General features: G+C 70.0%; 60 protein-coding genes (2 of these 60 only partly in view). 31 read left to right on the plus strand and 29 right to left on the minus strand.

Annotation, left to right across the window (positions count from 1 at the left end):
* The 3 genes in view from LX88_RS31625 to LX88_RS31635 are tightly spaced (at most 9 nt apart) and all read left to right on the plus strand, a layout consistent with a single transcriptional unit that may run on beyond the window.
* A protein-coding gene (locus LX88_RS31625) for an LLM class F420-dependent oxidoreductase (RefSeq protein ID WP_258951424.1) crosses the window boundary here: on the plus strand, positions 1–786 show its 3' portion. It extends 264 nt beyond the left edge of the window; only the last 786 of its 1,050 coding nucleotides appear in the window; its start codon lies off the left edge, out of view; the stop codon is at positions 784–786.
* Positions 783–1,610 carry an undecaprenyl-diphosphate phosphatase gene (locus LX88_RS31630; protein ID WP_090062663.1) on the plus strand — a complete coding sequence of 276 codons (828 nt, stop codon included), beginning with the start codon at positions 783–785 and terminating at the stop codon, positions 1,608–1,610. The genes LX88_RS31625 and LX88_RS31630 overlap by 4 nt, the downstream gene beginning before the upstream one ends.
* A gap of 9 nt (positions 1,611–1,619) precedes the next feature.
* Complete coding sequence (locus tag LX88_RS31635; RefSeq protein WP_177224481.1) at positions 1,620–2,312, plus strand: histidine phosphatase family protein; 693 nt, start codon at positions 1,620–1,622, stop codon at positions 2,310–2,312.
* Here the strand turns inward: LX88_RS31635 and LX88_RS31640 are convergent.
* Entirely contained in the window at positions 2,284–3,462 is a 1,179-nt protein-coding gene (locus LX88_RS31640; RefSeq protein ID WP_258951425.1) for an RNA polymerase sigma factor, read from the minus strand. The two genes, LX88_RS31635 and LX88_RS31640, sit on opposite strands and share 29 nt — an antisense overlap.
* On the minus strand, positions 3,459–3,833 hold the full coding sequence (locus LX88_RS31645; RefSeq protein ID WP_258951426.1) for a YciI family protein: 375 nt from the start codon (positions 3,831–3,833) through the stop codon (positions 3,459–3,461). Before LX88_RS31645 ends, LX88_RS31640 begins: the two co-directional genes overlap by 4 nt.
* A 115-nt stretch (positions 3,834–3,948) precedes the next feature.
* On the opposite strand from LX88_RS31645, the gene LX88_RS31650 reads away from it, so the two are divergent.
* A complete protein-coding gene (locus LX88_RS31650) occupies positions 3,949–4,398 on the plus strand; it encodes a YybH family protein (protein ID WP_258951427.1) in 450 nt (149 codons plus the stop codon).
* A gap of 251 nt (positions 4,399–4,649) precedes the next feature.
* On the opposite strand, the gene LX88_RS31655 is transcribed toward LX88_RS31650, so the two are convergent.
* From LX88_RS31655 to LX88_RS31670, 4 genes are all read right to left on the minus strand, one after another.
* On the minus strand, positions 4,650–6,167 hold the full coding sequence (locus LX88_RS31655; protein WP_258951428.1) for a M4 family metallopeptidase: 1,518 nt from the start codon (positions 6,165–6,167) through the stop codon (positions 4,650–4,652).
* A 365-nt stretch (positions 6,168–6,532) separates the two neighbouring features.
* Positions 6,533–7,651 (minus strand): site-specific integrase, encoded by a 1,119-nt coding sequence (locus LX88_RS31660; RefSeq protein WP_258951429.1) that lies wholly within the window; start codon positions 7,649–7,651, stop codon positions 6,533–6,535.
* Positions 7,648–8,694 (minus strand): threonine aldolase family protein, encoded by a 1,047-nt coding sequence (locus tag LX88_RS31665; protein WP_258951430.1) that lies wholly within the window; start codon positions 8,692–8,694, stop codon positions 7,648–7,650. The genes LX88_RS31660 and LX88_RS31665 overlap by 4 nt, the downstream gene beginning before the upstream one ends.
* A gap of 52 nt (positions 8,695–8,746) precedes the next feature.
* Positions 8,747–9,118, minus strand: coding sequence for a DUF4180 domain-containing protein (locus LX88_RS31670; protein ID WP_258951431.1), 372 nt, complete (start codon positions 9,116–9,118; stop codon positions 8,747–8,749).
* A 321-nt stretch (positions 9,119–9,439) separates the two neighbouring features.
* Between LX88_RS31670 and LX88_RS31675 the strand changes: the two genes are divergently transcribed.
* Together LX88_RS31675 and add are read left to right on the plus strand one after the other, a co-directional pair.
* The gene (locus tag LX88_RS31675) at positions 9,440–9,652 is read left to right on the plus strand and encodes a hypothetical protein (protein WP_258951432.1); all 213 of its coding nucleotides are present in this window, start codon (positions 9,440–9,442) and stop codon (positions 9,650–9,652) included.
* 265 nt (positions 9,653–9,917) lie between these two features.
* Positions 9,918–10,946: an adenosine deaminase gene (gene add, locus LX88_RS31680; protein WP_258951433.1), complete on the plus strand. Its 1,029-nt coding sequence runs from the start codon at positions 9,918–9,920 to the stop codon at positions 10,944–10,946.
* On the opposite strand, the gene LX88_RS31685 is transcribed toward add, so the two are convergent.
* The 3 genes from LX88_RS31685 to LX88_RS31695 all read right to left on the minus strand — a co-directional run bounded on the left by LX88_RS31685 (position 10,862) and on the right by LX88_RS31695 (position 11,620).
* Positions 10,862–11,200 carry a hypothetical protein gene (locus LX88_RS31685; RefSeq protein WP_258951434.1) on the minus strand — a complete coding sequence of 113 codons (339 nt, stop codon included), beginning with the start codon at positions 11,198–11,200 and terminating at the stop codon, positions 10,862–10,864. The two genes, add and LX88_RS31685, sit on opposite strands and share 85 nt — an antisense overlap.
* The gene (locus LX88_RS31690; protein ID WP_258951435.1) at positions 11,200–11,349 is read right to left on the minus strand and encodes a hypothetical protein; all 150 of its coding nucleotides are present in this window, start codon (positions 11,347–11,349) and stop codon (positions 11,200–11,202) included. The genes LX88_RS31685 and LX88_RS31690 overlap by 1 nt, the downstream gene beginning before the upstream one ends.
* Positions 11,350–11,446: 97 nt before the next feature.
* Complete coding sequence (locus tag LX88_RS31695; protein ID WP_258951436.1) at positions 11,447–11,620, minus strand: hypothetical protein; 174 nt, start codon at positions 11,618–11,620, stop codon at positions 11,447–11,449.
* A 115-nt stretch (positions 11,621–11,735) separates the two neighbouring features.
* Here LX88_RS31695 and hrpA point away from each other — a divergent pair, with 115 nt between their 5' ends.
* Positions 11,736–15,602, plus strand: a complete 3,867-nt coding sequence (gene hrpA / locus LX88_RS31700) for an ATP-dependent RNA helicase HrpA (protein ID WP_258951437.1) — start codon at positions 11,736–11,738, stop codon at positions 15,600–15,602.
* A gap of 18 nt (positions 15,603–15,620) precedes the next feature.
* Positions 15,621–16,145: a hypothetical protein gene (locus LX88_RS31705; protein ID WP_258951438.1), complete on the plus strand. Its 525-nt coding sequence runs from the start codon at positions 15,621–15,623 to the stop codon at positions 16,143–16,145.
* Between the two features lie 88 nt (positions 16,146–16,233).
* On the opposite strand, the gene LX88_RS31710 is transcribed toward LX88_RS31705, so the two are convergent.
* From LX88_RS31710 to LX88_RS31720, 3 genes are read right to left on the minus strand one after another with little or no spacing between them, the layout of a single operon-like run.
* The gene (locus tag LX88_RS31710) at positions 16,234–16,998 is read right to left on the minus strand and encodes an ATP-binding cassette domain-containing protein (protein WP_258951439.1); all 765 of its coding nucleotides are present in this window, start codon (positions 16,996–16,998) and stop codon (positions 16,234–16,236) included.
* A complete protein-coding gene (locus tag LX88_RS31715) occupies positions 16,995–17,996 on the minus strand; it encodes an ABC transporter permease (RefSeq protein WP_090062644.1) in 1,002 nt (333 codons plus the stop codon). The genes LX88_RS31710 and LX88_RS31715 overlap by 4 nt, the downstream gene beginning before the upstream one ends.
* A gap of 3 nt (positions 17,997–17,999) precedes the next feature.
* On the minus strand, positions 18,000–19,016 hold the full coding sequence (locus LX88_RS31720) for a sugar ABC transporter substrate-binding protein (protein ID WP_258951440.1): 1,017 nt from the start codon (positions 19,014–19,016) through the stop codon (positions 18,000–18,002).
* Positions 19,017–19,193: 177 nt separating this feature from the next.
* On the opposite strand from LX88_RS31720, the gene LX88_RS31725 reads away from it, so the two are divergent.
* Positions 19,194–20,192: a LacI family DNA-binding transcriptional regulator gene (locus LX88_RS31725; RefSeq protein WP_258951441.1), complete on the plus strand. Its 999-nt coding sequence runs from the start codon at positions 19,194–19,196 to the stop codon at positions 20,190–20,192.
* Here LX88_RS31725 and LX88_RS31730 read toward each other — a convergent pair.
* The 6 genes from LX88_RS31730 to LX88_RS31755 form a co-directional block, all read right to left on the minus strand.
* On the minus strand, positions 20,185–20,952 hold the full coding sequence (locus LX88_RS31730) for an alpha/beta hydrolase (protein WP_258951442.1): 768 nt from the start codon (positions 20,950–20,952) through the stop codon (positions 20,185–20,187). The genes LX88_RS31725 and LX88_RS31730 overlap by 8 nt on opposite strands.
* A 52-nt stretch (positions 20,953–21,004) precedes the next feature.
* Entirely contained in the window at positions 21,005–21,973 is a 969-nt protein-coding gene (locus tag LX88_RS31735) for a PP2C family protein-serine/threonine phosphatase (RefSeq protein ID WP_258951443.1), read from the minus strand.
* Positions 21,973–24,105 carry a serine/threonine-protein kinase gene (locus LX88_RS31740; RefSeq protein ID WP_258951444.1) on the minus strand — a complete coding sequence of 711 codons (2,133 nt, stop codon included), beginning with the start codon at positions 24,103–24,105 and terminating at the stop codon, positions 21,973–21,975. Before LX88_RS31740 ends, LX88_RS31735 begins: the two co-directional genes overlap by 1 nt.
* Before the next feature lie 13 nt (positions 24,106–24,118).
* On the minus strand, positions 24,119–25,072 hold the full coding sequence (locus tag LX88_RS31745; RefSeq protein WP_258951445.1) for a glutamate ABC transporter substrate-binding protein: 954 nt from the start codon (positions 25,070–25,072) through the stop codon (positions 24,119–24,121).
* Positions 25,069–26,310 carry a GlnX family signal transduction membrane protein gene (locus LX88_RS31750; RefSeq protein WP_258951446.1) on the minus strand — a complete coding sequence of 414 codons (1,242 nt, stop codon included), beginning with the start codon at positions 26,308–26,310 and terminating at the stop codon, positions 25,069–25,071. Before LX88_RS31750 ends, LX88_RS31745 begins: the two co-directional genes overlap by 4 nt.
* Positions 26,311–26,416: 106 nt before the next feature.
* A complete protein-coding gene (locus tag LX88_RS31755; protein WP_258951447.1) occupies positions 26,417–27,172 on the minus strand; it encodes a TetR/AcrR family transcriptional regulator in 756 nt (251 codons plus the stop codon).
* A 41-nt stretch (positions 27,173–27,213) separates the two neighbouring features.
* Between LX88_RS31755 and LX88_RS31760 the strand changes: the two genes are divergently transcribed.
* Genes LX88_RS31760 through LX88_RS31775 form a run of 4 tightly spaced genes read left to right on the plus strand, consistent with a single transcriptional unit; the run spans position 27,214 to position 31,433 of the window.
* Positions 27,214–29,535, plus strand: a complete 2,322-nt coding sequence (locus tag LX88_RS31760) for a DEAD/DEAH box helicase (RefSeq protein WP_258951448.1) — start codon at positions 27,214–27,216, stop codon at positions 29,533–29,535.
* Complete coding sequence (locus LX88_RS31765) at positions 29,532–30,290, plus strand: SWIM zinc finger family protein (protein ID WP_258951449.1); 759 nt, start codon at positions 29,532–29,534, stop codon at positions 30,288–30,290. The genes LX88_RS31760 and LX88_RS31765 overlap by 4 nt, the downstream gene beginning before the upstream one ends.
* The gene (locus LX88_RS31770) at positions 30,287–30,826 is read left to right on the plus strand and encodes a sugar O-acetyltransferase (protein WP_258951450.1); all 540 of its coding nucleotides are present in this window, start codon (positions 30,287–30,289) and stop codon (positions 30,824–30,826) included. Before LX88_RS31765 ends, LX88_RS31770 begins: the two co-directional genes overlap by 4 nt.
* On the plus strand, positions 30,816–31,433 hold the full coding sequence (locus LX88_RS31775; protein WP_258951451.1) for a DUF2238 domain-containing protein: 618 nt from the start codon (positions 30,816–30,818) through the stop codon (positions 31,431–31,433). The genes LX88_RS31770 and LX88_RS31775 overlap by 11 nt, the downstream gene beginning before the upstream one ends.
* An 18-nt stretch (positions 31,434–31,451) precedes the next feature.
* On the opposite strand, the gene LX88_RS31780 is transcribed toward LX88_RS31775, so the two are convergent.
* The gene (locus tag LX88_RS31780) at positions 31,452–32,498 is read right to left on the minus strand and encodes a helix-turn-helix transcriptional regulator (RefSeq protein WP_258951452.1); all 1,047 of its coding nucleotides are present in this window, start codon (positions 32,496–32,498) and stop codon (positions 31,452–31,454) included.
* A 102-nt stretch (positions 32,499–32,600) separates the two neighbouring features.
* Between LX88_RS31780 and LX88_RS31785 the strand changes: the two genes are divergently transcribed.
* Positions 32,601–33,857, plus strand: a complete 1,257-nt coding sequence (locus tag LX88_RS31785; protein ID WP_258951453.1) for an FAD-dependent oxidoreductase — start codon at positions 32,601–32,603, stop codon at positions 33,855–33,857.
* Between the two features lie 8 nt (positions 33,858–33,865).
* On the opposite strand, the gene LX88_RS31790 is transcribed toward LX88_RS31785, so the two are convergent.
* Positions 33,866–34,831 (minus strand): helix-turn-helix transcriptional regulator, encoded by a 966-nt coding sequence (locus LX88_RS31790; protein ID WP_258951454.1) that lies wholly within the window; start codon positions 34,829–34,831, stop codon positions 33,866–33,868.
* A 47-nt stretch (positions 34,832–34,878) separates the two neighbouring features.
* Between LX88_RS31790 and LX88_RS31795 the strand changes: the two genes are divergently transcribed.
* Both LX88_RS31795 and LX88_RS31800 read left to right on the plus strand, forming a co-directional pair.
* Positions 34,879–35,355 carry a hypothetical protein gene (locus tag LX88_RS31795; protein ID WP_258951455.1) on the plus strand — a complete coding sequence of 159 codons (477 nt, stop codon included), beginning with the start codon at positions 34,879–34,881 and terminating at the stop codon, positions 35,353–35,355.
* A 65-nt stretch (positions 35,356–35,420) separates the two neighbouring features.
* Complete coding sequence (locus tag LX88_RS31800; protein ID WP_258951456.1) at positions 35,421–35,912, plus strand: DUF2087 domain-containing protein; 492 nt, start codon at positions 35,421–35,423, stop codon at positions 35,910–35,912.
* Positions 35,913–35,937: 25 nt separating this feature from the next.
* Here LX88_RS31800 and LX88_RS31805 read toward each other — a convergent pair whose 3' ends face one another.
* Positions 35,938–36,669: an SDR family oxidoreductase gene (locus tag LX88_RS31805; RefSeq protein ID WP_258951457.1), complete on the minus strand. Its 732-nt coding sequence runs from the start codon at positions 36,667–36,669 to the stop codon at positions 35,938–35,940.
* Positions 36,670–37,162: 493 nt separating this feature from the next.
* Complete coding sequence (locus LX88_RS31810) at positions 37,163–37,474, minus strand: hypothetical protein (RefSeq protein WP_258951458.1); 312 nt, start codon at positions 37,472–37,474, stop codon at positions 37,163–37,165.
* A gap of 85 nt (positions 37,475–37,559) precedes the next feature.
* Between LX88_RS31810 and LX88_RS31815 the strand changes: the two genes are divergently transcribed.
* The 10 genes from LX88_RS31815 to LX88_RS31860 all read left to right on the plus strand — a co-directional run bounded on the left by LX88_RS31815 (position 37,560) and on the right by LX88_RS31860 (position 45,223).
* Positions 37,560–38,144, plus strand: coding sequence for an RNA polymerase sigma factor (locus LX88_RS31815; RefSeq protein WP_258951459.1), 585 nt, complete (start codon positions 37,560–37,562; stop codon positions 38,142–38,144).
* Positions 38,141–39,397 (plus strand): hypothetical protein, encoded by a 1,257-nt coding sequence (locus LX88_RS31820; RefSeq protein ID WP_258951460.1) that lies wholly within the window; start codon positions 38,141–38,143, stop codon positions 39,395–39,397. The genes LX88_RS31815 and LX88_RS31820 overlap by 4 nt, the downstream gene beginning before the upstream one ends.
* A 44-nt stretch (positions 39,398–39,441) precedes the next feature.
* Entirely contained in the window at positions 39,442–39,951 is a 510-nt protein-coding gene (locus LX88_RS31825; protein WP_258951461.1) for a GNAT family N-acetyltransferase, read from the plus strand.
* Positions 39,952–40,006: 55 nt separating this feature from the next.
* A complete protein-coding gene (locus tag LX88_RS31830; protein WP_258951462.1) occupies positions 40,007–40,705 on the plus strand; it encodes an arylamine N-acetyltransferase family protein in 699 nt (232 codons plus the stop codon).
* A 37-nt stretch (positions 40,706–40,742) separates the two neighbouring features.
* The gene (locus tag LX88_RS31835) at positions 40,743–41,252 is read left to right on the plus strand and encodes a YflT domain-containing protein (protein ID WP_258951463.1); all 510 of its coding nucleotides are present in this window, start codon (positions 40,743–40,745) and stop codon (positions 41,250–41,252) included.
* A gap of 69 nt (positions 41,253–41,321) precedes the next feature.
* Complete coding sequence (locus tag LX88_RS31840; protein ID WP_258951464.1) at positions 41,322–42,008, plus strand: hypothetical protein; 687 nt, start codon at positions 41,322–41,324, stop codon at positions 42,006–42,008.
* Between the two features lie 61 nt (positions 42,009–42,069).
* Positions 42,070–42,825, plus strand: a complete 756-nt coding sequence (locus LX88_RS31845) for a TetR/AcrR family transcriptional regulator (protein ID WP_258951465.1) — start codon at positions 42,070–42,072, stop codon at positions 42,823–42,825.
* On the plus strand, positions 42,822–43,661 hold the full coding sequence (locus LX88_RS31850) for an NAD(P)H-binding protein (RefSeq protein WP_258951466.1): 840 nt from the start codon (positions 42,822–42,824) through the stop codon (positions 43,659–43,661). Before LX88_RS31845 ends, LX88_RS31850 begins: the two co-directional genes overlap by 4 nt.
* Positions 43,662–43,740: 79 nt before the next feature.
* Positions 43,741–43,971 carry a YciI family protein gene (locus LX88_RS31855; RefSeq protein ID WP_258951467.1) on the plus strand — a complete coding sequence of 77 codons (231 nt, stop codon included), beginning with the start codon at positions 43,741–43,743 and terminating at the stop codon, positions 43,969–43,971.
* A gap of 7 nt (positions 43,972–43,978) precedes the next feature.
* Complete coding sequence (locus LX88_RS31860; RefSeq protein WP_258951468.1) at positions 43,979–45,223, plus strand: RNA polymerase sigma factor; 1,245 nt, start codon at positions 43,979–43,981, stop codon at positions 45,221–45,223.
* Here LX88_RS31860 and LX88_RS31865 read toward each other — a convergent pair.
* Entirely contained in the window at positions 45,220–45,810 is a 591-nt protein-coding gene (locus LX88_RS31865) for a LysE family translocator (RefSeq protein WP_258951469.1), read from the minus strand. The two genes, LX88_RS31860 and LX88_RS31865, sit on opposite strands and share 4 nt — an antisense overlap.
* Positions 45,811–45,919: 109 nt before the next feature.
* On the opposite strand from LX88_RS31865, the gene LX88_RS31870 reads away from it, so the two are divergent.
* Positions 45,920–46,357, plus strand: coding sequence for a VOC family protein (locus LX88_RS31870; protein WP_258951470.1), 438 nt, complete (start codon positions 45,920–45,922; stop codon positions 46,355–46,357).
* Here LX88_RS31870 and LX88_RS31875 read toward each other — a convergent pair.
* Entirely contained in the window at positions 46,350–47,087 is a 738-nt protein-coding gene (locus LX88_RS31875) for a DUF6597 domain-containing transcriptional factor (protein ID WP_258951471.1), read from the minus strand. The genes LX88_RS31870 and LX88_RS31875 overlap by 8 nt on opposite strands.
* A gap of 115 nt (positions 47,088–47,202) precedes the next feature.
* Here LX88_RS31875 and LX88_RS31880 point away from each other — a divergent pair, with 115 nt between their 5' ends.
* The 3 genes from LX88_RS31880 (at position 47,203) to LX88_RS31890 (ending at position 51,709) form a co-directional block, all read left to right on the plus strand.
* Positions 47,203–47,757 (plus strand): TIGR03086 family metal-binding protein, encoded by a 555-nt coding sequence (locus LX88_RS31880; RefSeq protein ID WP_258951472.1) that lies wholly within the window; start codon positions 47,203–47,205, stop codon positions 47,755–47,757.
* 8 nt (positions 47,758–47,765) lie between these two features.
* Positions 47,766–48,458 (plus strand): aspartate/glutamate racemase family protein, encoded by a 693-nt coding sequence (locus LX88_RS31885; RefSeq protein ID WP_258951473.1) that lies wholly within the window; start codon positions 47,766–47,768, stop codon positions 48,456–48,458.
* A gap of 95 nt (positions 48,459–48,553) precedes the next feature.
* Positions 48,554–51,709 carry a S8 family peptidase gene (locus tag LX88_RS31890; RefSeq protein ID WP_258951474.1) on the plus strand — a complete coding sequence of 1,052 codons (3,156 nt, stop codon included), beginning with the start codon at positions 48,554–48,556 and terminating at the stop codon, positions 51,707–51,709.
* 70 nt (positions 51,710–51,779) lie between these two features.
* On the opposite strand, the gene LX88_RS31895 is transcribed toward LX88_RS31890, so the two are convergent.
* From LX88_RS31895 to LX88_RS31915, 5 genes are read right to left on the minus strand one after another with little or no spacing between them, the layout of a single operon-like run.
* On the minus strand, positions 51,780–52,190 hold the full coding sequence (locus tag LX88_RS31895) for a YciI family protein (protein WP_258951497.1): 411 nt from the start codon (positions 52,188–52,190) through the stop codon (positions 51,780–51,782).
* Positions 52,191–52,195: 5 nt separating this feature from the next.
* Positions 52,196–52,594, minus strand: coding sequence for a VOC family protein (locus LX88_RS31900; RefSeq protein WP_258951475.1), 399 nt, complete (start codon positions 52,592–52,594; stop codon positions 52,196–52,198).
* A gap of 44 nt (positions 52,595–52,638) precedes the next feature.
* Positions 52,639–53,211: a TIGR03086 family metal-binding protein gene (locus tag LX88_RS31905; RefSeq protein WP_258951476.1), complete on the minus strand. Its 573-nt coding sequence runs from the start codon at positions 53,209–53,211 to the stop codon at positions 52,639–52,641.
* A gap of 4 nt (positions 53,212–53,215) precedes the next feature.
* Positions 53,216–53,887, minus strand: coding sequence for an RraA family protein (locus LX88_RS31910; RefSeq protein ID WP_258951477.1), 672 nt, complete (start codon positions 53,885–53,887; stop codon positions 53,216–53,218).
* 10 nt (positions 53,888–53,897) lie between these two features.
* Positions 53,898–55,058: an MFS transporter gene (locus LX88_RS31915; protein ID WP_258951478.1), complete on the minus strand. Its 1,161-nt coding sequence runs from the start codon at positions 55,056–55,058 to the stop codon at positions 53,898–53,900.
* 74 nt (positions 55,059–55,132) lie between these two features.
* Between LX88_RS31915 and LX88_RS31920 the strand changes: the two genes are divergently transcribed.
* Positions 55,133–55,574: the 5' portion of a DeoR/GlpR family DNA-binding transcription regulator gene (locus LX88_RS31920; protein WP_258951479.1), read on the plus strand. Its footprint extends 296 nt past the window's final position; only the first 442 of its 738 coding nucleotides appear in the window; the start codon lies at positions 55,133–55,135; the stop codon falls past the right edge of the window.

A 55,574-nucleotide genomic window follows, 5' to 3' on the forward strand; every position in this document is an offset into this window, starting at 1 on the left:
TTCCGGATGGGTCTCGGTGTGTCGGGTCCGCAGGTGTCGGAGGGCTGGCACGGTGTGCGGTTCGACAAGCCGTTGGCGCGCACGCGTGAGTACGTGGAGATCGTGAAGAAGGCGCTGTCGCGGGAGAAGCTGCGCTACGAGGGTGAGCACTACACGCTCCCGCTTCCCGATGGCCCGGGCAAGGCGTTGCAGCTGACCGTGCACCCCGTGCGTGACCAGATTCCGATCTACCTGGCGGCTGTGGGTCCGAAGAACCTGGAGCTGACGGGCGAGATCGCGGACGGGTGGCTGGCGATCTTCTTCTCGCCGGAGTACTCGGCGGAGTCGCTGGCGTCGGTGAGGGCCGGTCGGGAGAAGGCCGGGAAGACGATGGACGGCTTCGACGTGGTGCCGACGGCGCCGTTGGTCGTGGGTGAGGACTGGAAGGCGTGTGCGGATCCGGTTCGGGCGTACACGGCGCTCTATGTGGGCGGCATGGGTTCGCGCAAGCAGAACTTCTACAACAACCTGATGGTGCGCATGGGTTTCCCGGATCAGGCCGAGGAGATCCAGGAGAAGTACCTGGCTCGTGACTACGCCGGTGCGATGGCGGCGATTCCGCTGGAGTTCCTGGACGCGACGTCGTTGCTGGGCCCGAAGGAGCGCATAGCAGACCGGATGAAGGCCCTTGCCGCGGCGGGGGTCACCACGCTGTCCGTTTCGCCGATGCTGCAAGATCTGGAGCAGGGGATCGCGGGTCTTCGGACCGCGGCCGAGGCTTTGGATCTGGCAGGAGTGGGTAGTTGAGCTGGTTGCAGGCTCTGGTCCTCGGACTGGTCCAAGGACTGACGGAATTCCTGCCGATTTCCAGCAGTGCGCACCTGCGCATCACGTCGACGCTGTTCTTCGGCAACGACGCGGGCGCTTCGTTCACCGCGGTCATCCAGTTGGGTACCGAGGTGGCGGTGTTGATCTACTTCGCCAAGGACATCGGGCGCTTCATCAGCGCCTGGTTCCGCGGTCTCTTCAGCGCGGAGGCGCGCAAGGAGAGGGATTACAAGCTCGCCTGGTACGTGATCATCGGTTCCGTGCCGATCTCGGTTCTCGGTTATCTGCTGAAGGACGAGATCCGGACGTCGGCGCGGAACCTGTGGATCACGGCGACGATGTTGATCGTGTTCGGTCTGCTGCTGGGTCTGGCGGACCACCTGGCGAAGCAGCAGCGTGACGAGTTGCGGATGAAGGACGCGATCGGGATGGGTCTGGCGCAGGCGCTGGCGCTCATCCCGGGTGTGTCCCGTTCGGGTGGCACGTTGACGGCGGGTCTGTTCCTGGGGCTGAACCGCGAGGCGGCGGCGCGGTATTCGTTCCTGCTGGCGATTCCGGCGGTGTTCGGGGCGGGGTTGTTCTCCATTCCGGATGTGCTGGAGCGGTCGGGTACGGGTGTGCAGGCGTCGATTCCGCAGATGGTCGTGGCGACGTTGATCTCGTTCGTGGTGGGGTACGCGACGATCGCGTGGTTGTTGAAGTACGTGTCGAAGCATTCGTACTCGGTGTTCGTGTGGTACCGGTTGATGCTGGGTCTGGTGCTGATGGGGCTGCTGTCGATGGGGTTGCTGCAGCCGATCTAAGGTGGGGTCGTGGCTACGGTGATCCTGCTTCGGCATGCGCGTTCGACCGCCAACGGTTCCGGTGTGCTCGCCGGGCGTTCGCTGGGTGTGGGTTTGGACGAGCGGGGGCGGGCGCAGGCGGCTGCTCTGGTGTCGCGGTTGAAGGACGTCCCGGTCAGTGCGGTGGTGTCGTCTCCTTTGCAGCGGTGTGAGGAGACGTTGGCGCCGTTGCTGGCCGATCGGTCTTTGGAGGCCGTGGCGGAGCCGGATCTGTCCGAAGTGGATTACGGGGCGTGGACCGGTAAGGCGTTGAAGGACCTGTACGACGAGCCGTTGTGGGCGGTCGTGCAGCAGCATCCTTCCGCCGCGGTGTTCCCGGACGGTGAGGGTTTGGCGCACGTTCAGGCTCGTGCGGTGGCGGCGGTGCGGGCGCATGACGCGCGTATTTCCGAGGAGCACGGTCCTGGTGCGGTGTGGGTGTTGTGCTCGCACGGTGATGTGATCAAGGCTGTGCTGGCGGATGCGTTGGGTGTGCATCTGGACGGGTTCCAGCGGATCGTGGTGGATCCGTGTTCGATCTCGGTGGTGCAGTACACGCAGACGCGGCCTTTTGTGTTGCGCTCCAACGACAACGGTGGGGATCTGTCGGGTGTGGTGCCGGTGGCGCCGCCGCAGGAGGCTCCGTCGTCGGACGCTACCGTGGGTGGCGCGACCGGGATCTGAGGTAGCGCTGTTCGGGTGCGCTGAGGGTGAGTTTCGCGGCTTTCTCGTATTCGCGGCGTGCTTGGTCGTGGTCTCCTCGCAGGTCGAGGAGGTGTGCGCGGACGGCGTGCACGCGGTAGTGGTCGAGGTCCAGTGTGGACAGTTCGTCGAGTGCTCGGTGCGGGCCGTGGACCATGGCGACGGCGACGATGCGGTTGAGTGAGATCATCGGGCCGGGTGCGGTGACGGTGAGCAGGTCGTAGAGGCCGAGGATTTCGTGCCAGTCGGTGTCTTGGGCGGTCTTGGCTTCCGCGTGGACGGCGGCGATGGCTGCTTGCAGCTGGTAGGGGCCGATCTGGGCGGTCTTGAGTGCCGCGCTGATCAGGTGGGTGCCTTCGTCGATCGCTCGGGTGTCCCAGCGGGTGCGGTCCTGTTCGGCGAGCGGGATGAGCGTGCCGTGGGTGTCGGTGCGGGCGGGGCGGCGTGCGTCGGTGAGCAGCATCAGCGCGAGCAGGCCGGTGAGTTCGCCGTCGGCCGGTCTGCGTTTGTGCAGCTGCCGGGTGAGGCGGAGGGCTTCGGCGGTGAGGTCGACGCGTACCAGGTCGTCGCCGGAGCTGGCGGTGGAGCCTTCGGTGAAGATCAGGTAGAGCACGTGCAGGACGGCTGTGAGGTCCTGCGGTGGCCGGAACTTCGCGCCGGACTGCTTGATCTTGTGCTTGGCGCGGCTGATGCGTTGCGCCACTGTTGCTTCGGGTACCAGGAACGCTCGTGCGATCTCGGCGGTGGTGAGGCCGCCGACGGCTCTGAGGGTCAGGGCGATCTGCGAGGCGGTGGTGAGTGACTCGTGGCAGCACAGGGCGAGCAGTGTGAGGGTGTCGTCCTGTGCCGGTACGGGGTCGGGTGGTGGCGGGGTGAGGGCGACGACCTTGTCCTCGCGCTGGCGGCGGGCGGCGTCGGAGCGGTACTGCTCGATCCACCTCCTGGACGCCGCCGTGATGAGCCAGCCCTTGGGGTTGTCCGGGACGCCGTCGGCCGGCCATTGCCGGGCGGCGCCGAGCAGGGCTTCCTGCACGGCGTCCTCGCAGATGTCGAACTGGCCGTGGCGGCGCACGAGCACGCCGAGGACCTGCGGCGCGAGTGTGCGCAGCAGGCCCTCCACCTCAGGGTTCACAGGCCGTCCAGCATGGAGGTGTCCCAGACCGGGCGGACCTCGATGCCGTCGTTGTGGGCGTCGGGCAGCGTCGCGGCGTGGGCGATGACCTGGTCGATCGAGTCGGCTTCGACGAGGTAGAACCCGGCGAGGTACTCCTTGGCCTCGGCGAAGGGCCCGTCGGTGACGACGACCTCGCCGTTGCGGATGCTGACACCCTTGCCGGTCTCGGGTCCGGGGAGGCCTTCGCTGACGACGAGCTCACCGGAGGCGCGGAGCCGGTCGGACAGGTCGTAGTGGTCCTTGCCGAACTGCGCCTGCTGCTCTTCGGTGAGCTTGTCCCACGCGGCCCGTGACTTCGGGTTGCTGTAGATGAGGATCAGGTACTTCACGTGCGGCCTCCCGGCTCGTGGCTGGCTGGCGGAAAGATCTTCTCACCGTCATGTCGAGACCGCGGGCCGTGTCTCGACACCGGTGTGTCAGCCGATTTCGACGGAGGGTTCCGAGATGACTCGCACGCTGGTGCAGGACGAGGTCGCCATCCGCTCGGTGTTCACCGAGCACGAGGAGGGCATGCGGTTGCGTGATCCCGCGCGGATCGTCGCGCGCTATGCCGAGGACGTGGTGGCGTGCACGCTGGCGCCTCCGCTGCGCAACGCCGGGCCGGACGCGCGGGACGTGGAGTCGCTGGCGGGGTGGATGGCCGGGTTCACCGGGCCGATCACGCTGGAGCACCGGGATCTGACGATCGTGGTGTCCGGTGACGTGGCGTTCGCGCACGGGCTGGCGCGGCTGGCGGCGGTGCCGGTCGGTTACCCGGAGGGGTTCTCGATGTGGATGCGCACGACGGTGGGGTTGCAGCGGCGTGACGGGCGGTGGCTGGTGACGCACTCGCACGACTCGGTGCCGTTCCACATGGACGGGTCGTTTCTGGCGGCTACCGATCTGGAGCCCTGATCAGCGCACCCGGCAGGGGTGTTCGCGACTTGATCACGGCGTGTCGAGGACGAGGAACGTGCTTCCGCGGCGGTCGGTCTGCGGGTAGACGACGGTGCCGTCGTGCCAGGTGGCGTGCGTGACGTGCGTGACGTGCGTGACGTGCAAGCGAACCAGGTGCGGTGGGGTGGGGTGGCCGCGACACGAACATGCCGAGGCCCGGACCGTGCAGGGGGTCGGTCCGGGCCTCGGCGCTTTTTCGGCGGCGGGGTCTACTTGACGTTCACCGCGGCCCAGGCACGGTTGACCGCCGCGTACTCCGGCGACGAGGCGCCGTAGAGGTCCGCGGTGGCCGCGAGGGTGCCGGTGCGGGCGGCGGCGTACTTGGTGCTGGAGGTGAACTTCGTGGTCAGGGCGCGGTACCAGATCTTCTCGGCCTTGTCGCGGCCGATGCCGGTGACGGGCTGGCCGTCGGCGGTGGGGGAGTCGTAGGCGACGCCGTTGATGGTCTTCTGGCCGCTGCCCTCGGAGAGCAGGTAGAAGAAGTGGTTGGCGATGCCGGAGGAGTAGTGGACGTCGACGTTGCCGGCGCTGGAGGACCAGTAGTCGAGTGACTTGCCGTCCTTGGAGGGCTTGTCCATGTAGCGCAGCGGCTTGCCGTCGCCGCGGATGTTGATCTTCTCGCCGATGAGGTAGTCGCCGGCGTCGGCGGTGTTGGCGGCGTGGAACTCCGTGGTGGAGCCGAAGATGTCGCTGGTGGCCTCGTTGAGGCCGCCGGACTCACCGGAGTAGACCAGGCCCGCGGTGGCGGAGGTGACGCCGTGCGACATCTCGTGTGCGGCGACGTCGATGCTGGTCAGCGGGTTGCGGTTCTGGGCGCCGTCGCCGTAGGTCATGCAGAAGCACGAGTCGGACCAGAAGGCGTTGCTGTAGTTGTTGCCGTAGTGGACCTTGCTCAGCGCGCCCTGGCCGTTGTTCTTGATGCCGCTGCGGCCGTGGACGGTCTTGTAGTAGTCCCAGGTCTTGGCGGCGCCGAACGCGGCGTCGACGCCCGCGGTGGCCTTGTCGGTGTAGGTGCCGTTGCCCCACTTGTTGTCGGCGTCGGTGAACAGGGTGCCGGTACCCGTGCCGTTGTTGAGGTTGTTGACGGCCTGGTTGCCGCGGGCCGGGTCCTTGAGCTGGAACGTGGCGCCGGACTGGGTGGTGTTGAGGGTGACGGTGCCGGTGTAGGTGGACTGGCCGGTGCCTTCGGCGTGGTGGACACCGTCGTAGGTCAGCAGCGTGTGGCCGGTGCGGGCGTCGGTGAAGGTGTGCAGTTCGCTCGGGGTCTGGTCGTCCTTGACGCTGTGGGTGACGGTCTCCCAGGCGAGCACGGGCGCGTGGTCGAGGGCGAAGACGACGAGCGTGCCGTTCGACGCGGTGGCGGGCGTGGTGGTGTCGAGGCCGGCGAGGGAGGCCTCGGACGCCTTGGTCACGCCCGTGACCCGGCCGGACTTCTGGGCGACGACGAGGTCGCCGCCGATGACCTTCAGGCCGTTGAGGGTGCGGTCGAAGCGAAGGTGGTGGGTGCCGTCGGCGTCGCGCACGACGTCGCGGGGGACGAGTCGTTCGCCGCCGGTCAGGCCGAGGGCGGAGGAGATCGTCCCCGCCTGCTCGGCCGCGGCGTGCAGAGCTTCCTGTTGCGTGGGGTTGCCCGGCTGCGGTGCGGCGTTGGCTCCCAGCGTGCCCGTGGCGGCCAGAGCCGCCCCGGCCACCAGGGCGGTGGTGATGCCCAGGGTTTTGCGCTTCATGAACGCTCCTTGTTCCGGTGCAGGGGGCGTTCGCTCCGGCGTTACAGGGGTGCCGGGGCGAACACCGTGGAACAGCCCGGCCATCGTCGATGACCGGGCGTGGCGATCGTATTGCTCTCAGTGCATGCGACCAGCCGCTCCCAGAATGCGAGATCGGTTCACAAATTTGGCTGAGTCGCTGGTCAGGACACCGGTTTTTGTCCGGATGGTGGAACAAAAGAGCAGCTCAAACGGCGTGGAAACACGGCGGAAACTTCCCGGTGCACGCCTGCTTCCGGCGTAGTGCGCTGCTGCGAGTGGTGCAGCCCTACCGGAGGGGATCTTGTTTACAGTTAACTACGCAGAGTGAGAGCTGGGTCACAGATTCAGAGGCCCAGGCGGGTCACGGCGTTGTCCTCGAGGGGGTTCGCGGTGCGGATGTAGCGGTGCACCGTGCGCGGGTTGGTCCACCGGCCCTGCCGCATGATCTCCCGGTCACTCGCCCCGCCCAGCGCCGCCTGCGTCGCGAACCCCGCCCGCAGCGAATGCCCGCCGAACAACGCCGGATCCAGCCCCGCCCGCACCGCGTACCGCTTCACCAGCTCCGCCACCGCACGCCCCGACATCGCCTTCGTGCCGATGCCGCCGTGCCGGTTCACCACCGGGAACACCGGCCCCTGCCGGACACCCGGCTCGAAGCCGTGGCAGCGGTGCAGGCCGGTCTCGGAGAGCTCCTTGCCGTCGAGCACGTCGGCCCAGTCCGCGAACGCGCACACCGGACACGTCGGCCGCCTGCTGCCGCGCGGCAGCACCACCGACTGCTGGTGCTTGCCCGTCTGGTCGGTCTTCGTCGTCCCCAGCCGGATCAGCAGCAACGGCTCGTGCGTGCGCGGATCCACGTCCACCGTGACGTCGGAGAACTCGATCTGCGCCAGCTCACTGCGCCGCAACGCCCCCGCGAACCCCGCCAGCAGCAGCAACGCGTCCCTCGCGCGCGCGGGACCGGCCTGCGGCCGTTCGTTCAGCAGCGCTTCGAGGGTGTCGAGCAGCACCGGCCGTTTGCGCCGGGGCTGCGACTTGCGCGTGCGCCGCACACCGCGCAACGTCAGCCGCACGACGTCGCTGCGCGTCGGGCTCGGCAGACCGTTCGCCGCGTGCACCGCCGAGATCGCCGCCGACTTGCGTTCCAGCGTCGAGGCCCCGAACGCCGGCGACCCGTCCGGCTTCACCGTGTCCGCCGCCACCGCCAGGTACACCGCCACGTCCAGCGGATCGGCCGGCAACGCCTGACGGCCCTCCGCCTGGCACCACCCGGCCCACGCGATCCAGTCCGACCGGTAGGCCCGCACCGTGTTCGGCGACTGCGCGTTGCGCAGATACCCCGCCAGCGACGCCGCCTGCTCGTCGTCGAACCTCTCGCGCACCCCCGCGAGCGCGTCGACGTCGATCAGCACCGAGTGCGAGACCCTGACCAGCGCGTGCTGGACGGGTTCGGGCAGGCTCACACCCGCGATGGTAGTCCTCTGATCAACTCCACCACCTCGCCCGGCGTGAACTCCAGCCCGCTGAGCCCCACGCTCACCTCGAAGCTGCACCGCCGCGGATCCGGATTCGACCGCGCGTACAGGAACAACCTGATCCCCGTCTCCTCCAGCAGGTGCTGCGCGGCCCGCTGCGCGTCGTGGCGCGAGAGGGGCAGGTGGACGTGGAACAGGGGAGTGGCCGGCACGTCCGGTGTCGTGTGCGCGAACCCGTCGGCGTTGATCGCCCGCGCGATCGCCTCGGCGTGGTCGCGGAACTCGGCCATCCGCGGCAGGTTCACGTCCATGCCCATCAACGCGATCGCGGCCAGCGGCCACGCGTCGGCGATCGCCCCGCCCATCCGGCGCCGCCACACCGCCGCCTGCCCGATCGTCTCGGCGTCCCCGGCGAGCACCGCGCCCCGCACACCTTCGAGTCCTTTGTAGAGCGACACGTACACCGTGTCGAACAACGCGGAGATCTCGGTGAACGTGGCGTCGTAGCCGGTCTGCGCCTCCCACAGCCGCGCGCCGTCGCAGTGCGCGGCCGCACCCGACCGCCTCGCCCACGCCGCCTGCGCCGCCAGGTCCCCGAACGCCGGCAGCACACCGCCGATGTCGCGTTGCGGCAGTTCGAACACCACCGCCGCGAGCGGTTCGCCCACCGCCTGCAGATCCTCGAGGCCGAACAGCTCGTTGCGGTCGCCCACCGGGTGGAACCGCAGGCCGTGCAGCGCGTTGTAGCCCTGGTTCTCCCACACGTGCAGGTGCGACTGCGGATGCCCGGCGAACGAGCGGCGGCCCGTCCTGTCGGCGTGCACCCGCAACGCCACCTGCTGCGCCATCGTCCCCGACGGGAAGAACAAGGCCTCGGGCTTGCCCAGCAGCGCCGCGACCCGCCCCTCCAGCTCCCGCACCGGGTCCTCCGGCCGCGTCTGCGGCGTGACCCAGGCGGCGAGACGGCGGAGGACCTCGTGCGGCGACCTGCGCGGGCCGCTGTGCTGCGAGAGCGAACGACGGATGTCCATGCCCGCGACACTACCTATTGCAAGCGATGTGCAATAGGGCTGTTCGGCGTGGTCAGGCCGCCGCGCTCAGCCGTGCGTCCAGCTCCGCCTCGTCCGCGACGAACCACAGCTGCCGGCCCCGGTTCGACTCGTACACGAAGTCCCGCAACGCCGTGCTCGCCGCGACCTGCTCGGTGATGTCCCCGACCACCGCGACCGCGAAGCCGTACTGCTGGAACTTCTGCACCACCGCACCCGCCACCCGCGTGCGCAACACCAGGAAGTCCTCGGGCAACCGCGCCAGCGGCAACACCAGCCACCGCACGTCCTGACCCCACAACGTGCCGATCAGGTCCACAGCGGACTGCTCGTCGGTGATCAGGGGACCGTCCTCGGCGCACATCAGCACCGTCGCGCCGTGGCGCGTCTGCACAACATCAGGCATGACACCGGAACCTAGTAGCGGCGCACACCCCATGTCGCCCCGAATACCGGCGCGCCCGATGATCACCGGGTGCTGGTGGTGCGGCTCGGAAGGGTGCCGGGCGAATTCGCGGTCAGACGCCCCGAGGCGCCCTGCTGAGCGTGAATTCGCCCGCCAGCGGGCCGGGTCACACCACTGAAGCTCTCCGTACGCGATCGGCCAGAGGAGGTGAGCCCCATCAACGCGGTCAACCCAGATGGGCGCTCCCTCCTCCTCCCGGCCTGACGCCTTCACCGCGTCGCCACGGGAGCGCTCCGGCAGCCACCCGGAAGGCGACCAGCCATGCGCTTCACCTCCCACACCACGTCCGCTGACGGCATCACCGAACGCGGCTTCGTCCACGTCGGGGTCCCCGGCGTGCTCTGGACCCCCAGCCATGATCCCGCCGGGCTCGCGCTGAGCGCCCACAGCGGCCAGCGCGAACGAGCCCTCGACGTCCTCGCGCGCGATCCCGGAATGGAGGTCCGTGCTCGACGCCCTGTCCTCCCTCGGTGACCGCGTCGGGTTCTGGGGCGTGTCCATGAGCAGCGCCCTCGGCATCCCGCTCCCTGCTGCAGTGCGACGACCGGCTCGTCGCGCGTGACGCCGGCCTCGCGCTGTTCGCCGCCTTCGCCACACCGAGCAAGTCGTTGCACGCCAACCCCGGAGGGCCCGCGACGTCCCCGAGCACGAACTGACCGGCGCGGTGACGTTCCTGGCCGGATGACGCCCGCGAAAATGCCGGGCGTCCACTGACGGGCCTTGAGTAGCGTCGCTCCCCATGCGTGACCTCGCGGCGCTGCCCAAAGCCCACCTGCACGTGCACCTCGAAAGCACCGTGCGCACGGACACCCTCGCGGAACTCGCCGAGCACCACGGCGTCGACGTCCCCGCCGTGCAGGCAGGGGCGTTCGACGGCTTCGCGCAGTTCGCCGCCCGCAACGGGGCGGTGCGGGACTGCCTGCGGCGAGCCGAGGACTTCCACCGGATCGCGTACGAGTTCTGCGCCGAGGAAGCAGCGCAGGGGACCCGGTACGCCGAAGTCACGTTCACCGCGGCAGCGCACGGAGAACGACTCGGTGATCCGGACATGCCGCTCGAAGCGGTGTTGTCCGGGCTCGCCGCAGGACAGGCCGCCCACGGCATCGAATGCCGTGTGATCGTGGACCACCCCAGGAAGCGATCGGTAACGCGACTGCGCGACTCACTGCGGCTCGCTCTGGCACACCCGCGGGTCGTGGCCATCGGAACGGCCGGAGCGGAGGACTACCCGCTCACCCCGTTCGCCGCCGTGTTCCGAGACGCCCGCGAAGCCGGGGTCGGACTCGTGCACCACGCCGGGGAGTGCTGCGGAGCACCCAGTGTCGCCGAAGCCGTGACCGTCGGGCTCGCCGACCGGATCGGGCACGGGTTCCGGGCGCTCGACGACCCGGAAGTCGTCGCGCTGCTGCGGGACCGCGCCATACCGCTCGAAGCCTGCCCGTCGTCGAACGTCGCGCTGGGACTGGTCGAATCCCTCTCCTCTCATCCGCTGCCACTGCTCGTCGACGCCGGGCTGACCGTCACGCTCAGCACCGACATCCCCGCCTCCACCGGCACCACGCTCACCGGCGAATACCGCCTGCTGCGCGAGCACCTCGGCTTCGACGACGACGCCCTGGCCAGCATCGCCACCAACGCCGTCGACGTGTCCTTCGCGCCGCAGGACACGAAGACCTCGCTGCGTCAGGACATCGCGGCCTGGCGCGCGGGCTCGAAACACACCAGCCCGTGCCGCGACGCCAGCAACGCCACCAGATCCAGCACCTGACGCTGCCCCGGCCACACCACGTGCACGATCACCGCGTCCACGCCCACCGTCAGCGCTTGATCCCACGACACCGGCGACCCGGGATCGGGCGACGTGCGCCTCAACTCCCGCACGAACGCCGCCACCGCGGGCTCGAACGCGCCCAGCGGCGAGGACCGCAGCTCCGCATAGCGGGCCGCCGCCTCCGGAAAGGTCGCCGGGCCGGGAGCCCGCCACACCACCACGTCGACCGGAACATCCACGGGCACGGCCATCACGCCACCTTCCTGAACAACGCACTCGTCCCCGGAACCCGCGCGCGCACCGCGGCCGGGGCGGCGGTGCGCCGCTCCAGCCGGCCGTCCTGACCGGAGGCCTCCACACCGGAGAACTCCGCCAGGCCCCAGAACACGTTCAGGTCCATGCCCAGAACGCTAGCGAGAGGGTCTGACAATTTTTGAAGCCTTGACATCACCGCAGGTCAGAAACCACCCGATGCCGTGATTTCGTCCTGCCGGCCATCAACCCGGCCGGGCGAGCGAGGCCGGGCGACCTGAAGCGAACACGCGTTCTGGGGCTCGGCTGCGCCGCGAGCCACGTCTCGCCGCGGAGTAGGCGATCTCACCCGCGGGCGGCAGCACGAGCCGGCCGACCAGCCACTCCGGGCGTTGCCGCAGGTCAGACGCGGACGACACCGCGTGACCGACCGGCCCCGAGAAGCCCGCCACGTCCGTGCCGCCACGCCGGTGACGGGGTCTGGCGGTTATTGACGCGAGCGAACCCGCACGCCCTGTCTATCCTTGAACCCAAATGGACACCCCGCACGCTGAACTGCACAAACGCCTGCCCGAGCTCATGCCGCGTGATCAACGCCGGCTCGCCAGGCGCCTCGACGGCGCACGCAAGGTCAAAGACCCCCTGGCGCGCAAGAAGATCACCGAGGAGATCGCCGCCCAGATCGACGAGGCCGCGCTCAAGGTCGCGCTGCGCAGGGAGTCCGTTCCCAAGATCAGCTATCCGGCCGAGCTGCCGGTCAGCCAGCGCAAGGACGACATCAAAGAGCTGATCGCGAACCACCAGGTCGTGATCGTCGCCGGCGAGACCGGGTCGGGCAAGACCACGCAGCTGCCCAAGATCTGCCTGGAACTGGGCCGCGGCATCACCGGTCAGATCGGCCACACCCAGCCGCGCCGCATCGCCGCGCGCACCGTCGCCGAACGCGTCGCGGAGGAGCTGGGCACCAAGCTCGGTGACACGATCGGCTACAAGGTCCGGTTCACCGACCAGTCCGGTGACGAGACGCTGGTCAAGCTCATGACCGACGGCATCCTGCTCGCCGAGATCCAGACCGACGCCACCCTGTCGCGCTACGACACGATCATCATCGACGAGGCCCACGAACGCAGCCTCAACGTCGACTTCCTGCTCGGCTACCTCAAGCAGCTCCTGCCGCGCCGCCCCGACCTCAAGGTCGTCATCACCTCCGCCACGATCGACCCGCAGCGCTTCAGCCAGCACTTCGGCGACGCCCCGGTCATCGAGGTCTCCGGCCGCACCTACCCCGTCGAGACCCGCTACCGGCCGCTGGAGGAGGACGACGACCAGACCCAGGGCATCATCAACGCCGTCCGCGAGCTGCAGGCCGAAGGCCCCGGCGACGTCCTGGTGTTCCTCTCCGGCGAACGCGAGATCCGCGACACCGCCGACGCCCTCAAGCAGGAGGACCTGCGCAACACCGAGATCCTCCCGCTCTACGCGCGGCTGAGCGTGGGCGAGCAGCACCGGGTGTTCCAGCGGCACACCGGCCGGCGCGTCGTGCTCTCCACCAACGTCGCCGAGACCAGCCTCACCGTGCCGGGCATCAAGTACGTCGTGGACCCCGGCAACGCCCGCATCTCCCGCTACAGCCACCGCCTCAAGGTCCAGCGCCTGCCGATCGAACCCATCAGCCAGGCGTCGGCCAACCAGCGCAAGGGCCGCTGCGGCCGCGTCAGCGAAGGCATCTGCATCCGCCTGTACTCCGAGGAGGACTTCGAGGCCCGCCCCGAGTTCACCGACGCGGAGATCCTGCGCACCAACCTCGCCAGCGTCATCCTGCAGATGACCAACATCGGCCTGGGCGACATCGCGGCGTTCCCGTTCATCGACCCGCCCGACTCGCGCAACATCAACGACGGCATCGGCCTGCTCCAAGAGCTCGGCGCGATCAACGCCGCCGAGAAGAAGCTCACCCCGACCGGCCGCAAGCTCGCCGCACTGCCGGTCGACCCGCGCCTGGGCCGCATGGTCCTCGAGGCCGACACCACCGGCTGCCTCAAAGAGGTCATGATCATCGCCGCGGCACTGTCCATCCAGGACCCCCGCGAACGCCCCGCCGACCAGCAGGAAGCCGCGACCCAGCAGCACGCGAGGTTCGTCGACAAGGAATCCGACTTCACCACGTTCCTCAACCTGTGGCAGTACCTCAAGGAACAGCAGAAGGAACTGAGCGGCAACCAGTTCCGCAAGCGCTGCAAGGCCGAGTTCCTCAACTACCTGCGCGTGCGCGAGTGGCAGGACATCTACCTGCAGCTGCGCCAGGTCGCCAAGCAGATCGGCATGCACGTCAACGACCAGCCCGGCGACCCGCGCAACATCCACATCGCGCTGCTGTCCGGGCTGCTCAGCCACATCGGCGTCCAGGACGTCGTCAAGAAGCAGGCCCCCGGCGAGAAACGGCGGCCTCTCACCGAGTTCCTCGGCGCCCGCAACGCCAAGTTCGCGATCTTCCCCGGCTCGGCGCTGGCGAAGAAGCCACCGCAGTGGGTGATGGCCGCCGAACTCGTCGAGACCAGCCGCCTGTGGGGCCGCATCGCCGCCAAGATCGAACCCGAATGGGCCGAACGCCTCGGCGAGCACGTCGTCAAACGCCAGTACAGCGAACCGCACTGGGAGAGCAAACGCGGCAGCGTCGTCGCCCTGGAGAAGGTCACGCTCTACGGGGTGCCGATCGTCGCCGGCCGCAAGGTCAACTACGGCCGCATCGACCCCGGACTCTCCCGTGAGCTGTTCATCCGCCACGCGCTGGTGCAGGGGGAGTGGACCACGCACCACCGGTTCTTCCACACCAACCGCGCGCTGCTCGACGAGGTCGGCGAGCTGGAGAACCGGGCACGGCGCCGCGACATCGTCGTCGACGAGGAGACGCTGTACGACTTCTACGACAAACGCGTCGCACCCGAGGTCGTGTCCGCGCGGCATTTCGACTCGTGGTGGAAGAAGCAGAAGGACAAGAACCAGCTCACCTTCACCAAGGACATGCTGGTCAACGACCGCGCCGACGTCACCCCCGACGCCTACCCCGACCAGTGGCGCCAGGGCGAGCTCACACTGCCGCTGAGCTACCACTTCGAGCCCGGCACGAAGAACGACGGCGTCACCGTCCAGCTCCCGCTGCCCGCGCTCACCGCGCTCGACGACGACGCGTTCTCCTGGCAGATCCCCGGCCTGCGCCACGACCTCGTCGTCGCGCTCATCCGCTCGCTGCCCAAGCAGATCCGCCGCAACTTCGTGCCCGTCCCCGACGTCGCCACCGCCGTCCTCTCGCGCATCAACCCCAAGGACACCAGCCTGCTCAGCGGTGTCGAACGGGAACTGCGGGCGTTGACCGGCGTGACCGTGCAGCGCGAGGACTGGCAGTTCGACGCCGTTCCCGACCACCTCAAGCTCACCTTCCAGGTCGTCGACGACCAGAACCGCACCCTCGCCGAAGGCAAGGACATCGCGGCGCTGAAGGAGAAGCTGCGCGACGAGGTCCGCGCGTCGCTGAGCCAGGCCGCCGGGCACCTCGAGCGCACCGGCCTGACGACGTGGGACTTCGACGCCCTGCCCAAGACCATCGAGCAACGGCAGTCCGGCATCACCGTCACCGCCTACCCGTCGCTGCTCGACCGGGGCGAGAGCGTCGCGATCAAGGTCCTCGACACCCAGGGCCGCCAGGCCTACGCGCACCGCCGCGGCGTGCGCAGACTCCTGCTGCTCGGCGTCAACTCACCGGTCAAGCACCTGCAGCGCCACCTCGACAACGCCGCCAAGCTCGCCCTCACCCGCAACCCCCACGGCGGCGTCGCCGCGCTGCTGTCGGACTGCATCATGGCCGCCGTCGACCGGCTCATGGGCGAGCCCGCCTGGGACGCCAAGTCCTACGCCGCCCAGCTCAAGAAGGTCCAGGCCGCGCTGAACGACACCACCTGGGTCGTCGTGCAGGAGGTCCGCAAGGTCCTCGAAGCCGCGCACGAGGCCGAACTGGCACTGAGCGGCCTCAAAGGTGCACCGGACTCGGCCAACGACATCCGCGCACACCTCAACTCGCTGGTGTACAAGGGTTTCGTCACCAACACCGGTTACGACCGGCTGCCCGACCTGGTGCGCTACCTCAAGGGCATCGCGCGGCGCATCGAGAAGCTGCCCGAGAACCCGCGCCGCGACCTCGACTGGACGGCACAGGTTCACCAGGTCCACGCCGAGTACCGGGAACTGCGGGCGCAGACGCCGGCCGACGAGCCCTCGCCCGAACTCGACGAGATCCGGTGGATGATCGAGGAACTGCGCCTGTCCTATTTCGCTCAGACGATCAAGACGCGGTACACGATCAGCGACAAGCGGATCTACAAGGCGCTGGACGCCGTGCCGTTGTAGACCTCGCTACCGTGGAACATGCACTTTCCTGGGGATTCCACGTGGCAGGTGTCCAGCGGCAACGGTGACACCTTCACGCTCTACGTCCGCGACGCGCTCGGCATCAGCACACCCACCGCCGACTCCATTCCGCCGCTGACCCCACCCGTCCCGCGCCTGCACGGCGTCGCGGTGCCGGAGACGTTCGGCTCGGCGTGGGACCGGTGGTGGGCGCAGTCGGTGTCCGGCGGTGCCGAGGCCGTTCCCGGCCGCTGGCCCGTCGGCCTGCCGCAGCAGCTGCGCCCCGCCTACGACGAGTGGGTGACCCACAAGGACCACGACCGCAGGGCGAACTTCTCCGAGGTGCTCCACGAGATCGTCGCGCAGCTCACCGGCGAGCTCGGTCACGCACCGGTCTTCGCCCTCGACATCGTCGAAGTGCCCGTGCGAGGCCAGTTCTGGCGGCGGCTCACCACGAACTCGGTGATGGTCTCCGAGGAGCTCATGGCCTCGCGCAACCTCATCGCACCACTGGAGTCAGTGCTGCGCGAACTCGCTCACTGACGCCTCACCCGCAACGGCACCGCCACCGGCGTCGCACGCAGAGGCGCGGACGGCCGGTGGCGGTACCTGATCGACAACCCCTTCGAGGTCAGCTGGGCGGTTCCATGGCGCCGGTCATGATCGCCACCGCGTCCGACATCGACACCGACTTCGGGTCCACCACCGCCTTGCGGCGGCCCAGGCGCTGGATGTGGATGCGGTCGGCCACCTCGAACACGTGCGGCATGTTGTGGCTGATCAGGATCACCGGCAGGCCGCGGTCGCGGACCTGCAGGATCAGGTCCAGCACCGCGCGGGACTCCCGCACGCCCAGCGCCGCCGTCGGCTCGTCCATGATCACGACGCGGCTGCCGAACGCCGCCGCGCGTGCCACCGCGACGGCCTGGCGCTGGCCGCCCGACAGGGTCTCCACCGCCTGGCCGGGGTTCTGGATCGTCATGATCCCCAGCGCGTCGAGCTGGCGGCGCGCCTCCTCCCGCATGCCGGCGCGGTCGAGCATCCGGAACACCGAGCCGAGCACGCCCTTGCGGCGCAGTTCGCGGCCCAGGAACAGGTTCGCGGCGATGTCGAGCGACGGGGAGACCGCCAGCGACTGGTGCACCGTCTCGATGCCCGCGTTGCGCGCGTCCAAGGGCGTGGAGAACGACACGGGGGAGCCGTCGAGCAGGACCTCGCCCTCGTCCGGCACCACCGCCCCCGACAAGGCCTTGATCAGCGACGACTTGCCCGCGCCGTTGTCGCCGATCACCGCGAGGATCTCGCCCGGCAGCAGCTCCAGGTCCGAGCCCGCCAGCGCCGTCACCTTCCCGTACCGCTTGACCAGGCCCGTCGCCTGCAGGATCGGGGTGGTCATGCCTTCACCTTCCTGATCCACTGGTCCAGCGACACCGCCACGATGATCAGCACACCGACCGCCATCGTCTGCCACAGCACGTCCACCCCGGCCAGCGCCAGGCCGTTGCGGAACACGCCGACGATCAGCGCGCCGATCAGCGACCCCACCACCGCGCCGCGGCCGCCGAACAGCGACGTCCCGCCGATCACCACCGCGGTGATCGAGTCCAGGTTGTCGGTCTGGCCCGCCTGCGGGCTCGCCGAGGCGATCCGGCCGATCAGCGTCCACGCCGCCACCGCGTAGATCAGGCCTGCCGTCGCGTACACGCTCAAGAGCACCCGAGCCGTGCGGATGCCCGACAGGCGCGACGCTTCCAGGTCGTCACCGGTGGAGTAGACGTGCCGGCCCCACGCGGTGTTCTTCAGCACGAACGCCATCGCCGCCACCAGCACCACCAGCAGGATCGAGCCGTAGGTGATGCGCGTGCCGCCGACGGTGAACGTCTGCCCGGTCCACAGCAGCAGCGACGGCATGTCCGAGCCGCGGATCGTGGCGCTGCCCGAATACCAGAGGTTCAACGCGAAGAACACGTTCAGCGTGCCCAGCGTGACGATGAACGGCGGCAGCTTCAGCCGCGTCACCAGCATCCCGTTGAGCAGGCCGCACACCGTGCCCACCAGGAACCCCAGCAGCAACGCGGGCAACCCCGGCAGACCGGTCTCCGAGGCGACCTTCGCCATCACGATCGAGGTCAGCACCATGATCGCCCCGCACGACAGGTCGATGCCCGCCGTCAGGATCACGATCGTCTGCCCCACCGCGAGCGTGCCCACCACCGCGACCTGCTGCAGGATCAGCGAGATGTTGCCCGGCGTCAGGAACCGCTCCGACAACAGTGCGAACACGATCACCGACGTCAGCAGCACCACCGCCGGGCCGATCGTCGCCTGGGCGTGCAGCACGTGCTGCACGCGTGTCAGCAGCGAACGGTCCCGCTGCTCCACCACGGCCGTCATGGCTCAGCCCCAGCAGTTCTGCAGGCCGAACGCCGAGTCCTTCGACTCCACGCCCTCGGCCGGCTGGTCGGTGATCAGCGTGACGCCGGTGTCGGTGTTCTGCGGCTTGGAGCCGTCCTTGGCGAACTTCGAGACCGCCTCCACGCCCAGCTGCGCCATCTTGAGCGGGTACTGCTGCGAGGTCGCGCCGATCACGCCCGCCTTCACGTTGTCCACGCCCGGACAGCCGCCGTCGACCGAGACGATGACGACGTCCTTCTCCTTGCCCGCCGCCTTCAGCGCTTCATAGGCGCCCGCCGCCGCAGGCTCGTTGATGGTGTAGACCAGGTTGATCCCGGGGTCCTTCTGCAGCAGGTTCTCCATCGCCGTTCGGCCACCCTCCGGGGCACCGTCGGTCACGTCGTGGCCCACGATCCGCGGGTCGGACTCGTCGCCGATGCGGTTCTTGTCCTTCACGTCGACGCCGAAGCCCTCCAGGAACCCCTGGTCGCGCTGCACGTCCACCGACACCTGGTTCGGGTTGAGGTCCAGCAGCGCGATCTTGGCCTGCTTGCCGTCCTTGGCGAACTTCGCCTTCGCCCACTGCCCGATCAGCAGACCTGCCTTGTAGTTGTCGGTCGCGAACGTCGCGTCGGCGGCGTCCGCCGGCTCCAGCTGCGTGTCCAGCGCGATCACCAGCAGGCCCGCCTCCCGCGCCTTGTCCACCGACGGCACGATCGCCTTCGAGTCGCTCGGCGTGATCAGGATGCCCTTCGCGCCCGAGGCGATCAGGTTCTCTATCGCGTCGACCTGCGACTGGTTGTCGCCGTCCTGCTTGCCCGCGAACGACTGCACCGTCGCCCCCGACGACGTCGCCGCCTGCTGCGCGCCCTCCTTCATCTTCACGAAGAACGGGTTCGTGTCCGTCTTCGTCACCAGGCCCACCAGCGTCGCCGCACCGCCGGAGGACCCACCGCCCCCGCACGCGGTGGCGAACACGAGCAACGCCGCTGCGCCGACAACCCCGGCCGTTCTGCGCATGACAACTCCTACGTCAACGTTGACGTAACCGGCCCTACGCGGACTCACCGCGAGTTGCGGTGGAGCGGCTACGTTTTGATGGAGTCGGGTATACCGTTGCGTCATCGTTGACGCAAGAGTCGTAGGACGTGAGCGGGGCGGGACATGGGTCAGGCCGGCGAGAGACGTGAACCCACGATGCGCGACGTCGCGGCGCTGGCGAAGGTCAGCATCAAGACGGTCTCGCGCGTGATCAACGACCTGCCCGGAGCGGGCGCCGAGGTCACCGACCGCGTCCGCGCCGCCGCCCGCAGCCTGGGCTACCGGCCCAACCTCACCGCCAGCAGCCTGCGCCGCTCCGACCGCCGCAGCGCCACCATCGGCGTGCTGTTCGAAGACCTCTCCAACCCCTTCGACGCCGCCCTGCTGCGCGCCGTCGAGGACCACGCCCGGCGCAGCGGTGTGCTCGTGCTCGCCGGCAGCACCGAGGACGACCACACCCTGCAACGCGAACTGCTGCTGTCGCTGTCCGCGCGCCGCGTCGACGGTGTCGTCGTCATGGCCGCCGGCGGCCACCAGGACGCGCTGCAGCACGAACGCGAACGCGGCACCCCGATGGTGCTCGTCGACCGGCCGCCCACCTTCGGCGGCACCGACTGCGTCACCACCACCAACCGCGACAGCTCCCGCGCCGCCGTGCTCGAGCTCGCCGCCCTGGGTCACCGCGACATCGCGTTCCTCGGCGACCGCAGCACCCTGTGGACCAGCCAGGAGCGCTACACCGGCTACCTCGAAGGCCTCGCCCAGGCCGGTCTCACCCTGCGCGAGGAGCTCGTGCGCACCGGCCTGCACGGCGTCGACGTCGCCGAGACCGCCACCGCCGCGCTGCTCGACCTCGACCGGCCGCCCACGGCGTTGTTCACCGCCCAGAACCTCGTCACCGTCGGCGCCATGCGCATCCTGCGCACCCGTGACCTGCACCGGCGCGTCGCCGTCATCGGCTTCGACGACTTCCCGCTCGCCGACCTGCTCGACCCCGCCGTCACCGTCGTGCGCCAGGACGTCCCCGGCATCGGCCGCAAGGCCGCCGAGCTCATCCTCGCCCGCATCGACGGCGACACCTCACCGCCCGTGCACGCCGTCGTCCCCGCCGCGCTCGTGCCCCGCGGCTCCGGTGAGATCGCGCCGCTCAGCTGACCGACAGCACCGCGTCGATGACCTGCGGGCCCGACAGCAGCACCTCGTCGTTGTGGTCCGCGCCGTCGATCTCGACGAGCCTGGCGCGCGCCGCCGTCGCCACCTCACGGCTCTGCGCGGGCGGCACGATCGAGTCCTTCGTCCCCAGCAGCACCACGGTCGGCACGTCCAGGGTGGACACCCGCTCCACCACCGGGTACTTGTCCTGCAACAGCATCTTCACCGGCAGCCACGGGTAGTGGTGCGACCCCGCCGCCGCCAGCGACGTGAACGGTGAGCGCAGCACCATGCCCTTGGGGGCGCGGTACGTCGCGAGCTCCGCGGCCACCGCCGCGCCCAGCGACTCGCCGAAGTAGACGACCGGCCCGTCGATCAGGTCCAGCGCCGCCCGCGCGTCGAAGGTCAGCCCCTCCTCCGAGGGCAGGCCGGGATTGCCGCCGTAGCCGCGGTAGTCGAACAGCAGCACCGACAACCCGCGCGAGGTGAGCGCCCGCGCCAGTGACACCCGGCCCTCGCGGTTGCCGCCGTTGCCCGGGAACACCAGCACCGTCACCGGCGCGTCGGGCAGCTCGAAGTGCCAGCCGTCGAGCATCAGGCCGTCCGCCGTCACCAGCCGGACGTCACGCCCGCCGGGCAGCACCTCGTCCGCGCTCGGCAGCGGACCGGGGGAGGGGAAGTACACGAGCTTGCGCTGGAAGGTGAAGACCACGGCGACGATGGTGACAACCACCGCCAACGCGATCAACACCGCCCTCCTCATCGGACCATGATGACCGGTCAGCCGGCGGTGGATCACTGCAAGGAGTGAACTTCTACGGCTCCGGCGCGAACGGCACCAGCACCACGGTGATGTTGTCGTGCCCGCCCGCGTCCAGCGCGACCTTCACGAACTCCTCCGGCCCGCACGGCAGCAGCGGCTGCAGGTCCTCGGGCTCGGGCCGGTAGTTGTGCAGCCCGTCCGAACACAGCAGGAACACCCCCGGCGAGGTCGGCTGCACCGTCACGACCTGCGGCTCGACCCGGCCGGCGTCCGCGCCGATCCACCGCGACAGCACGTGCGCGCGGCGGTCCGTGCGCGCCTGTTCCTCGGTCAGCACACCCTCCGACACCAGCTGCGCCGCCCACGTGTCGTCCGTCGTGAGCTGCTTGGAGCCCTCGTCCGACAGCCAGTACGCGCGCGAGTCGCCGACCCAGCCGATCGTCACCGACGACCCCGTGACCAGCGCGGACACGAACGTGCACGACGGTGCGACACCGCGGGCACCCGGCTCCATGGGCTCGTTCTCCACCAGCTGCTCCACCGCGAAGCACGACGCGGCGACCGCGTCGACCATCGCCTGCTCGGCGTCGGCGGTGTCGATCAGGGCGTTGAGCAGCACGTCCACCGCGGCGTCGGCGGCGGCCTGCGAGGCCTGCTCCGCGCGTTCGGACGAGGCCACACCGTCGCAGACGACGGCGGCGACACCCTTGCCCGCGACGTGGCCGAACGCCATCGAGTCCTCGTTGCGCGCCCGCCGCTTGCCGCGGTCCGACACACCCGAGACCGCGCCCAGCGTGTACTCGACCCGGTCACGCGCCGAGGGCTGGTGCCGGCCGCACTGGGTGCAGTAGTCCTCGTCGTCGATGTCGGGCGACCCGCACAGGATGCACGAGGCCTGCGCGGGACCGGTCGGTCCGCCCAGCGGCGTGCGGCGGACCAGCAGGTTGCGTCCGCACGCCTCGCAGAACCGGTCCTCCGCCGCGACGGGCGCGAAGCACTCCGGGCACTTCAGGGTGTCCATCAAACCAACGTCCTAGGCCTTACCGCGTTCGCGCGGTCCACCAATGCGATCCGTTCCTCCGGCGTGGCCGCGAACCGGGCCAGCGTGCGATAGCGCGCCTCTAGACCCAGCCGAAGCTCGTGTTCGGAGAGTGCACAGTCCAGCACCCTGCCCTCGGCGGCCTGATTGCGGGTCACGTAGTCGTACGCCGCCTCCAGCACCTCCGCCGACAGCTGGGTGTGCGAATGGACGTCGATGTCCAAGGCGCGCAACCGTTCCCCGGCCGCGACGAGGTCCTCCGCACCGCAGTCGCCCAGCTGCGCGCGGACCGCCGCGATCTGCGCCGCCAGGTGCTGCGACGACGTGTCCGGGACCGACAGCAGCACCTCGACGGCCCTGGCGCGGTCACCGCACGCCAGCAGCACCCGCGCCAGCCCGAACGCCGCCGACACGTACGAGTGATCCGTATGCCACACCAGCTCGTACCAGCCCGCCGCGCCCTTGAGGTCCCCGACGGCCTCCGCGCACACGCCCAGCGCCAGCTTCGGGGCCGCCTCACCCGGCACCGCCGAGAACACCGCGTCGAACAGCCCCAGCGCGTCCCCCGGCCGTCCGTCGACCAGCGCCGCCAGGCCCCGGTACCAGTCCGGGCGCCAGTCCTCCGCCGGGTCGAGCTCCGGCTCGTCGAACATCGACGGCGCCGTCAGCGACTCCAGCTCGCGCATCGCCGCCTCGGTGTCACCGGACTCGATCAACACCCGCACGATCCGCAGCCGCACCTCCACCGTGACCTCCGGTGCCTTGCGCAGGCCCACCGGATCCGATGCCGTCGCCGTCGCCAGCCACGACGCGGCCGCGTCGGAGGTGCTCACGCTCGGCGCCGGCAACGCCAGCGCCACCTCGGACAGGTCGAGCGTGCCCTCCACGCCGAAGCGGCGGCGTTCCGGCGTGAACTGCCGCGACGGACCAGGCCGCGGCACGCCGTCCTCGATCGCCAGCACCTCGCGCAGCACGCCCGTGAGCTGCTCGGCCATGTCCTCCGCCGAGCAGAACCGCAGCTCCGGGTTCGGGTTCGTGGCGCGCAGCAGCAGCCGGTGGAATGAGGAGAACCGGCCCAGCAGCGGTTGCTCGTCCACGGTCGGCAGCCGGTCCTTGCAGCGGCCGCGGAAGTCGAACGGGAAGCTCATCACCGCCAGCGCGCGCCCGACGGTGTAGATGTCGGAGAAGACCGACGGCCCGATCGCGCGGATCTCCGGCGCCTGGTAGCCGATCGTGCCGTAGATGGGGGAGTGGTGGTCGTCGATGCGCCGCACCGCCCCCAGGTCGATGAGCTTGAGCTGCTCCTCGGTGTGGATCATGTTGTCCGGCTTGAAGTCGCAGTACAGCAGCCCGACGCCGTGCAGGTAGCCGACCGCGGGCAGGATCTCCAGCACGTAGGCGATGGCCTGCGCCAGCGGCAACGCCTCGTCGCCTCGGCCGTCGCGGCGCCGCGACGTGATCATGTCCTTGATCGACTCGCCGCCGACGTACTCCATCACGATGTACTCGACGAGCTTGCCGCTCGCACTGCTCTCGTGGCGGATGAAGTTGTGGATCTTCACGATGTTCGGGTGCTCGACCTCGGCCAGGAACCGGCGTTCCGCCAGCGCCGCCGCCATCGCATCGGCGTCACCCGAGTCCAGCAGGCCTTTGAGCACCACCCACCGGTCGCTCACCGCGTGGTCGAGCGCCAGGTACAGCCACCCCAGGCCGCCGTGCGCCAGGCAGCCCAGCACCTCGTACTGGTCGTGCAGCACCTCACCGGGCGCCAGCTTCGGCGTGAACGAGTACGCGTGCCCGCACTGCGGGCAGAACCCCTCCACCCGGCCCGGCTTGCCGTCCTTGCGCCGCCCGACCTTCTTGCCGCACTTCGAGCAGAACCGCTTGGCCTCGGGGACCTCGGGGTTCTCCAGCACCGCGGTCTTCGGATCCCGGTAGGGCACCCGCGGCACCTCGACCAGGCCGGCACCGAGGCGCCCGCGGCTCATCGACCGGGCACTGCCGCGGCGCGTGCGTCCCGAGTTCGACCGCGACACCTCCTGCGACACCGACCAGGGTGCCGTTCCCGGCGCCGTCGACGGCCCGGTCCCGGGCAGATCGAGCTCATCACTCATCGGCGGACCCCTCCTAGTCCCGATAACGCGCGACAGGCGGCGCCGGTGCCGGACCCAGCGGCGTGAGCCACCGCCCGTAGATCCCGCTCCACGTGCCGTCGGTGCGCATCCGCTCCAGCACGCCGTTGACGAACCGCACCAGGTCCTCCTGGCCCTTGGGCACACCGACGCCGTAGGACTCGTCGGTGAACCGCGCCCCCACGACCTCGGTGTAGGGGTCCTGCGCCGCCAGCCCCGCCAGGATCGTGTCGTCGGTCGAGATCGCGTCGGTCTGCCCCTGCTGCAGCATGACCAGGCAGTCCGTCCAGTTCGGCACGCTCACCGTCGTCTTCGCCCGGTTCACCACGTTGCCCAGCGACGTCGACCCCGACGCCACGCACACCCGCCTGTCCGCGAGCCCCTCCACCCCGGTGATCCCGGAGTTGCGGCGCACCAGCACCCGCTGCCCCGCCTGGTAGTAGACCTGCGAGAAGTCCACGTCCTCGAGCCGGTCGCACGTGATGGTCATGGTGCGGACCACGACGTCGACCGCGCCGCTCTGCAGCATCGGGATGCGCTCGGCCGACGTCACGACCTTGAACTGCACCTTCTTCTCGTCGCCGAACACGGCCTTCGCTATCTGGCGCGCCACGTCGACGTCGAAGCCCTCGATCTCGCCGGTGAAGGAGTTGCGGAACCCCATCAGGAACGAGTTCTGGTCCACCCCGGCGATCAACCGGCCGCGCTGCGCGATCTTCGCCATCGTCGACCCCGCGGGCATCTGACCTGCCTGGGGCAACGGTCCCGGCCGCAGGCTCGCCGTCGCGTCGCACGACGGCGCACCCGCCGCACTGCTCGGCGCCGCCGAGACCGTGCTCGCGTTCGCCGGCTGCGGAGCCGCGGCACTGCGCGGCACCACCTCGCTCGGCGCCGGTCCCGCCGAACACGCACCGAGCAGCAGCACCGCCGCCAGCGCCAGTCGCCTCATCGGTACTCCTTCAGGCGCTGCCACAGCCCCATCGTCGATCCCGCCGCGCTGATCAGCGCGAGCACCAGCACCCCGACCGCCGTGCCGGCCAGCGACGACCGCGCCACCGCCACCTCGTCGCTGAAGTCCTGCCGCGCCTCGCCGATCGACCGCACCAGCGACTGGTCCAGCGAGTCGAAGTGCGGGTTGCCGATCAGCGCCACCGCGTCGTTGTACTGCCCCGCGTCGTCGGCCTCGCGGATGCGCTGGTGGACCTGCTGCCACTGCCGGAACTCCCGCAGCGCCTGGTCGACGGCCTCGGTGCTCTCCAGCGCCTTGGCGCGCTCCAGCAGGCCTTCGAGGCGTCCGGAGACCTCGACGAAGTTCTTCTCGTAGGACTGGCCGGCACCCCGCGCGACCAGCGTCAGCGTCTCCTCGCCGCGGGCGGTCAGCGTCGCGATCCGCGCCTGCGCCAGCACGTCGACCTTCTCCGAGGCGTCACGAGAGTCCGCCACGTCGTTCATGACCAGCACCGACACCGTCGTCACCCACAACAGCGACAGCGCGGCCGCCCCCGTCGCCACCAGCAGGCCGACGTTGAGCAGCCGGTTCGTCTTGCGGGTGAGGTAGCGCTGGATCAGCACCAGCCCGACCACGAACGCCAGCGCCACCAGCACCGGCACGACCGGGAAGTTCGCCTCGTCCTGCGCGCGGGCCACCCGGTCGGTCTCCGCCCGGTACAGCTCCTGCGCCGCCGGCAGCAGCTGCGTGCGCATCAGCCCCGACGCCTCACGCAGGTACGCCGCGCCCACCGGGAAGCCCTGGCGGTTGTTCGAGCGCGCCGTCTCGATCAGCCCCGTGTAGACCGGCAGCTGCGCCGCGAGCGTGGCCGTGAGGTCGGGGGAGGAGGCCGTCGCGACCGACAGCGCCGCCTGCGCCTGCGCGATGTCCGCCTCGTAGCGTTCGCGCAGCTGGGAGGGCTCCAGCCCGCCGGACAGGAACGCGCTCGCCGCCGTCGCGTCCGCGTCCTGCAACGCCCGGTAGACCTCCTGCGCCGCGTGCGCCAGGGGCTCCGACCGCGTCGCCAGGTCCTCCAGCGCCCGCTCCTGGCGGTTCACGCTCCACGTCGTCAGCCAGCCACTGGCGAGACTGGCCACGACCAGCACCACCACGATCAGGCTCAGCCGCCCAGGGGTCGACCGCGCCAGGCCGGTGAACCGGCGCACCAGCGCCTGCCGGGGCTGCGAGTCGATCACCACGAGCGGGCCTCCCAGCGGTGAAGTTGATCGGCGTGGCGTAACTGTAGGCACCTCAACGGCACCACGTGGGAATTAACGACGCATCCCGGCAGGTGTCACTCAGGAGTTACAGCGCACGCGACCCGATCAGCCGCTCGACCCCGTCCAGGATCATCTCCAGCCCGAACTCGAACGAGTGCTCCGGGCTGAACGCGCTCTGGTGCGCCTGCCCGACAGCGCCGCCCACCCGTGCCGCCACCGGGTAGCGGGCCGGGTCGAACACGGTCATCAGGACCGGCGCCGCCGCGTCCCACCACTGCTGGTCGGTCAGCCCGGTCTCCTTCTCGGTCACCGCGGCCGCCGTCAGCCCCCGTGCCGCGTTCTGCACGTGGCCGAGCACCAGTTCGAGCACCGAGTCCATCTCCACGTCCGACAGGCCGATGCCGTCCAGCCCGCGCAGCTCGAAGTCGTACTTCGCCGCCACCTGCGGGCCCAGCACCGTGCGCGACGGCGCCACCAGCAGCAACCACGGGTGCCGGCGGTAGAGCGCCAGGTTCTCCCGCGCCACGTAGGCCAGGTGCGCGCGCCAGCCCTGCGTCGGTTCCCGCCCGGTCGCGGCCTGCACCGTGTCGACCATGACGTCGACGAGCTCGCCCTTGCCCGGCACATAGGTGTAGAGCGACATCGTCCCCACGCCCAGCGACTCGGCCACGCGCCGCATCGACAGGGCCTTGAGCCCGTCGGCGTCGGCCAGCGCGATGCCCGCCTGCACGATGCGGTCCACGCTCAGGTCCGGCTTGCCCTTGCGCGACACGCGTTCCTGGGTGCGCCACAGCAACGCCAGCGTCCGCGCCGGGTCACCGCTGCCCGTGTGTTCGATCACGAGCCGCACACTACCGTACCGTATGGTGTACGGTACAGAGTATGTTCGTGCCTGCCGACCCGCCCAGATTCGGCCAGCTCCACGGAAAACCCCTGCTCGAAGCCTTACCCGAGGCGCTGTCCGGCGACGGCTACTGGGCGGTGGCCGCCGCGACCGCGCTCACCCTCGTCGCCCGCGGCCGGATCGTGCCCGGCGTGACGGCCGGTGGCCACGACACCTGGCGCGCCGGACCGCTCGACCACGCCGACGAGCTGCACCTGCGCCAGCTCGCCGCGCACGGCGACTACGACCTGCTCCGCCAGTTCCTCGACGCCGTCGCCGACACGCTGCCCCGCACCGGCACAGGCCCGTTCGCCGGCACCGACGCCTGTGACGTCTCCGCGCTCAAGACCTGGGCCGACGAGCAGATCACCCTGTCGCTGCGCATCGAGACCACCGACGACCTGCGGTTCCGGGCGATCGTGCAGGTCCGCGCCGTCACCGACCCCTACCCGCGCGACGTGCGCGGCTCCGGCCGCGAACTCGACGCCATCCGCGCGATGGCCCGCATCGACTGGCCGCCGCTGCAACGCCTGCTCGACCAGGCCGACCTCACCGACGACGAGGTCGGCGAACTGCTCGGCACCGGCATCGAGGTCCACTGGCCGCGCGAGCTCGCCACGAACCTGTCCGCGAAAGCCGTCATCGGCGAACCCAGCGGCCCGCTCCAGGCAGGCGACCTGCTCTCGTTCGACTGGCGGATCGCGCTCGGCGACTCCGAGCTCACCGACGCCGAGATGGACCTCGTCGCCGAAGCCTCGCGGCCGATCGTGAAGTTGCGCGACCAGTGGGTGCTGGTCGACCCGAAGCTGCGCCGCAAAGCCCGGCAACGGCTCGAACCCATCACCGCGGCCCAGGCCGTCACCGCCGCGCTCACCGGCGTGGCGATCATCGGCGGCGAACACGTCGAGGTCGCCCCGCACAGCCTCACCACCACCATCACCACGGTCCCGGAGTTCCCGCAGCCCGCAGCGTTGCAGGCGCGGCTGCGCGACTACCAGCTGCACGGACTGCGCTGGCTCGCCCACATGACCGGCCTCGGCCTGGGCGCCTGCCTCGCCGACGACATGGGCCTGGGCAAGACCATCACGCTCATCGCCCTGCACCTGCACCGCCGCCACGACCAGCCCACGCTCGTCGTCTGCCCGGCCTCGCTGCTGGGCAACTGGGAACGCGAGATCCACCGCTTCGCACCCGGCACACCCGTCATCCGCTACCACGGTCCACAACGGACCCTCGCCACCGAAGGCGTCGTGCTCACGACCTACGGCACCATGCGCCTGGACGCCGAGGCGTTGCGCGCGCACCCGTGGGGCATGGTCGTCGCCGACGAGGCCCAGCACGTCAAGAACCCGCACTCCGGCACCGCCAAGGCACTGCGCTCGATCCCCGCCGCCGCGCGCGTCGCGTTGTCGGGCACCCCGGTCGAGAACTCGCTGTCGGAGCTGTGGTCCATCCTGGACTGGACGACACCGGGCCTGCTCGGCACGCACCGCGCGTTCCGCACCCGCTGGCCGCACCCCGACGACACGCTGGCCAAGGTCGTCCGGCCGTTCCTGCTGCGCCGCCGCAAGTCCGACCCCGGCGTCGCCCCCGAACTGCCCGCCAAGACCGAGACCGACCGCTACGTCTCGCTCAGCGTCGAGCAGGCGGCGCTGTACGAGGCGCTGACCAGGGAGACCCTCGAGCAGATCGCGTCGAGCGACGGCATGGCCCGGCGCGGCCTCGTGCTCAAACTGCTGACCGGGCTCAAGCAGATCTGCAACCACCCGTCGCACTACCTCGGCCACCCCACGCTGCGGGGCACCTCCGGCAAGCTCGACCTGCTCGACGAACTGCTCGCCACGATCGTCGCCGAGGACGGCTCGGCGCTGATCTTCACCCAGTACGTCGGCATGGCCCGGCTGCTCGAGCAGCACATCACGCAGCCCACGCGGTTCCTGCACGGCGGCACACCCGTGCCCCAGCGCGAGCGGATGGTCGACGACTTCCAGAACGGCCGCGCACCCGTGTTCCTGCTCTCGCTCAAGGCCGCCGGCACCGGCCTCAACCTCACCCGCGCCGACCACGTCATCCACTTCGACCGCTGGTGGAACCCCGCCGTCGAGGACCAGGCCACCGACCGCGCCTACCGCATCGGCCAGACCAGGCCCGTGCAGGTGCACAAGCTCGTCACCGAGGGCACCGTCGAGGAACGCATCGCCGCGCTGCTGCAGGACAAGCGCGACCTCGCCGACGCCGTCCTGCACGGGGGAGAGTCCGCGTTCACCGAACTCACCGACGCCGAACTGGCTGAACTCGTCCAGCTGAGGAGCGCACCGTGACCGCACGCGGATTCGCCGCGTTCCCCAAGGTGACGCGCCGCGTCGCCACCACCTGGTGGGGCAAGGCCTGGGCGAAGGCGTTGTCGGACACCGCCCTCGACACCGGCCTGATCCGCCTGGCCCGCCGCTACGCCCACGCCGGCGTCGTCGGCCCGATCACCGTGAGCCCCGGCCTCCTGCACGCCCAGGTCCACGACGACGACACCGTCTACAGCACCACCGTCAGCCTCCCGGTGCTCTCCGAGGTCCAATGGGGACGGTTCCTCGACCGCGTCGCCGAACACGCCGGCCACATCGCCGCCCTGCTGGACAACGACATGCCGCGCGACCTCGTCCTCGCCGCCGAGGAGTCCGGAGTGGACCTGCTGCCCGGCATAGGCGACCTCGAAGCCGACTGCGACTGCGGCGGCTGGGAACTCCCGTGCCGCCACGGCGCCGCCCTGGCCCTGCAGGTCGGCTGGCTGCTCGACGCCGACCCGTTCGTCCTGCTGCTGCTCAAGGGAAAACCGGAACAGGAACTCCTCGACGCGCTGCGCCGGCGCGTCGCAGGCCCCGTCGGCACCAGAACACCTGTGGTGGTTTCCGTCGAACCAGCATGTCAGATACCTCCTCGACCCACACTGCCGACCACCACACCTGTGGTGCTCGCGGTCGAGCCGCCCCCCGGTTTCGAGGCCGCGGACGTCGTGGCGCTGATGGAGATCGCCGCATTCCGCGCACGCGCACTGCTGCGTTCGGGCACCCTCGAAGGATGATCACCGAGAAGCAGAGGATGATGACCGGCGAGCTCTACAAGGACTCCGACCCCGAACTCGTCGCGGAACGCCTGTCCGCACAGCGGCTCGTGGACGAGTTCAACGCCACCCGCTCGGCCGGCGTCATCACGAAGCTCTTCGGCTCACTCGGCGAGGGCTCGTGGGTCATGCCGCGGTTCCAGTGCGACTACGGCTACCAGATCCACATGGGCTCCAACAGCTTCCTCAACTACGACGCCATCCTCATGGACTGCGCCACCATCACCATCGGCGACGACGTCTCCATCGGCCCCCGCGCACAACTGCTCACCGCCCTGCACCCCATCGAGGACCACGAGGCCCGCCGCCAGCGCTGGGAGTCCGCCGCCCCCATCACCATCGGCGACAACGTGTGGCTCAGCGGCGGTGTCATCGTCTGCGCCGGCGTCACCATCGGCGACAACGTGTGGCTCGGCGGCGGTAGCGTCGTCACGCGCGACATCCCGCCGCGCGTACTGGCCGTCGGCAATCCCTGCAAGGTGATCCGTGAGCTATGACAAGAGACTGCTCGAACCGCTGGTCCTGCTGGGACTGACGGCCGTCGCCCTGGTCGCGTCGGGCATCAGCCCCCACGACCGCACCACCTGGTACCTCGAAGTGGCCCCCGTCGTCATCGGCGGGGCGCTGCTCGTGGCGACCTACCGGCGGTTCCGCCTCACCCCGCTGCTGTACCGGCTGATCTTCCTGCACGTGCTGGTGCTGATCCTGGGCGGCCACTACACCTACGCGCGGGTGCCGGCCGGGTTCTGGGTGCAGGACTGGTTCGACCTCGCCCGCAACCACTACGACCGGTTCGCCCACCTCGTGCAGGGGTTCGTCCCGGCCGTGCTCGCCCGGGAGGTCCTGCTGCGCCGGACTGCGCTGCGACCGGGCGGTTGGCTGTTCTTCCTCGTCGTCAGCGTGTGCCTGGCCTTCAGCGCGACCTACGAACTGGGCGAGTGGCTGGCGGCCGTGGTCGCCGGCTCGGGTGCCGACGAGTTCCTCGGCACCCAGGGCGACGTCTGGGACACGCAGTGGGACATGTTCATGGCGCTGCTGGGGGCGTTGGCCGCGCAGCTGACGTTGGCACGGGTGCACGACCGGGAGCTGGCTCGCGAGCGTTGAGCACGCGAGTCGGTCGCGTTAGGACTGACGGTCGCACAGGACCGCATCGTCTCGCCTCGCTCGAACGGCGGGTTCCGCCGTTCCGATGGTGGCGTAGCGATGGCCGATGTGACGGCAGGCTTGCAGGAGTTCGGGTGGCTGCAGGTCGGTGAGGCCGGTGTCGAAGGTGGCGAGGATTCCGGCGATGCCGGCCCAGGACCAGGCGCCGAGGGTGAGGCGGCAGTGATCGGTGTCGAGGTGTTCGACGACGGAGCCGCCGGGGGCCCAGCGAGCCACGACGTGTGCGGGCATGTTGAGGCGGGCGCTGCCGGTGCACTGCCAGGCCGCAGGCGTGTCGCCGCGGTCGGGGCTGCTCATGACGAAGTTCCCTAGGTCGTCACCTGGGGGTTCGCGAGGAGCGAAGGCGCGGGTGGTGTGCTGCGGGTGCAGCCGGTCCACTCGATGTACTCGCCAGTCCTGGTCTTCGAGGTCGTAGGCGACGAGGTACCACCGTCCCGCCCACACCACGAGGTGGTGGGGCTCGAGGCGGCGGGCTGCGGCGAAGTCCGCCTCGCCGGGGGCGGCGCGCGTTCCGTCCGGGCGCAGGACTTCGGTGACGAGAACACGGCGCAGGCGCACGGCGGCGCCGACGGTGGTGAGCGCGGCGGGGTCGATCGGGGGTGCGGGGAACTCCCAGTAGTTGCGCAGACTGGTCAGGCGCAGGGACTCCATGGCGGCGCGGAGCGTGTCGGGCATGGCCTGCTGCACGGTGGCCAGTGCTCTGGCGGTGTCGTCCTGCAGGCCGAACACCGAGCTGGGTGCGGTCTGCAGCGCGATGGCGATGGCAAGTGCCTGGTCGTGGTCGAACAGCAGGGGCGGCAGGGCGTGTCCGGTGCCGAGCCGGTAACCGCCATCGGGGCCGCGGACGGTCAGGACCGGGTATCCGAGTTCGCGCAAGGTGTCGAGGTCGCGTCGCACGGTGCGTTCGCTGACCGCGAGGCGGGCGGCGAGATCCCGCAACCGCCACGTCCGGCGCGAGCCGAGCAGGGACAGCACTTGCAGCGCCCGGTGTGACGTACTCGCCATTGCCTCATCGTGCCAGCAGTACTGGCCATCCGGTGTCCACTACTGACGGCACCGTCCACGTCGACAGCAATAGGTCGTCGAGCGGTGGAAAGGCAGTTGAGCATGCGCGTTGTCGTGGTAGGTGGAGGGATCGGTGGACTCGCTCTGGCAGCGGGATCGCGCCGGAGCGGCCACGAGGTGGCGGTGTACGACCGCGACACCGACGTCGCTGCCACCGGCGGTTACCACATCACCCTCGACGAGCGAGCCCAGTCCGCGCTGCGGCGGCTGGTGGCGCCGGAGATCATGCGCCGGCTGCTGGCTTCGGCCTCGGCGCTGCGCCTGCGGGACCGTGACATGTTCTGGGACTACCGCGGCCGCGTGCTCGGGCACGGCCCGGACCTGTCCGGCAGCGCGAGCATCGACGTCGACCGCATCACGCTGCGCACGCTGCTGGCGGAGGCCGTCGGCGAGGACCTCCACCTCGGGCGGGCCGTGTCGGGCGTCGGCGTCGACGAACACGGCATGCCGCAGGTCATGTTCGCCGACGGCACGTCGGTCACCGCGGACCTGGTGGTCGGCGCCGACGGAACCCACTCGGTCGTGGCCCGCCACCTGGCAGCGGGCCCGACCAACCACCCGGCCGGCATCATCGGGTTCTCCGGCCGCACCCCGCGGGCCGGCCTCACCGTCCCCGAGCAGCACCGGCTCGGAACACGCTCGTCGATGGCGATCGGCCCGCGGGGCGCCGCGCTCTACGTCGGGTTCCTCGACCCGGTCGGCAACGCCGCGCTCGACGCCCCCGAGCTGAGCACGTCGATCACCACCGGCCCGACCTACATCTGGGGAGCGATGTTCCCCGAATCCGCCCGGACCGACGTCCTGCGGGACCTGCACGGCACCGCGCTGCGAACCGCTCTGCTCGACCGGTTCCGAGACCACAGGTGGGCCGGCCACACGCTGGAGGTCATCGCACGGACCGATCCCGTCAGCGTCGCCGCGTTCCGTTTCAACGCCGCGTCGACCCGCGCCACCGACCTCGCCCCCTGGGCCGCAGGCCGCATCACCGCGCTCGGTGACGCCGTGCACGCCACACCACCCACCGCGGGCATGGGCGCCGGCGCGGCCATTCAGGACGCCGCCGACCTGCTCGCCCAGTTCGACGCTCTCCCTGACGGCACCACCACGACCCTCACCGACGCGATCGGCCGCTACGAAGCGCAGCTGCGGCGGCGAGGCGGCGAGGTCCTCTCCGCGGCCATGAGCACCGTCCGGCTGATCCTGGCCACCAACACCACCCTCGGCGCCCTGGCCACCGCCGCGCTCAGCCCGGTCGTCGCCGCTACCGCGCGGCTTCGACGCCCACCCTCATCCTCATGAACCTCGGTTCACAGGTACATCGAGGCCAGGCGGCGCACCGCCGCCGTCATCTGCTCCCGCAGCTCCTCGGGCTCCAGCACCTCGACCTCACCGCCCAGCCGCAGCAACATGCCGGTCGCGTGGGCGACCGACTCGATCGGGATCGTCGCCACGAAGAAGCCGTCCTCCTCCGCGACGGACTCCTGCGCCGCCCGCGCCACGACCGGCAGCACGTGCGACGGGAACGCCTCCCAGCCGGCCGGCGACAGCCTGATCACCGCCGAACCCGTGTGCTGCCGCGCTTGGAAGTCCTCCAACGACGCCGTCCAGTGCGCCGCGAGGTCGAACCCCTCCGGCCGCGTGAACGACTCCTCCGACACGGTGGCCGCCTGGATCTGCGACACCCGGTACGTGGAGATCCGCGTGGACCCCTGCGCGACCAGGTACCAGCGCCCGGCCTTCAGCACGAGGCCCAGCGGCCGCAGCACGCGCGTCACCTCCTCGGGCGCGCGCCACCGCCGGTAGGTGACCTCCAGCAGCCGCTCCCGCCACACCGCGTCGGCCACGACCCCCAGCAACGGCGAACGCTCCGGGTCGTAGTACCAGGCGGGGGCGTCGAGGTGGAACCGCGTGGCCATCCGCGAGGCCCGGTCGCGCATCGGCGACGGCAGCGCCGCCATCAGCTTGAGCTGCGTCGCCGCGACGGCGTCCCCGAGGCCCAGCTCCGCCGCCGGTCCCGGCAGGCCCGCCAGGAACAGCGACTCCGCCTCCTGCTCGGTCAGGCCGGTGAGCCGCGTGCGATAGCCGTCGAGCAGCTGGTAGCCCCCGGCCGGGCCCGCGTCGCCGTACAGCGGCACCCCGGCCGCGTGCAGCGAGTCCACGTCCCGGTAGATCGTGCGGACCGACACCTCCAGCTCGTTGGCCAGCGCCTGCGCCGTCATCCGCCCCTTGCTCTGCAGCAGGAGCAGCAACGACACCAATCGACTCGCGCGCACGGCACACACTGACACAAGTTGTCAGTGTCAGCTCATACGTTCGACCCATGGCTTTCTACGAGAAGGAGCTGGCGGTCAGGGAACCGCTGGTCGTCGCCGGTAGGCACGTCAAGCGCTACGAGGTGGTCACCCCGGGGCTGGAGATCACCGACGACATCCGCGACGCCGCCTACGCTTTCCTGCCGAAGATCTACCCGGACTTCGAGGACCCGACCCCGCCCGCCACCGTGACGGTCCTGCACCGCAGCGCCGCGGGCATGTACCTCAACGCCTACAACTGGGTCTGGGACAACGTCCTGCACTGCCGCACCGCCGTGTCCGGCGACCAGCCGTTCCTCGGCTCGACCGACCCGGACCTCACTCACTTCACCGTCATCCCGAAGGACCTCATCGGCTGCGTCTGGGAGCTTCCGCCGCTCGCCCACGAACGCACGGCGTGGGTGCGGCACGTGCTGGAACCGGACACGCCGGACTTCGAGGGCTACCTCGCCGACGTCATGGCCGAAGGGCTGGTCGGCCGATGAGCGAGGAGTGGCAGGGGGCTCCTGCCCGCTGAAAACGGGTGGACGGCGGCGTTAGGTTCGCAGGCATGACCACCCCGGAATCCGTCGTGCGCGCCCTGGCCGAACCCGCGAGGCTTCGGGCGTTCGCCGCCGTCGTCCTCGGCGCGGGCACCCTGGCCGACGTCGCCGCCGCCTCCGGACTGAAGGTCAAGGACGCCGGCACCGCGCTGAGCAAGCTGCGCGAGGCCGGGCTGGTCGAGGGGCAACCGGCCCGGCCCGCCGACCTCAAGCCGCTCGCGGCGACGCTGACCGAGGCGATGCCCGCGGACGGGCTCGCGCCGTTCATCAGGGGCGACAAGCTCATCTCACTGCCGGTCGCCCACGACCGCCGCCGCAAGATCCTCGAACACGTCGCCGCACAGGCTTTCACCGCGCGGACGTACTACGAGGAGAAGGAGATCAACGAGCGGCTCGCGGCGTGGTGCGACGGGGGAGAGGTCGACCACGTCACCATCCGCCGCTACCTCGTCGACTTCGGCCTGCTCGAGCGCGGTGGCGGCATGTACCAGGCCAAGTAACCCCCTCACTGCCGATGTAGACGTCTCATCCTCTACCGACGAACGGCATCGTCGTCGCCATCACGGTCATGAACTGCACGTTGGCGTTCAACGGCAGCTGAGCCTGGTACAGCACGGCGTCGGCCACGTGTCGCACGTCGAACGTCGGCTCCGGCTCGACCTCGAAGTCCGCCTGGAGCACGCCGGCGCCCATCCGCTCGGTCATCTCCGTCGCGGCGTTGCCGATGTCGATCTGCCCGCACGCGATGCCGAACGCGCGGCCCTCCAACGACAACGACTTGGTCAGCCCCGTCATCGCGTGCTTGGTCGCGTTGTAGGCCACCGCGTGCGGGCGGGGCACCGACGCCGAGATCGAGCCGTTGTTGATGATCCGGCCACCGCCGTGCGTCTTCATCACCTTGAACGCCTCGCGGGCGCACAGGAAGGCGCCGGTGAGGTTCACCCCGACGACCTTCTCCCACGCGCTGAGGCTGAACTCCTCGATCGGTGTCGCGCGCACGTTCATCCCGGCGTTGTTGAACAACACGTCGATACGGCCGAAGCGCGCGACGACCGCCTCGAACAGCGCGACGACCGAGTCCTCACGCGACACATCGGCCGGCACCACGAGCGCCGAGTCGGGAAAGCCCTCCGCGGTCTCGACCAGCGCGTCCTCGCGCCGGCCCGCCAGCGCCACCTGGAACCCCGCCCCCAGCAGGGTTCGCGCCGCCGCGCGCCCCACCCCGGAACCCGCTCCCGTCACGACCGCGACTGCCATCGGTGATCTCCCCTCGATCCAGCGATTGCCTGAAGTGTCCCGTGTGGAGTACCTACAGGTGTGGAGTGCGAAGAGGACACCTGCCAGTTGTGCGCGGGGTCCGGAACCATGTCGTGGCAGCAACCCGTCCCCGGCCCGGAAGGCCTTGTGCTGCACGAGATGACGCACCCGTGCCCGCGCGGGTGCTCCGGCTGGTGGAGACTCCCGCACGGCGAACGCGGAGGCATCGTCGCAGGCAATGTCGCACGTGCCAACGAGATTTCAGCCGGTCCGTCCACCCAGGCCTGATCACCGAGCGTGAACGATGGGGGTCACCCATTATCGCCGGGAGGGTCCCTGCTTGGCGGATGCCGCCACTTGGAGTAGAAGCGGACACTGTTCTTCTGTGAAGGAGTGCAGCCGTTGCCTTGGTTCTGGGCTCAACGAGGACCGGTCCGCCTGCCGAGTCTGCGGAGGCTTGGGGCAGGTCCCGGACCGATAGCTGTCGCAGGGCCTATCTCTTCGTCATCAAGGTCGGGCCGAGGATCCGGCGGGCCAGCCGCCGGGTCAGCGACTTGGCCTTGCGCTCCGCGGCCGCGGACGCGGCCGGGGTGGTCGCCGCCGGAGCGGGCGCTGGTGGAGCGGGCGCTGGTGGAGTGGCCACCGCGGGGGCGGGTGCGGGCATCACCGGGGAAACGCCCGGGATCGTCGCCGCGTCCTGCTGCGGGATCGTGATCTTCGCGAACACCTGGGTCTCCGCCTCGACATTGCCGGGCTGCTTCTGCTCGATCGGCACGCCGAAGATCTTGCCATCGGCGCCATTCACGCCTCGAATGAGGGGCGGCTCCCTCCCAGCCCGGTGACGCGCGTCACGCAGCACACTGACCTGTGACGGCCCCAGGCGGAGTGTGATGACTGAAACGACCGAGCGCGCGAACCTCGGGCCGCCCGACACGCGCCTCTGGGAGCAGATCGCGAAAGGCGACCACGCCGCGTTCACCGAGCTGTTCGAACGCCACGCCGAAGCGGTCTGGAACTACGCCTATCGCCTGACCGCGTCCTGGTCGCAGGCCGAAGACCTGCTCTCCGCGACGTTCCTGACGGCCTGGCGCAAGCGCGGCGACGCCCAGCTGGTGCGCGACTCGGCGCTGCCGTGGCTCTACACGGTGACCGCGAACCGCGCACGCACCGAATGGCGGGCCTCGCGCAGAGCGTTGCGGTTGGTCGCGAAGCTGACCCCGCAGGACGAACGCGACCACGCCGACGAGGTCGCCGCCCGCACCGACGCCCAGCGCCGGCTGGCCGGGGTGGTGGCCGCGATCGCGAAACTGCCCGCCTCCGAACGCGAGATCGCCCAGCTCTGCCTGCTCGGCGACGTGTCCACCGCTGACGCCGCCGCGCTCCTCGGCATCGCCGAGTCGAGCGTCCGCGCCCGCGTCTCCCGCACCCGCGCCCGCGCCCGGCTGCGCGACCTGACCCCCGAGGACAACGGATGATCGACCAGCTGCCCGAACACCGCACCATGCCCGACGACGTCCGCATGCGGGCCCGCCGGCGCCTGTCCGAGGGCATGAGCCCGGCCGCCCGCACCGGCAGGCCGGTCCTGATCGCCGCCGGTGTCGGCGTGCTCGCCGCCGGAGCGGTGTTCGCGAGTCAGGCCCTGCTCGGCGGCTCGGCCGATCCCGCGGCCCCGCCGATGCAGCACAACGGCGAGTTCGTCGGCAAGGACCGCAAGCTCGTCAACCACGTCGAAACCGGCAAGGTCGCCCCCGAGGCGCTGACACGCTGCGCCGCCGCCGCGAAGGAGCACCCGCCCGCCCAGGAGTGGCAGCCGATGGCGACCAGCTCCAAGAACGGCACGGTCCTCACCGCGTTCCGCGTGCCGGCGGGCGTGTTCTTCTGCGCGAACACCGCCACCACCACGACGATCTCCGTGCCGAACCCGGCTGTGCCCGAGGGCCGGCGTCAGGTGGAGATCCTGTTCACCACGCCGAGCGGCACGATGGCGGGCCTGGTCTCCTTCGACGTCAAGTTCCTCAGCCTGTCCCAGATCGCCGACGCCGGCCAGAGCACCACGCTGCCCGCGCTGGTGGACGGCCTGTTCCTCGCTCCCAGCGGCTTCCAGAAGGCGGAGAACGGCACGAAGGCGCTGGTCGACGGCGAGGAATTCGCCGTGCGGGGCGTGCCGAGGCCCACCACGTCCGTCGTCGACCGGCCGCTGCCGCCCGCCGCCCGCGACACCCCCGAGACCGCGCGGTTCGGTGCCTGTCTGCAAGGGCGGGCGGTCCCGGATCCCGACCAGTTCGCCCACGGCCTCACGGCCCAGGTCAGCGCCACAGACACGATCATCACCGGCCGCTTCGGCGACCTGCTGCTCCACTGCCGCGAGGCGGACCACGAACCGGCGCCCGGCTCGGTCCACGACCTCGACGACCTGACGGAGATCCGCGGCACGACCGTCGCGGCGAAGTCGGTGTTCTACGGCTTCAAGCCGTTCAAGGTCAACGAGCAGGGGGAGTACTACGACGGCGGCAGCACCAGCACCGCGGCGGTCGGCCTGGTCCTCGACCCCCGCGCGGCGTCGATCACCTACACCAGCCCCGGTGCCGCGGACGTGCCCGCCACCATCGGCAACGGCACGTTCGTCCTGGCGGCACGGCTGCTCGACCGGCACCCCGACGCCCGCGTGGTCGTGCGGGACGCCGCCGGGACCGTCCTGGAGACGATCACACCGCAGAACCCGTCGTAGCCGCTCAGCGGTAAAGCGGTGGACGGCCGCGTCAGGATCTCCTCGTGGACACCGAACGCCTGGCGCTGCGGCCCCTCGTCCCGTCCGACGTGGACTCACTGCGCGCGCTGCACGCCGACCCCGAGGTCATGCGCTACCTCGACCCGGCACCGGCCGAGAACTACCTCGGGGACGGCTTCCACGCGGCCGTCGAGAAGGCGACCGGCCGGTTCGCCGGCTGGTTCGAGTTCAAGGGCACGACCGAGGTCGAGCTCGGCTACCGCCTGCACCGCGCGTTCTGGGGTCTCGGCTACGCCACCGAGGGCGGGAAAGCCCTGATCGAACGCGGTTTCACCACCGGTGACGTCCAGCGGGTCGTCGCCACCACGATGTTCGTCAACGCCGGGTCGCGGCGCGTGATGGAGAAGTGCGGGCTGCGGCACGTCCGCACGTTCCACGCCGACTTCCCCGATCCGCTGCCCGGCGCGGAATACGGAGAGGTCGAGTACGCGCTGACGAAAGAGGAATGGCAGCGAGCTCAGGGGGAACGACATGTGGCAGACAGAATCAGTTGACTTAGGCGCGTACTTCGCGCGTACGGGGGCGTCGGCGTCGAGTTCGCTGACGGAGTTGCACGAAGCGCATGTACGCGCCATTCCGTTCGAGAACATCGACGTGATGCTCGGCCGCGTGCCGTCACTCGACCTCGGCGACATCCAGGACAAGTTGCTCGGGCGGCGCCGCGGCGGCTATTGCTACGAGCACCAGCTGCTGTTCACGGCCGTGCTGGAACGTCTGGGCCACACCGTCCACAGGCAGATGAGCCGCGTGATGACCGGGCCGCGCACACACTTCATGTCCATCGTCGACGACCAGCTCGTCGACGTCGGGTTCGGCGCCGGAATGCTGCACCCGATGCCCCTGGTCGACGGCGCGGTCGTGGACCAGGCCGGATGGCCGCACCGCCTGCGCCGCGAGGACGGCCGCTGGGTGCTGGAGAAGCAGTCGGCGGACGGCTGGGACCTGCAGCACGCGTTCGAGACCGGCATCGAACAGCGTCCCGTCGACTACCTGGCCGCCAACTACTACGTCGCAACGCACGAACGGTCGCCGTTCAGCCGCCAGCTCGTCGTCATGCGTCTCGAACCGGGTCTGAGCCGCCGTCTGGTCGGCACTCAGTTCACCGTCGAACGCGCAGGGGAGAAACCTGAGAATTCTCAGGTGGACGACCTCCAGAAAACACTGGAATCGCTGGACATCACGCTTACCGACAGGGAGCTGAGTCACATCGGCTCAACTCTGGGAACAAACACGGGAGCGCGTTCGTAATACCTGGTGTAGGGATCGCACTTCGGAGGTGTTGGAAATGACCACCGCGACTCCGTTCGCCACGGGAACGAATTCCACGGGCGCCAACGCACTGCCCACGCCGCCCACGGGCTGGCCCATCGGTTCCTACGGGACCTACGAAGAGGCACAGCGGGCCGTGGACCACCTGGCGGACAACGACTTCCCGGTCGCGGACGTCACCATCGTCGGCATCGAGCCGATGATCGTCGAACGCGTCACCGGTCGCCTGACCTGGGGCCGCGTCCTCGGTGGCGGTGCCGCGTCCGGTGCCTGGTTCGGTCTGTTCGTCGGTCTGCTGCTGGGTCTGTTCTCGACCGGCGGCGCCCTCGCCCCGATCATCACGGGCCTAGTCGTCGGTACGGTCTTCGGCCTGGCCAGCGCAGCCACCCGGTACGCAGCCACCCGCGGCCGCCGCGACTTCGCCTCGATCACCCAGCTCGTGGCCGGCCGTTACGACGTGCTCAGCAACCCGCGCAGCGCCGAGCGCGGCAAGGAGATGCTGACGGCGCTGGCCTGGCGCTCCTAGAACTACCAGCTCCCACCACAGAAAACGCCGTTCCGATCTTCGGGGCGGCGTTTCCGCTTTACTGGTCGCGTGCAGAACTTGGGGGAGTCGCACTGGTGGCGCGCCGCGCCGCTGGTGGCGGGATTCGTCGTGAACGTGCTGTCCGTGGACACCGGTCTTTTCGGAATGGTGCCGATCGTCCTGTGGGTCGTCCTCGCCCGTTCGTGGCGGACCGGGATCGCGGTCGGCATGCTCTTGGTGGTCCTGCTGGCGTGGTTCGTGCTGCCGCGCAGGATGGAGCTGCCCGGCCGGTGGGTGCCCTCGGCGCTGGAGGTCTACTGGCTCTACCCGGTGATCGCGGCGGTCGTGATCACCGTCGGTCTGCTCGTGGACCGCCGCCTGCTCGTCGGCGTCCTGTGGCTGCCCGCCATGGTCGTCCCCGGGCTGGCGATCGCCGTGTTCCTGGACCTCGACGCGAGCATGCCCCGTGACGAGGGCGTGGTGTCGGCCGCATCCGGGTTGGAGGTCGCCGAGGGGGACGGTCACTGCGGCTCCGGCCACGGCGCCAACTGCGCGCGGCAGCTGACCGCGACCGGAGACCGTGCTGGTGAGGTGGTCCGTGCGGGCCTCACGTCTGGCGGGTTCATCCACCGGCCGCCGTTGCCCACCGACGAGCGCATGTGCAGGCGGACCGGACTCGTCCTGGTTCATGAGGTGTGCGCGGAGCTGCGCGACACGTCCCCCACCAGCGTCCGGGTGCTCTGGTACGTCAACTAGTGACCGTTTCCGTACGTCATACGGTATTGTTTCCGTATGGCCTACGGAATGGGGTGGACGGATGGCCGCCGAACGCAGTGGCGGGGGAGACCCGGTCAGGACGCTCGCACTGCTCTGGCGCACGCCGCAGGAGCCGAAACCGGTCGGCAGGAAGCCCAAGGTGAGCGTCGACCAGATCGTCACCGCGGCGATCGCGGTGGCCGACCGCGAGGGGCTCGGCGCGATGTCGATGGCCCGCGTCGCGCAGGAACTGACCGTCGGCACGATGTCGCTCTACACGCACGTGCCCGGCAAGGCCGAGTTGATCGACCTCATGGCCGACGCGGTGCTGCAGGAACGCGAGCTCACGCCCGAGGGCACCTGGCGTGAGCGCATCAAGCACTACGCCGACCGCACGCGCGCGGTCTACCAGGCACATCCGTGGATGCGGGACGTGTCGATGGTGCGGCCGCCGCTCGGCCCGGGACTCATGGACGGCCAGGAGTTCGTGCTGGCCGCACTCGCCGACTCCGGCCTGGAACCGCGGCAGGTGACCGTGGCGCACGTCGCGGTCGAGGGTTTCGTGCACGGCGCCGCGGCGTCCGAAGTGGACGACCAGCAGCTCGCGGCCACTACCGGCGAGTCGGGTGACTCGTGGTGGGGCGCTCGGCAGGTGTTCTGGGACGAGTACTTCGACGTCGAGCGCTACCCGGCGATGACGGCGCTGTGGAACGCCGGCGCCTACGACACCGAGGGCACGCTCGCGCAGAACATGCACCACTCGTGGAACTACGGGCTCGACAGGTTGCTGGACGGCATCGAAGGGGGCATGCGATGACGACACTGGTCACCGGTGCGACGGGCAACGTCGGCCGGCTGGTGGTGCGGGGACTCGGCGGTCCGGTGCGGGCGATCACCCGCGACCCGGCCAAGGCGGACTTCCCCGCCCACGTGGAGACGGTGAAGGCGGACCTCGACGACCCGGACGGCATCCCGTTCGACGGCGTCGAGAAGCTCTACCTGTTCGTGCACCCGCCGACCGCGCGGGAGGTGGTCGAGCGAGCGGTGCGGGCAGGCGTGCGCAGGATCGTCACGTTGTCCTCGGGCGCGGTGACCTACGGCTACGACACCAGCCACCACCTGCCGGTAGAGCAGGCCGTCGAGGCGTCCGGCGTCGAGTGGACCCACCTGCGGCCCGGCGAGTTCGCGGTCAACAAGATCGACCTCTGGGCACCGTCGATCCGCGAGGACGGCACGATCGTGCACCCCGAACCAGACGCGTTCGGGCAGCCGATCCACGAGGCCGACATCGCCGACGTGGCGATCAAGGTGCTGCAGGACGACGGCCACGGCGGCAAGGCCTACGACCTGTCCGGCCCGCCGCAGATCACCCAGCGGGACATGGCCCGCGACATCGGCGCCGCGATCGGCCGCTCGCTGACGTTCCGCGACGTCACCGTGGAGGAGGCGCTCGCCTACTACGTCAGCGTCGGCTGGCCAGAGGAGATCGCGCGCTACGTCCTCGGCATCGCCGGCTACGAGGGCGGCGACCCCGACGACTTCGCCGACTACGAGTTCGCCGTGTCGCCCGACTACGAGAAGCTCACCGGCAGGCCGTACCGGACGTTCGCTCAATGGGCCCGCGACCACGCCGGTGACTTCACCTCGGAATGACCGTTCGGCCGCTGATCACCTCGTCGATTCCGGCACCTCCTCGTTCGACGTCTCCGTAGATGGCGAACGAGGAGGTCCGGTGCGGTTCATGGTGTTCGTCAGGAGTTCGGGTCCGTTGGCGGCACTGCACGGGGACGAACTGCTGCGCGCGGGCGTGCTCCTCGACGCGGGCGACTTCGTCCCGGACTCGTGCGGGATCTCGGGATTCTGGCTGATTGACGTGCGCGACCACGAGGAAGCGGTCGAGCGGATGAAGCGCATCGCCCTCCCGGCGTGCGTCGTGGAAATACGTCAGGTGGCTGTGGTCTGATTCCCCCATGGGGGCTACCTCGGTGCACCGCACCATCGACGCGGTCTGGCGGATGGAGTCGGCGAAGGTCATCGCCGCCCTGGCCCGGTACACCCGCGACGTCGGGCTCGCCGAGGAGATGGCCCAGGACGCGCTGGTCGCGGCCCTGGAGCAGTGGCCGGTGGACGGTGTGCCGCGCAACCCCGGCGCGTGGCTGATGACCACGGCGAAGCGGCGTTCGATCGACCAGATCCGCCGGCGCGAGAACCTCAACCGCAAGGTCGAGGAGATCGGCCGCGAGGTCCAGGAGGTCACTCCGGACGCCAGCGAGGGCATCGACGACGAGATCGGCGACGACCTGCTGAGCCTCATGTTCACCGCCTGCCACCCCGTCCTGGGCACCGAGGCGCGCGTCGCGCTCACGCTGAAGATGCTGGGCGGCCTCAAGACCGAGGAGATCGCCCGCGCGTTCCTGGTCAGCGACGCGACCGTGGCGCAACGCATCGTGCGCGCCAAGAAGGCGCTCGCCGACGCCGGGGTGCCGTTCGAGGTGCCCGAAGGCCCCGAACTCGCCACCCGGCTCGCCAGCGTCCTCGAGGTCATCTACCTGATCTTCAACGAGGGCTACTCCGCCACCCAGGGCGACGACTGGCTGCGCCCCGAACTCTGCGCCGAGGCGCTGCGGCTCGGCCGCGTGCTCGCCGAGCTCGCGCCCAAGGAGGCCGAGGTCCACGGCCTGGTCGCGCTGATGGAGATCCAGGCCTCCCGCACCAAGGCCCGCACCGGCCCGAACGGCGAACCGGTGCTGTTGCTCGAGCAGGACCGGGGCCGCTGGGACTGGCTGCTCATCGGCCGCGGCCTCAAGGCCCTCGAACGCGCCGAAGCCCTCAACCAGCCACCCGGCCCGTACTACGTGCAGGCCGCGCTCGCCGCGTGCCACGGCCGTGCGCGCAGGGCCGAGGACACCGACTGGCAGCGCATCGCCACCCTCTACCAGGTGCTCGCGAGCATCTCGCCGTCCCCGATCGTCGAGCTCAACCGCGCCGTGGCGTTGTCGATGGCCTTCGGGCCCGCCGCCGGTCTCGCGCTGGTCGACGAGATCGCGGGCGAGAAGGCGTTGCAGGGCTACCACCTGCTGCCCAGCGTGCGCGGCGACTTCCTGGTCAAGCTCGGGCGCACCGCCGAAGCCAAGGCCGAGTTCGAGAAAGCCGCCACCCTCACCCGCAACGAACGCGAACGCACCCTGCTGCTGGGGCGCGCCGCCGCCTGTTAGGACAGCGCGAGCTTCACGCCCAGCGCGGCGAACGAGGCCGCGAAGAACCGGCGCAGCCACACCATCACCCGAGGCCGTGCCAGCACCCGGTCGCGCATCGACGCCGCGAACACCCCGTAGACGGCGAACACCACGAACGTCAGCGCCATGAACACCGCGCTCAGCGTCACCATCTGCCCGAACCCGGTCGCGAACTGCGGCAGGAACGCCACGAAGAAGATCGTCAGCTTCGGGTTGAGCAGGTTGATCAGCACCGCCGACACCACGACCCTGCGCGCCGACGCCGGTGCCGCCGCGGTGTCCACGACCAGTTCGCTCCTGTCCCGCCACGTCGCCCACGCCAGGTAGACGAGGTACGCGACACCCAGGTACTTCACGACCTCGAACGCCAGCGCGCTCGTGTGCAGCAACGCCGCCAGCCCCGTCACGGTCGCCAGCACGTGCGGCACGATCCCCAGCGTGCAGCCGAACGCGGCGATCACGCTCGCTTTGCGCCCGTGCGCGAGACCGGCGGACAACGTGTACAGCACACCGGTGCCGGGGGTGGCGACCGCGATCAACGTCGTGATCAGGAAGGCGAGGCTCATGCCGGTGAACTCTGCCGCGCAACCGGTCCAGTTGACAGAGCCACAAATAGCCCTTGAAGTCGGACCACTTCCGGTGTCGAGAACACGCCGGCGGCTCCGTCCCAGGGGCATGAGCATCAAGAGCATGCACCACGTCGGCATGACCGTCACCGACCTCGCGGCCGCCGTCGCGTTCTTCGAGGCACTGGGCATGGAGCTGGAGGGCAAGGCGCACATGGAGGGCGAGTTCGTCGACGGCGTCATCGGACTCGGCGGCTCCAGCAGCGACATCGCCATGATGAAGACCCCGGACGACCGGTACCGGATCGAGTTCAGCCAGTTCCAGACGCCGCGGAGCATCGACGGCAGCTCCCGCGCGCCGATCAACGCCCTGGGCCTGCGGCACGTCGCCTTCGTCGTCGACGACCTCGACGACACCCTCGCCCGCCTCGAACCGCACGGCGCCGAGCTGGTCAGGAACGTCGAGACCTACGAGGACGTGCTGCGGACCTGCTACGTCCGCGGCCCCGAGGGCGTCCTCGTCGAGCTGTGCCAGTACTTCAGGTGAGCGCCCGCGCGTACGCCGTGGGGGAGACACCGACGGTCTGCGTGAAGTCCCGGACGAGGTGGGCCTGGTCGCTGTAGCCGAGGTCGGCGGCCAGATGTGCCCACTCGACGTCCGTCTCGGCCCGTTCCAGCGCTTCGTGGATGCGGTACCGCAGGATGACCCACTTCGGGCTCACCCCGACGTAGTCCGCGAACAGCCGTTGCATCGTCCGCACCGCCACCCCGCAGTCCCGCGCGAAGTCCGCCACCCGCCGGATCTCCCGGTCGTCCCGGATCCGCTGGACCAGCTCCATCGCCAGCGTCGCCTGGGCGTCGGCCACGGGTCCGAGCCCCAGCAGGAACGCGTCGAGCGCGGCCACCCGCTCGTCCTCGTCCTCGACGTCCAGCACCAGCGACGACGGGACGTCGAGCCGCACGTGCCGCCCGGTCCACTCCGACACCGGCTCGGCCCGGAACGGCCGGAACCCACCGGGCCGGAACTGCACGCCCGCCACCCGGATCCGCCCGTCGAGCACCCGGCTGAACAACCCCAGGCCCACCCCGGCGATCTCCGGCTGGGCGAACCCGCGCTCGAAGACGATGTTCACGGACGGGTGCGGCACGACGTGCGAGGTGTACGGCGCGTCCAGGTCTCCGTCGATCAGCCAGTAGTGCTCCAGGTACGGCTGCAGCTCGGCGCACGGCATGCGGCGGCGGAACCGCACGCGGGCGAACAGCTCGCGCGCGTCCACGATCCCCCGAGTGTCACGACGCGGCCCCTGCACAGCCAGATCCTAGGTTGGCCCAGATCCTCGGTTGGCGCGTTTCTTCAAGAGCGGCGAGACGCCCGGAAATAGGCTCGCGACCATGAAGCTCAGCGTTCTGCTCGACCGAGCCCGCGACCACGCACTGCCCGTCATCGCGAACATCACCGACGACGACCTGTCCAAGCCCACCCCGTGCGCCGACTACGACGTCCGTGCCCTGCTCGACCACCTGCTGCACGTCGTCGTGGAGTTCCAGAAGCTCGCCGCGAAGCGGGACGCCGACTTCAGCAGCACCCCGTCCTACCCGGACTGGCGCGACCGGTACCCGGCGGAGTCCGCGAAGCTCGTCGAGGCCTGGGGCCGGCCGGGCGCGACCGAGGGCATCGCCGGCACCATGAACATGCCCGCGCAGACGGTCGGCGGCCTGGCGCTGCTCGACCTCACCGTGCACGCCTCCGACCTCGCCCAGGCCACCGGCCAGCGCTTCGAACCCGACCCCGAGGTGCTCGCCGAGGTCGCCGGCCTCGTCGCCCAGATGGGACCGATGGCCGTCGAGTGGAAGGTCTTCAAGGAACCCGCCGAGGCACCGGCCGACGCGTCCCCGTTCGAGCAGTTGCTGGCCACCACCGGCCGCGACCCGCGCTGGAGTGCTTGACTGGCCCCATGCTGACGATCGGAATGCTGGGCGGGATGAGCTGGGAGAGCAGCGCGGAGTACTACCGGCTGGCGAACGTACTGGTGCGCGAACACCTCGGTGGCCTGCACTCGGCGAAGGTCGTGCTGCACTCGGTCGACTTCGCCGAGGTCGAACGCATGCAGGTCGACGGCCGGTGGGACGACGCGGGCAAGGCGCTCGCCGAAGCCGCCGCGCAGGTGCAGGCCGGCGGCGCCGACTTCCTGCTGATCTGCACGAACACCATGCACAAGGTGTTCGACCAGGTCCAGGCCGCCGTCGACATCCCCGTGATCCACCTCGGCGACACGACGGCGCAGGCCATCAGGCGAGCCGGCTTCACCACGGTCGGCCTGCTCGGCACCGGCTTCACCATGGACCAGCCGTTCTACCGCGAACGCCTCGAGTCGCACGGCCTGAAGGTCCTGCTGCCGTCCGCCGAGGACCGCGCGATGGTGCACCGGGTCATCTACGACGAACTGTGCCTCGGCATCGTCCGCGAGCAGTCCCGCCGCGCCTATCAAGACGTGATCTCACGCTTCGAAGGGGCCCAGGGCGTCATCCTCGGCTGCACCGAGATCGAACTGCTCATCACCCAGGCTGACGTGCAGCTTCCGGTGTTCCCGACGACCCGCCTGCACGTCGAGGCGGCCGTCGAACGGGCGATCCAGAGCATTCTGTGAACAAGTGATGTGATCCAGGCCGCAACGCGGCCACCGAACGAAGTGTCTTAGTCACTGAGAGCTATTCCTTCTTCAGTGAACTAGGGGAGTTCGCGTTGAAACGATCACACATCGCCGCAGGGCTGACGGCTGTCGTGGTTGCCGCCACGGCAGCCGTTCCCGTTTCAGCGGCACCGCAGGACCACCAGCTGCGCGCCGGCGGGCTGACCACCAAGGTCACGCTCGTCACCGGTGACGAGGTCATCGTCCACAACGGCAAGGTCCAGGCCAGAGGCGCCCAGGGCCGCGAGAACGTCGGGTTCCGCTCGTACACCGACACGCGCGGAGACCTGCACGTCGTCCCGCTCGACGCCCAGGCGGGGCTCAATTCCGGCGCGCTGGACGAGCGGCTGTTCGACGTCTCGCTGCTCGCCAGATCCGGCTACGACGACAGGTCCAGCAAGACGATTCCGCTGATCGTGCAGGGGCAGGCGATCAGCGCCGCGAACGCCGAGTCGTTGCCGAGCATCGGCGCGCACGCGATCACGATCGGCAAGGACGGCTCGTTCTGGGCCGGCGCTCGGGCGGCGGGCACCGGCAGGATCTGGCTCGACGGCAAGGTCACCGCGTCACTGGACCGCAGCGCCGCGCAGGTCGGCGCGCCCCAGGCGTGGGAGAAGGGCTTCACCGGCAAGGACGTCACCGTCGCCATCCTCGACACCGGCGTCGACGAGAACCACCCGGACCTCGCGGGCGCCGTCGTGGAGTCGAAGAACTTCTCCGACAGCGACACCACCGACGACCGCGTCGGCCACGGCACGCACGTCGCGTCCACCGTCACCGGCGACGGCAAGTACAAGGGCATCGCGCCCGACTCGAAACTCATCAACGGCAAGGTGCTCGGCGACTTCGGCGGCGGCCGCGAAAGCGACATCATCGCCGGCATGGAGTGGGCCGCGGCCAAGGCCGAGGTCGTCAACATGAGCCTCGGCAGCTCGTGGCCCGACGAGGGCACCGACCCGATGTCGCTCGCGCTCAACCGCATCACCGAGCAGACCGGCACGTTGTTCGTCGTCGCCGCCGGCAACTCCGGTGGCGCCATCGGCTCACCAGGCTCCGCCGACGCGGCCCTCACCGTCGGCGCCGTCAACCGTGACGACACCCTCGCCGAGTTCTCCTCGCGCGGCCCGCGCTGGATCAACAACGCCGTCAAGCCCGACATCACCGCGCCGGGCGTCGACATCGTGGCCGCGAAGGCCAAGAACGGCCAGATCGGCACGCCCGTCGGCGACGGCCACGTCGCGCTGTCCGGCACGTCGATGGCCACCCCGCACGTGGCGGGAGCGGCGGCGATCCTCGCCTCCCAGCACCCCGCCTGGAAGGCGGAGGACATCAAGGCCGCACTGATGAACAGCGCCAAGCCCAACCCGTCGCTGACCATCTACGACCAGGGCGCCGGACGTCTCGACATCGGCCGCGCCGCGTCCGCCGGGGTCTCCACGGACCACGGCAGCATCTCGCTGGGCACCGCGCAGTGGCCGCACGACGACGACACGCCCATCACGAAGAAGCTGACCTACCGCAACAACGGCACCTCCGACGTGACGCTCGACCTCAGCATCGCCGAGGTCAAGCCCGCCGGAGCCGGCCTGTTCAGCGTCTCACCGGCCAAGCTCACCATCCCGGCCGGCGGCACGGCCGACGCCACGGTCACCGCCGACACCTTGGCCGCCGTCGCGGACGGCGTCTACGGCGCGGTCGTCCTGTCCTCCGACGGCGTGCGCGTGCCGATCGGCGTCGTGAAGGAGGTCGAGAGCTACGACGTGAAGCTCACGTTCCTCGACCACAACGGCGCGGCGACGCAGTACTACGACTACCGGTTCGTCAGCCTCGACCAGCCGCAGGCGTACTTCCGCCACGACCCGTCCGGCACGCTCGTGCAGCGCCTGCCCAAGGGCAAGTACTTCCTCGACGGCACGATCAGCACCCGTGACCCCGACCCGACCAAGGGCGGCCTGACCACCGCGCTGACCGAACCGGCGCTGGAGGTCGGCGGCAACACCGAGATCGTGTTCGACGCACGGCAGGGCATCCAGCCGGTGATCGCGGTCGAGCAGAAGGACGCCAAGGCGGCGTCCGCGGGCCTCGGGTTCCTGATGCAGGCCAACTGGGGCGAGACCGGCGGCACCTGGTACCTCAACAGCTTCGACTCGATCCGCGTCCGCCCGTCGACGACGTCGTGGCCGAAGTTCGACTTCTACGCCGAGAGCGTGATGGCCAAGCCGGACGCCAACGGCAAGTTCGACGGCAGCCCGTACCAGTACCACGTGCGGATCAGCGAGAAGACCCGCGTGCCGGCGAACCTGCAGCGTTCGGTGAAGGACCGCGAACTGGCTCGCGTCAACTCCGTCACGCACGCCCGCGTGCCGGGCTCGATCGGCCAGCGCGACAACGGCGCCTCCGGCCCGCTGCCGTTGCGGCTCGAGGAGTTCTACACGCCGGGCGTCGAGTGGTCCGGCGGGCTGACCGAGTTCGCGAAGCTCGGCGAGTGGCCCGCCCTCGGCTCGCAGTACTCGGTCGCACCACGGGTGTTCAAGCTCGGCCGCACCACCACCGAGCACTGGAACAGCGCCGTCTACGGCCCCGGTGTACCGCACGCCCCCGGCACTGTGCGCTTCGCCGGACGCGTGGGCAACTCGCTTCGCCTGGATCTGCCCGTGCACAGCTCGCAGGGCATGTACGGGTACTCCTCGCCGACCACCGGCCGCACCACGGTCACGCTGGACGGCAAGGTCATCTCCGACCTCCCGGAGGCCGGCTACGCCAACATCCCGAACCTGCCGGCGGAGAAGAAGCGCTACACCGTCCACACCGAGGCGACCCGCGACTCGTTCTCGTCGCAGGTGACCGCGGACTGGTCGTTCTACTCCGAGCACGTCCCCGGCGACCTCTACCAGTCGGTGCCGCTGCTGGCCGTCCGGTTCGCGCCCGCGCTGGACGCGAACAACCGCGCCGGCCGCGTCGCCACCGTGCCGATCACGGTGGAGCGCAACGGAACGGGCCCCGTCACGAACATCAAGGACCCCGCGGTGCAGGTGTCCTACGACGAGGGCAAGACGTGGAAGCCGGTGCCGCTGCGCAAGACGCGCGCCGGCTGGCAGCTCACGCTGATCCACCCGCACGGGGCCAAGAACGTGTCGTTCAAGGCTCGGGCGGCGGACGCGGGCGGTGACGTCCAGCAGACGATCATCCGCGCGTACGACCTCAAGTAGCGACTTGACCGCACGCGGGGCGCTTTCGTACCGACATGCGGTGCGAAAGCGCCCCGCGTGCGGCTGACGGCTACTGCTGGTACGGGGCGAGGGTGCCCGGGTCCACGTCGGGCGCTCCCATGATCGGGTGCACTTCGATCGGCTGGTTCAGGAGCTTCCCACCCGGCCCGGGGCACGCCGAGGCCTTGCGGGCGATCTCCAGCAGCCGGTCGTGGCTGTCGACGTCGACCACCCAGTACCCGGCGATGACCTCCTTGGACTCCGCGAACGGACCGTCGACCACGACCGGCCCGTCGTCGCTGCCCCGCACCACGAACGCCCGCGCGGGACCGCTGAGCCCCTCGGACTGCAGCAGCTCACCGGACGCGCGCAGCTCGGCGTCCAGGTCGCGCATGTAGGCGATCATGCGGTGCATGTCCTCGTCGGACCAGGCGGCGAGGCCCTCCCAGTCCTCCTGGCTGCCGCCGTAGCTGACCAGCATGTACTTCACTTCCACTCCCCACCGGTAGCGCGGGCCTTGATCTCCTGCACAGCCCAGCTGTTGCCGTCCGGGTCGTCGAAGAAGATGAACGACCCTCCGTCCGCCTCGTTCATGCGCACGATCTCGCCGACATCGACGCCGCGCTCGACGAGCTGCGCGTGGGCCTTCTCCAGGTCCGACACGACGAGCTGCACGCCCTTCAACGTCCCCGGCTCGCCCTTGACGATGCCCTTGCCCATGACGATCGAGCAGCCGGAGCCGGGCGGGGTGAGCTGCAGGACGCGCGTGTCCTCGTTGAACGTCGTGTCGTGGTCGACCTTGAAACCGAGCTGCTCCTCGTAGAAGCGCTTCGACCTGTCGAGGTCCGACACCGGTACGACGACGACTTCCAGGGTCCAGTCCATGTCATTCCTCTCAGCGGCTGCCTTGTACGCACCCGTCGAAGTGCTCAGGGACTTTTCGACATGGGGTCCCGGCCCACATACCCGAGCAGCCGGTCCTGCAGCGGAGCGTCGCCGGGCACCGGGACCTCGGCGCCGTAGACCTCGATGCCGGGACCGAACGCGCCGGGTGTGCGGAAGCGTTCCATCAGGTCGGCGGGCACCGACGTCGCCGACGCCCAGAGGCGTTCCACGTCGGCCGCGGGGATCGTCTCGTCCTGGCCGGTGGCGCGGGCGAGGTCCCAGCCGTGCAGCACCAGGTCGTCGCTGACGACCTGGTCGACGTGCTCTTCGAGCGTCATCGGGCCGGCCGGGGTGGAGACCTCGCTGCGGGCTCGGTGCGAGTCCAGGGCCTCCTGGACCTGGCGGCGGGCCTCGCGGAAGTCCGTGAGCGGGTCTTCGGTGCGGGGGATCGGCTGGCCGAGCATCACGCCGTGCATGTCGATGACGTGGTCCACGACCTCAAGTGCCGTCCACTGCGCACACGGCGAGGGATTGGTCCACGCCTCGGACTTCACCCGCGCGACCTTCGCCTCGAACGCGTCCGCCCGGACCCGGTATCTGGCCGAAATCGATGTCATGGCCTCACTCCTCGACGGCGCCGCCGATCTTGCGCAGGTGTTCGCGGAACGTCAGCCCGCTCTCCAGGTACTCGCCGAACCGCAGCTGGCCGCGCAGGGACTCACCCTGCCGCACGCGGTCGGCCTGCGCTCGTTCGACATCCCGGATGCCGCGCGCCTTCTCGATGAGGGCACCGGCATGGGACGCCGGCACGAACAGCACGCCGTCGTCGTCACCGAACACGATGTCGTCGGACGTGACGGTCCACTGGCCGGCCTCGGCCGTCGAGAGGGCCTCGGGCGCGCGGTCGCGCAGGCTCAACGGCCCTGTCGGGTTCGCGCCGAGGCTGAACACCGGCAGCCCGATCGCCCTGATGTCCTGGGTGTCGCGGTGCAGACCCCAGATGACGACGCCCGCGAGCCCGGCCTTCTGCGCCTCGAGCACGATCAGGTCGCCCACGCAGGCCTCGTCCGTGCGGGCGTCGTTGTCGACGACGAGCACGTCGCCGGGCTCGCTGCGTTCGATGGCCTCCAGGAAGACGTCGACGCTGCCCGCGTGGCGGGCGGGCAGCACGCGGCCGCCGGTCTTCGAGCCGGGGATGACCGGCGTCAGGGAGACGGTGCGGACCGGGATGTCGGCCCGGATGCACGCGTCGGCGAGGTGTGCGGTGGTGAGATCCAGAGTGGCGAGATCCATGCGCGCATTCTTACGCCGAGACCTTCTCCTCGGCGGAATCGGTGCGCAACACGCCCGCGGACAGCGCGGCGACCAGGCAGAGCACCACCGGCAGCAGGAACGCGATGTTGAGCGGCACGAAGTGCGTCAGCCAGCCGATCACCGCAGGCCCGGCCAGCACGCCGAGGTAGCCGAGCCCCGCGACGCGCGAGACGTTGACACCCGCCGCGCCGGGTTCCGCGTGGCCCGCCGCGCTGAACAGCTGCGGCACCGTGCCCGACAGGCCGATGCCGGCGATCGCCCAGCCCACCAGCGCCAGCCAGATCCACGGCGAGAGCGCGGCCGTCGCGATGCCCGCCGCACCGATCACCGAGCCCCAGCGCAGCACCGCAGTCGGCCCGATCTTCGCGCTGACCCGGTCCGCGAGCAGCCGCCCGACGGTCATCGTCGTGGCGAACGCGCCGTAGGCGAGAGCGGCGATCTGCGGGGACGCGTCGAGGACGTCCTGCAGGTGCAGCACGCTCCAGTCGTTCGCGGCACCCTCGCTCAGCATCACCAGCAGCGCGAGCACCGCCATGATCCAGATCCGGCGGGGGGCCTTGCGCTTGCCGGTCTGCTCGGTGGCGTGCTGCGACTCCTTCTCGTCGAGCAGGAACCTCGCGGTCACGAGGCTGACGACGACACCGAGCACGGCCGCGGCACCGAGGGTCGTGGCGGGGGAGAGCTCCCAGCTCAGCGTTCGGGCACCGGTCAACGCCGCGGCCACACCGCCGAGTGACCACGTCGCGTGGAACGCCGACATCACCGGACGGTCGTAGTGCCGCTCCACCACCACGGCGTGCGCGTTCATGCTGACGTCGATCAGCCCGTTGCCGAAGCCGAAGACGAGCAGCGCCGCACCGAGCGTCCACTGGTTGACCGCCACACCGGGCAGGAACGCCGTCACGCTGCACACGACACCGGCCAGCGGCACGACCAGTTTCACGCCCACGCGGTCGGTGAACTTGCCGCCGAGCCGCATGCCGAGGAACGCGCCCAGTCCGAGCAACAGCAGCAACCGGCCGAGCTCGGCGTGACTTATGCCCGTGCGGTCCTCGACCGTCGGGATGTGCACGAGCCACAGCCCGAGCAGGAACCCGTTGAGGGCGAAGTACGTGAAGGTGGCGACCCGCGCGGCCTTGAGAGCGTTCACTTGCGTCACGCTAACGAACGATTCGCCTGTTCGAAAGGTTGAGTTTCGAACATCACTGATGTTCAATCACGACCGTGTCCCGACTCAAGCAGATCACCGAGGCGGTCCGCGACGCCGGCTCGCTCGGTGTGGCGGACCTGGCGTCGCTGACCGGCGCCTCCGAGATGACCATCCGCAGAGACCTGGAGGTCCTCGCAGCTCAAGGCGTCCTCGAACGCTACCGCGGCGGCGCGAGGAGCCTGCTCCTGCGCGGTTCCGAACCGCCGTTCGCGCTGCGCTCGGACGAGAACACGGCCGCCAAGCGCCGCATCGCCGCCACCGTGGCCGCCCTGATCGCGGACGGCGAGTCGGTCGTGCTGGACAGCGGCACCACGTGCCTCGAAGTGGCCCGCCTGCTGCACGACCGACGCCTGACCGTCATGCCGTTGTCCCTGCACGCCGTGAACGCCCTGTCCTCTTCTTCGACCCTGACGTTGCTCGTTCCCGGCGGCCGCCCACGCCCAGGCGAACTGGCAC

This window comes from Lentzea californiensis, assembly GCF_024648825.1.
Classification (GTDB): domain Bacteria; phylum Actinomycetota; class Actinomycetes; order Mycobacteriales; family Pseudonocardiaceae; genus Lentzea; species Lentzea californiensis.

Coding starts and splice junctions, on each gene's coding strand:
- LX88_RS31650 (WP_258951427.1), top strand. CDS start 3,949: ATGACTCGCACGCTGGTGCAGGACGAGGTCGCCATCCGCTCGGTGTTC.
- LX88_RS31655 (WP_258951428.1), bottom strand. CDS start 6,167: ATGAAGCGCAAAACCCTGGGCATCACCACCGCCCTGGTGGCCGGGGCG.
- LX88_RS31665 (WP_258951430.1), bottom strand. CDS start 8,694: ATGGACATCCGTCGTTCGCTCTCGCAGCACAGCGGCCCGCGCAGGTCG.
- LX88_RS31670 (WP_258951431.1), bottom strand. CDS start 9,118: ATGCCTGATGTTGTGCAGACGCGCCACGGCGCGACGGTGCTGATGTGC.
- LX88_RS31675 (WP_258951432.1), top strand. CDS start 9,440: ATGCGCTTCACCTCCCACACCACGTCCGCTGACGGCATCACCGAACGC.
- add (WP_258951433.1), top strand. CDS start 9,918: ATGCGTGACCTCGCGGCGCTGCCCAAAGCCCACCTGCACGTGCACCTC.
- LX88_RS31685 (WP_258951434.1), bottom strand. CDS start 11,200: ATGGCCGTGCCCGTGGATGTTCCGGTCGACGTGGTGGTGTGGCGGGCT.
- LX88_RS31690 (WP_258951435.1), bottom strand. CDS start 11,349: ATGGACCTGAACGTGTTCTGGGGCCTGGCGGAGTTCTCCGGTGTGGAG.
- hrpA (WP_258951437.1), top strand. CDS start 11,736: ATGGACACCCCGCACGCTGAACTGCACAAACGCCTGCCCGAGCTCATG.
- LX88_RS31705 (WP_258951438.1), top strand. CDS start 15,621: ATGCACTTTCCTGGGGATTCCACGTGGCAGGTGTCCAGCGGCAACGGT.
- LX88_RS31710 (WP_258951439.1), bottom strand. CDS start 16,998: ATGACCACCCCGATCCTGCAGGCGACGGGCCTGGTCAAGCGGTACGGG.
- LX88_RS31715 (WP_090062644.1), bottom strand. CDS start 17,996: ATGACGGCCGTGGTGGAGCAGCGGGACCGTTCGCTGCTGACACGCGTG.
- LX88_RS31720 (WP_258951440.1), bottom strand. CDS start 19,016: ATGCGCAGAACGGCCGGGGTTGTCGGCGCAGCGGCGTTGCTCGTGTTC.
- LX88_RS31725 (WP_258951441.1), top strand. CDS start 19,194: ATGCGCGACGTCGCGGCGCTGGCGAAGGTCAGCATCAAGACGGTCTCG.
- LX88_RS31730 (WP_258951442.1), bottom strand. CDS start 20,952: ATGAGGAGGGCGGTGTTGATCGCGTTGGCGGTGGTTGTCACCATCGTC.
- LX88_RS31735 (WP_258951443.1), bottom strand. CDS start 21,973: ATGGACACCCTGAAGTGCCCGGAGTGCTTCGCGCCCGTCGCGGCGGAG.
- LX88_RS31740 (WP_258951444.1), bottom strand. CDS start 24,105: ATGAGTGATGAGCTCGATCTGCCCGGGACCGGGCCGTCGACGGCGCCG.
- LX88_RS31745 (WP_258951445.1), bottom strand. CDS start 25,072: ATGAGGCGACTGGCGCTGGCGGCGGTGCTGCTGCTCGGTGCGTGTTCG.
- LX88_RS31760 (WP_258951448.1), top strand. CDS start 27,214: ATGTTCGTGCCTGCCGACCCGCCCAGATTCGGCCAGCTCCACGGAAAA.
- LX88_RS31770 (WP_258951450.1), top strand. CDS start 30,287: ATGATCACCGAGAAGCAGAGGATGATGACCGGCGAGCTCTACAAGGAC.
- LX88_RS31780 (WP_258951452.1), bottom strand. CDS start 32,498: ATGGCGAGTACGTCACACCGGGCGCTGCAAGTGCTGTCCCTGCTCGGC.
- LX88_RS31785 (WP_258951453.1), top strand. CDS start 32,601: ATGCGCGTTGTCGTGGTAGGTGGAGGGATCGGTGGACTCGCTCTGGCA.
- LX88_RS31795 (WP_258951455.1), top strand. CDS start 34,879: ATGGCTTTCTACGAGAAGGAGCTGGCGGTCAGGGAACCGCTGGTCGTC.
- LX88_RS31800 (WP_258951456.1), top strand. CDS start 35,421: ATGACCACCCCGGAATCCGTCGTGCGCGCCCTGGCCGAACCCGCGAGG.
- LX88_RS31805 (WP_258951457.1), bottom strand. CDS start 36,669: ATGGCAGTCGCGGTCGTGACGGGAGCGGGTTCCGGGGTGGGGCGCGCG.
- LX88_RS31815 (WP_258951459.1), top strand. CDS start 37,560: ATGACTGAAACGACCGAGCGCGCGAACCTCGGGCCGCCCGACACGCGC.
- LX88_RS31820 (WP_258951460.1), top strand. CDS start 38,141: ATGATCGACCAGCTGCCCGAACACCGCACCATGCCCGACGACGTCCGC.
- LX88_RS31835 (WP_258951463.1), top strand. CDS start 40,743: ATGACCACCGCGACTCCGTTCGCCACGGGAACGAATTCCACGGGCGCC.
- LX88_RS31845 (WP_258951465.1), top strand. CDS start 42,070: ATGGCCGCCGAACGCAGTGGCGGGGGAGACCCGGTCAGGACGCTCGCA.
- LX88_RS31850 (WP_258951466.1), top strand. CDS start 42,822: ATGACGACACTGGTCACCGGTGCGACGGGCAACGTCGGCCGGCTGGTG.
- LX88_RS31860 (WP_258951468.1), top strand. CDS start 43,979: ATGGGGGCTACCTCGGTGCACCGCACCATCGACGCGGTCTGGCGGATG.
- LX88_RS31865 (WP_258951469.1), bottom strand. CDS start 45,810: ATGAGCCTCGCCTTCCTGATCACGACGTTGATCGCGGTCGCCACCCCC.
- LX88_RS31870 (WP_258951470.1), top strand. CDS start 45,920: ATGAGCATCAAGAGCATGCACCACGTCGGCATGACCGTCACCGACCTC.
- LX88_RS31880 (WP_258951472.1), top strand. CDS start 47,203: ATGAAGCTCAGCGTTCTGCTCGACCGAGCCCGCGACCACGCACTGCCC.
- LX88_RS31885 (WP_258951473.1), top strand. CDS start 47,766: ATGCTGACGATCGGAATGCTGGGCGGGATGAGCTGGGAGAGCAGCGCG.
- LX88_RS31895 (WP_258951497.1), bottom strand. CDS start 52,190: ATGCTGGTCAGCTACGGCGGCAGCCAGGAGGACTGGGAGGGCCTCGCC.
- LX88_RS31900 (WP_258951475.1), bottom strand. CDS start 52,594: ATGGACTGGACCCTGGAAGTCGTCGTCGTACCGGTGTCGGACCTCGAC.
- LX88_RS31905 (WP_258951476.1), bottom strand. CDS start 53,211: ATGACATCGATTTCGGCCAGATACCGGGTCCGGGCGGACGCGTTCGAG.
- LX88_RS31910 (WP_258951477.1), bottom strand. CDS start 53,887: ATGGATCTCGCCACTCTGGATCTCACCACCGCACACCTCGCCGACGCG.